This is a genomic window from Qipengyuania profundimaris, from assembly GCF_030717945.1.
Classification (GTDB): Bacteria; Pseudomonadota; Alphaproteobacteria; order Sphingomonadales; family Sphingomonadaceae; genus Qipengyuania; species Qipengyuania profundimaris.
The window spans coordinates 450,528-506,858 of the sequence record NZ_JAVAIM010000001.1 but is presented as its reverse complement, the minus strand read 5'-3'; the positions used below and the strand labels follow the sequence as shown (position 1 = coordinate 506,858).

The window sequence follows — 56,331 nt, the reverse complement described above, 5'->3', positions numbered from 1 at the left end:
AATGGTCGCGCTCACGCGCCTATCCGCGCCCGCCCGGTCTCGCATAGGGCCTGCGCAGGGCAAGTCGCACAATCGGGGGAGGACGGGCGGCACCAGGTCTGGCCGAGCTTTTTCATCAGCAGGTGATGCTCGTCGAAATCGGCGGCCGACCATTCCTCCGGCATGACCGGCATGATCGCCGCAAAGGCGCGGTCGGTGCTCGCCTTGGGCGGAACCAACCCCATGCGTTGCAGGATGCGGGTGTGATGGCTGTCGAGGACGATCGCGCGCCGGTCCAGCGTGCTGGCATTCATCACGCCTGCCGCGATCTTGCGGCCGATACCGGGAAGCTGTTCGAGCCAGCGCATCGCGGCCTCGGTCTCCATATCGGCGAGGTGCGCGAGATCGACCGCGCCGCTCCGCTCGATCAGCGCCGAGAGGCTGGCCTTGAGCCGCTCGGCGGCAATGTTGGGATAGGTCTGCGTGGCGAGTTCGGCCTGTAGTTCGTCCAGCGGCGCGGCGGCCACAGCTTCCCAGCTACCCCACAGCTTCAGCATTCGATCGGTAGCTTCATTGGACACCTCCGACTTCGTCCGCGCGCCTATCACCCCTTGGACCAGCACCCATTCCGGCTCGCGCCATTCGGCCGCCGCCCGCTCGATCCGCCCGAAGCGCTGGACCAGCAGTGCCTGAAGGCGGCGCAGCGCTTCGGTGCGCGGATCTGGGCCGAGGGGAAGTTGGCCGTTCAACCGGGACTGCTACCCTTACTGGCGCAATTGTCCGCGAATCGCGCCCTTGGGATATTCCGCCGTGTGGACATTGACGTAATAGTTCGACAGGCCTTCGTCGAAAGCGCGTTGGACCCAAGACGTGTCACTGCTGCAGCCGCGCCAGCCGCCCTCGGTGGCCTGCTTGAGCGGCAGGACGACCGGCCCGTCGACGCCTGCGGCACCGCGGTGGATGTGGGCGCCGGTGATGGGACCCAGCCCGCTAAGATCGTTGAGATCCCAGCAAACCCGCGTCAACTCGTCGGCGAAGCTGATTTCCGCCGTACCCGATCCGTCCGGGTCGCCGGCGTGCACCTCGTTTACTCCGCGCAACTCTGCTTCGTAGGTCGACGAGATCGCCTCGGTATAGGTCTGCTGAACCGTTTCGCAGCCGCCCAGAACGAGCGCGGAAATGGCAGCAAGGGTTGCGGCGATGGACTTCATATCTGATCTCCCGGCAGAGGTGCATCTAAGCAACGGGGATATCTTCGTGACGTTCCTTATGCAGCCCTCTCGGATCGGCTCACTCCCACTCGATCGTGCCGGGCGGTTTGCTGGTGTAGTCGTACACGACGCGGTTGATGCCCTGTACTTCGTTGACGATGCGCGTTGCGACCCCGGTGAGGAAGCTTGCGTCGAAGGGATAGACATCGGCGGTCATGCCATCGGTGCTCGTCACCGCGCGCAGGCCGCAGACGCTGTCGTAGGTGCGGTGATCGCCCATCACGCCGACGGTCTTGACCGGCAGCAGCACGGCGAAGGCCTGCCAGATCGCATCGTAGAGCCCCGCCTTGCGGATCTCGTCGAGATAGATCGCATCGGCCTTGCGCAGGATATCGCAGCGCTCCTTCGTGACCTCGCCCGGGATGCGGATGGCGAGGCCGGGGCCGGGGAAGGGATGGCGGCCGACGAACATGTCGGGCAGGCCCAGCTCGCGGCCGAGTTCACGGACCTCGTCCTTGAACAGCTCGCGCAGCGGCTCGACCAACTGCATGTTCATGCGTTCGGGCAGGCCGCCGACGTTGTGATGGCTCTTGATCGTGACGCTCGGCCCGCCGGTGAAGCTGACGCTTTCGATCACGTCGGGATAGAGCGTGCCCTGCGCAAGGAAATCCGCGCCGCCGACCTTCTTCGCCTCGGCCTCGAACACGTCGATGAAGGTCTTGCCGATGAACTTGCGCTTGGCCTCCGGATCTGTCGTCCCAGACAGGCCCTCCATGAACATATCCTCGGCATCGACCACCACCAGCGGGATGTTGTAATGGTCGCGGAACATGGTTTCGACCTGCTCACGCTCGTTGAGGCGTAGCAGGCCGTGGTCTACGAAGACGCAGGTCAGCTGCTCGCCGATCGCCTCGTGGATGAGGATCGCGGCGACCGAGCTGTCGACACCGCCCGAAAGGCCGCAGATGACCTTGCCGTCACCGACCTGCTCGCGGATTTCGCGCACCTTTGTTTCGCGATAGGCGGCCATCGTCCAGTCTCCGGCGAGGCCGCAGACATGGCGAACGAAATTGGCAATCAGCTTGCCGCCATCCGGCGTGTGGACGACTTCGGGGTGGAACTGCGTGCCGTAGAACTTGCGTTTTTCATCGGCGATCACCGCGAAGGGCGCGCCGTCGGAAATCGCGACGATTTCGAAACCGGGCGCAAATTTAGTGACCTTGTCGCCGTGGCTCATCCACACCTGATGGCGCTCGCCTTCCTTCCAGAGGCCGTCGAACAGCGCGCACTGTTTGGTGACGGTCAGGAAAGCGCGGCCGAATTCACCGCCTTCACCGGTTTCGTGACCGGGCCGCACCTCGCCGCCGAGCTGGTGGCTCATCACCTGCTGGCCGTAACATATGCCCAGGATCGGGATGCCTGCCTCGAACAACAGTTCCGGCGCGCGCGGGCTGCCTTCGTCGGGCACACCGGCGGGCGAACCCGACAGGATAATACCCTTCGGCTTGAGGCGGTGGAATGCTTCTTCCGCCTGGGTAAAAGGCGCGATTTCGGAATAGACCCCTGCCTCGCGCACGCGCCGTGCGATCAGCTGGGTAACCTGGCTGCCGAAGTCGACGATGAGGATGGAATCGGGAAGGTGCGCGTCGTCCATGTGCGGCGGTTAGAGGCCGTGTTTCAGCAAGTCCAGTGAGGCGGACGTTCGCACTTGCGGAAAACGCAACGATTATCGCCGTTTTCTCACTTTCGTTCGCACGACTGAAATATTATTACAGTCTTGTATTCGGATGAGGCGGTCCTCCTAGACGCCGATCCGGAGCAGGAACAGCCGGGCCCGCGCTCCCCTATGCGCCCGCCCGGACTGGCCTTCCTTGTCGACACGGCCTGGCGAACTCCGCCCGCCGCTACGGCAAGGCGATATGGCAGCGAGTAGAGACGCGGCCGCCGACACAACCTCTCCCCTCCCCTCCCCCCGTGTCCGCGCCGCGTCTCGAAGCGCCTCTTGCGCAAAGTGCAGCCACCCTTGCCGACTTCGCAATTGCAGCATGCCGCGCTGCGCTGCACAATCGCGGCATAACACAACCAGGGTGCTCACAATAAAGGCGACACACCTCTCACCGAATATGGAGATAGTTATGCGTCGCATGATCCTTACCGCCGCAGCCGCGGCCATCAGCCTTACCTCGCCGGCCCTCGCCGCTTCGCAGAACGCCGAAGTCGCGGTCGATTACAACGATCTCGACCTGTCGCAGGCGGCCCATGTCGAGGTTCTCGAAGAACGCGTCCGCCAGGCCGCTCGCGAAGTCTGCAATGTCGCGACTGCATCGGACCGCGCTTGCGTGCGCAAGACGGTCAAGGCCGCCATGGCCGAAGTGGAGCAGCGCACTCCGGCGGTTCTCGCCAGCCGGTAATCGCAAGCCATTGTGACTACAACGGGCGGGGCCGATGGCTCCGCCCGTTTCGTTTCAGGCCGGCAGTCCGCGTCGCTCGGCTTCCGCGCGCAGGTCGGTCTTGAGCAGCTTGCCGATATGACTGCGTGGCATGTCGTCGATCGTGTGGAGTTGCGCCAGCCGCTGGGTCTTGCCGAGCCGCGCGTTCACCGCCTGCATGATCGCATCGCAATCGCGCGCACCGTCGCTCAGGGTGACAAAGCCGACCGGCGTTTCACCCCACCGCTCGCTCGGCACGCCGATCACCGCAGCCTCGACCACGTCCGGCTCCTTCGCCAGCTCGTCTTCGAGGTCGACCGGGAAGATGTTGAAGCCGCCCGAGATGATCATGTCCTTCGCACGGCCGACCAGTTCGACGAAGCCTTCGGCATCGACGCGCCCGATGTCGCCCATCCGCTGCCACACTTCGCCGCTTACCGGATCGGTCCAGTAACCTTCGCGCGTCTTGTCGGGCTGGTTCTTGTAGCCACTCATCATCGTCTGGCTGCGACCGATGAGATTGCCGGGCGTGCCGGGCGGCACGGGCCGGTCCTCGTCGTCGAGCACCTTCAGCTCGCTGCCCGGAGCGGGGCGGCCGACGGTATGCAGCTTGTCGGGAAACTTGTGCGCCTCCAGCAGGCAGACGACGCCGCCCTCGGTCATCGAATAGATCTCGATCAGCGCGCCCGGCATGCGCTCCAGCACCTCGCGCTTCAGCTCGGCGGGAAAGGGCGCGGAGGTGCAGTATTTAAGCTGCAAGGCGGACAGGTCGAACTCGTCGAAGCGCGGCTCGCGCATCAGCCGCTGGTACTGGACGGGGACCAGCATGGTCACCGTGGTCGCATCGGCCTGCGCGCTTTCGAGCCAGCGGATGACGTCGAACTTGCGCATCACCCGCACCGTGCCCCCGGCCAGCAATGGCGGCAGGAAGGCGACCATTGTGGTGTTGGAATAGAGCGGCGTCGAGGCGAGCGTGCGCACGGGCAGCCCGTTTTCGATCCAACTGGCCGCGGTGGCCGCGAATTGGCGCCAGCGCATCTGGTGCGAATGGACGATGCCTTTGGGCACGCCGGTCGTGCCGGAGGAATAGATGATGTTGAACGGGTCGCCCGGCTGCGGGACGAACTGAGGCGCGGTGACGCCTTCCTCCGCCATCCAGCCGTCCAGTTCCTCGTCCAGCACGATCCGCGTCATGCCGGGGAAGCAGTCCTCTCCCAGCTCGGTCAGCTTGGCGCGGTCGATGAAGATGTGTTTCGCGCCCGAATCGCGCGCCATGCCGGCAAGCTGATCGGGGCTGGCGCTGGTGGTCAGCGGTGCCGCCACGCCGCCCGCACGCACGGCGGCGAGAAATACCAGCGCATAGGGAATCGACGAATAGCCGAGGATGGCGACCGACTGGCCGCGCTCCAGCCCGTCCTCGACCAGCCGCGCGGCAATCCGCTCGACCCGGCCGCCGAGCTGCGCCCAGCTAAGTTCCCCCTCGTCGTCGCGCATGGCGATGGCGTCACCCAGGCGGGTGGCATTGTCGGCAATCAGTTGCGGAAAGCTGCCGAAAGGTTCGGCAAGGCTGGCGGCGATATCGGTCTCTCCCATGCCGCCTGTGTGACTCAAGCGATTGCGCGTGTCTAGCCGCCTAGACTGTGCAGCAGCAGCGCGAGCACCAGCCCGATGGCGGTCGCGAAACCCGCCCAATGCGGCGCTTGTTTATGCGCCTGAGGCAGCACTTCGGTCGTCAGGCTGGCAGCTACCGCCCCCCCAGCGAGGCAACTGATGAAAGCAAGCAGGTCGTCGGTCAGCCTCTCGAGGAACAGATAGCCAAGCAGGGCGCAGGCGGACAGCACGGCAGCCGTCAGTGCCCAGATGCCGAGAATCTTCGCCTTCGAAAACCCTTGATCGTCGCGCATCGCGCGCGCGCCGCTGGCAGCTTCGGGCAGGTTGGAGAGCATGATCGATCCCGCCAGCGCGGCGACCTCTGGCGCGCCCGCACCGATCAGCGCGACACCCAGCGCAAGGTTTTCCGGAATGCCGTCCAGCGTGATCGCGGCCAGCATCCCGCCGCCGCTTTCGGAGCCCCATTTCTCGTCAATCAGGTAATCGACGGTAGCGAAGATGCCGGCACCTGCCAGCACGCCGAGGACCGCCGTCGTCATCGAACTTTGCTCGATTGCGGGCTGCACCAATTCGAGCACGAGGGACAACAGCAGGGATCCACCGGCAATCGCCACCACGACACCCTCGACCCGCCCGCGGAATTTGCCGTAAAGCGCCCAGAGCGCGCCGACGATGAGCGCGCCCGACACCACGGCGATCACGAGCAGGACGGTCAGCATTCGATGACATTCACCGCGAGCCCGCCCTGGCTCGTTTCTTTGTACTTCGTGCTCATGTCGAGCCCGGTCTGGCGCATGGTCTCGATCACCTGGTCGAGGCTGACGAACCCCTCTGCTCCAGTCCGGTGGAGCGCGAGCCGCGCTGCGTTGACGGCCTTCACCGCGCCAATGGCGTTGCGCTCAATACAGGGCACCTGCACCAGCCCGCCGACAGGATCGCAGGTCAGGCCGAGATTGTGCTCCATGCCGATCTCCGCCGCGCTGGCGATTTGCGATGGCGAGGCGCCCCAGAGCGCCGCCAGCCCGCCCGCCGCCATCGAGCAAGCTACGCCGACCTCACCTTGGCAGCCCATCTCCGCGCCGGAGATGCTGGCGCGCTGCTTGTAGAGCAGGCCGATCGCGCCTGCAGTGAGCAGGAAGGTACGCTTGCTGTCGCGGCACGGGCTTTCGTCCGCCGTCACGCAGTAAAAGCGGATGACTGCCGGGATGATGCCCGCCGCGCCATTGGTCGGCGCGGTCACGACCCGGCCGCCAGCGGCATTCTCCTCGTTGACGGCCATGGCGTAGCAATTGAGCCAATCGAACAATTGCTCGCGCTCGTTCGATTGCGGATTGGCGGAGAGCTTGTCCCAGAGATCGGGTGCTCGCCGCTGGACCTTGAGGCCACCGGGCAGCACGCCGCGCTGCGTCAGGCCGCGTTCGATGCACTGGTGCATCGCCTCGGCAATGCGGTCGATGCCGGCGAAGGTCTTTTCGCGCGGGCGGAAGGCGTCTTCATTGGCGAGGATCAGCTCGGCGATCGACAGCCCGGTCGTCTCGCAGCTGGCCAGCAATTCCGCCGCCGAGCCGAAATCGTGTGGCACCTGTGTCCCGGCATTGATCCGGTCGCCCTTGGGTTTGCGCTTCAACTGCGCTTCGGATGCAACAAAGCCGCCGCCGGTGGAGTAGTAGGTCCGCGTAAGAAGCACATCGCCATCTGTGTCCATCGCCGCAAGGGTCATTCCATTTGGGTGCAGGTCCGGAATGATATGGCCCGCAAGGTCGATGTCCCGCGCTTTGTTGAAGGCAATCCGGTGCTTCCCGCCGAGGAGCAAGCTGTCTTCGGCTAGGATCGTCTCTAGTGCGCTCGCCGCTTCATCGGGGCAGGTCCTGTCCGGGGCAAACCCCGCAAGTCCAAGGATCGTCGCGTCGATCGTACCATGCCCCACCCCCGTCAGCGCAAGCGAGCCCTGCAGTTGCACCGCCACGCGCGCCATCCGTTCGAGCTTCCCCACCTTTTCCAGCGCCCGCACGAAAGTCCGCGCGATCCGCATCGGGCCGACCGTATGCGAGGAAGAGGGACCGATCCCGATCCGGAAGATGTCGAGTATCGAAAGCATTGGATGGGAATGCGCTCTATGCGCCCCGAAATCAAGCGGTTGCAGGTGAAACCGGTTGCGCGGCAAACTGTGGGAAAAAACCAGGCGCAAACTTTGGTTTTTCGCCGTCGGAAGCCTATATACTGAGCATGGACGGAAATACCCAAAACACGGGCGAAAACGCCCCGAAGAAACCCGGCTACGGCGCGGATTCGATCAAGGTTCTCAAGGGGCTGGACGCGGTGCGCAAGCGCCCCGGCATGTATATCGGCGATACCGACGATGGATCGGGCCTTCACCACATGGTGTTCGAAGTGTCGGACAATGCCATCGACGAGGCCCTCGCGGGGCATTGCGATCTCGTGCTGATCGAGTTGAATCCCGACGGGTCGGTTGGCGTGGAAGACAACGGCCGCGGCATCCCGGTCGACATGCACAAGGAAGAAGGCGTCTCGGCAGCCGAGGTCATCATGACCCAGCTGCATGCCGGCGGGAAATTCGAGAACACCAGCGACGACAATGCCTACAAGGTGTCGGGCGGTCTCCACGGCGTGGGCGTCTCGGTGGTCAACGCGCTTTCCGAATGGCTCGAACTCGTGATCTGGCGCGACGGCAAGGAGCACTGGATGCGCTTCGAGCATGGCGATGCGGTCGAAAGCCTGCGCGTGGTTGGCGATGCACCGCCGGTCGACAGCAATGGCGACGAAGACGGGCTGAAGAAAGGCACGCGCGTCACTTTCAAGGCCAGCGACGAGACCTTCAAGAACGTCACCGAATACGATTTCGACCGGCTGGAGCACCGCTATCGCGAGCTTGCCTTCCTCAACTCCGGCGTACGCATCAAGCTGCGCGACAAGCGGCACGAGGAAGTTCTGGAGCACGACCTGTTCTACGAAGGCGGTATCGCGGCCTTCGTCAAATATCTCGACCGCAACAAGCAGGCGCTGGTCGCCGAGCCGATTTCGGTCAGCGCGGAAAAGGATGGCATCGGCATCGACGTCGCGCTGGAATGGAACGACAGCTATTACGAGAACGTGTTGTGCTTCACCAACAACATCCCGCAGCGTGACGGCGGCACCCACCTCGCCGCCTTCCGTGCGGCGCTGACCCGCACGCTCAACAATTACGCCAGCGCCAGCGGGCTGATGAAGAAGGAAAAGGTCAGCCTGTCGGGGGAAGACATGCGCGAGGGCCTCACCGCCATCGTCAGCGTCAAGCTGCCTGACCCCAAGTTCGGATCGCAGACCAAGGACAAGCTGGTCAGCTCCGAAGTCCGCCAGCCGCTCGAAAGCCTCATGGGCGAGAAGATGACCGAGTGGCTCGAGGAAAATCCCAACGACGCCAAGGCGATCATCCAGAAGGTGATCGATGCCGCGGCCGCGCGCGAAGCGGCTCGCCGTGCCCGCGAGATGAGCCGCAAGGGCGCGATGAGCATCGCCAGCCTCCCCGGCAAGCTCGCCGACTGCCAGGACCGCAATCCGGCGAATTGCGAGCTCTTCCTGGTCGAGGGCGATTCCGCCGGTGGTTCAGCCAAGCAGGGTCGCGATCGCAAGACCCAGGCGATCCTGCCGCTAAAGGGCAAGATTCTGAACGTCGAGCGCGCGCGCTTCGACCGGATCATCAGCTCCAAGGAAGTCGGCACGCTGATCCAGGCGATGGGCACCGGTCTGCGCGACGAGTTCAACCTCGAAAAGCTGCGCTATCACAAGATCGTGATCATGACCGACGCCGACGTTGACGGCGCGCATATCCGCACGCTGCTGCTCACCTTCTTCCACCGCCAGATGCCGGAAATTGTGAAGGCAGGGCACCTCTTCATCGCGCAGCCGCCGCTCTACAAGGTGACGCGCGGCAAGAGCGAGGTCTATCTCAAGGACCAGGCTGCCTATGATCGTTACCTGATCGATCAAGGGCTATCGGGCCATTACCTCGAAACCAGGGAAGGCTCGATCCCCGCGACCGGCATGAACCAGCTGGTCGAGCACGGGCTGCGCATGCGGAACCTGCTCGGCTTCGTGCCGCGCAAGTACAAAACCGATCTGGTCGAGGCGATGGCGCTGGCCGGTGCGCTCGATCCCGAGGGCGACCGGCAGGCGGGCCTCGACCGCGCGGCGGCGCATCTCCAGATGGGCGATCCGGAAGCGAAATGGTCGGCCGAAACCGGCGATGACGGCAAGGTACGCCTCTTCCGGCTATGGCGCGGTGTGACCGACGTCCACGAAATTGACCCTGCCTTCATGGACAGCGCCGAAGCGCGCAAACTCCACCGCGTGGCTGGCGAGCATGCCGAAGTCTACGGCGCACCGGTGCGGCTCGTGAAGGGCGACAGCGAGGAAGCGGAGCCGGTCGATCCAGATAGCGCCGACGAGACCGATGCCGATGCACCCGCCTTCGCCGACGATAGCGCGATCACCTTGCCGACCCAGCTGCTCGAGGCCGTTATGGCCGCCGGGCGCAAGGGGCAGAAGATCCAGCGCTACAAGGGTCTGGGCGAAATGAATGCCGAGCAGCTGTGGGAGACCACGCTCGACCCGGACAATCGCGCGCTGCTGCAGGTGAAGGTCGAGGATGCGGACGTGACCGACGAGATCTTCACGCGCCTGATGGGCGATGTGGTCGAACCGCGGCGCGAATTCATCCAGTCGAACGCGCTCAACGTCGCCAATCTCGACGTTTAAAGAGCGGGGCTGGCCGGCGATGCGCGAGATCGTAGGGCTGGAGCGGGGCGGCTTCCTGCTGTTTCTCGCGCTGGTGACGCTGGCGCTGCTGGTCGTCGTCCTGCCCTTCGCGCAGCCGCTGCTTTGGGCTGCACTGGCGGCGATCATGTTCCAGCCGCTGTTCCGCTGGTTCCTCGTGCGCGCGCCGGGGCGCGACAATCAGGCTGCGCTGGCAACGCTGCTGGTCATCTTCGTCGCGGTGATCGTGCCGGCCTTCGCGATAGGCAGCGCGGTGGTGAACGAAGCGGCGGGCCTCGTCGTCGCCTTCCAGGAAGGGCGCATCAATGTGGCCGACTGGTTCGAGCAGGTTTTCGCGGCGCTGCCTCCCAACATTCAGGAATCGCTCGATGCCTCGGGCTGGGGCGATCTGTCCGACCTACAGCGCCGGGCGCAGGAGTTCCTACAGGCCAGCCTCGGCTTGATCGCGCAGCAGGCGATCGCCATCGGCGGCAGCGTGTTTGGTTTCGTGCTCGCTTTCGGTATCGCGCTCTACGTCAGCTATTTTCTCCTGCGCGACGGACGCAAAATCGGCGAGACGCTGCTCGCCTCGCTGCCGTTCGAGCGCAGCATTGCGGATCGGCTGGCCGAGCGTTTCCTCGGCATTGTGCGCGCGACGATCAAGGGATCGGTCGTGGTGGGGCTTGTGCAAGGCGCGCTGGGGGCAATCACCTTCTGGATCGTCGGGATACCGTCGGTCCTCCTGCTCGGCGTGATCATGGCGATCGCCTCGCTCTTGCCTGCCATCGGCCCGGCCATCGTCTGGGTGCCCGCCGCGATCTACCTGCTGGCGACCGGCGCGATCTGGCAGGGCGTGGTCGTGATCGTCTCCGGCGTGGCGGTGATCGGCATGATCGACAATGTACTGCGACCGATCCTGGTGGGACGCGATACCGGTATTCCCGACTGGCTAATCCTCGTGACCACGCTTGGCGGCATCGCCCTGCTGGGCCTGTCCGGCATCGTCGTCGGGCCGCTGGTGGCGGGGCTGTTCATCGCCGGCTGGTCGATCCTGCGCGAACAGCGCGAAGCCAGCCCCGCCGCCGCCGAGCGCTAGTCGTTCGAATTCGCTACACCGAGCTGATCGACTGGTTTCCCCGAGCATCGCTGTCGCGCGCCTGCAGGCCGTCGAACAGCGCATCGATGAGGGCGGCGAGTTTCGCTTCGGTCAGCCGCTCGTCGATCATCGCGATGAGATAAGGCTGGATGTAACAGAGCACCGCCTGGTTGATCAGCGACAGCGCCTGATTGATTTCGAGGCCGGCAAAATGCCCTTCGGCCTGCGCCTGTGCGATCAGTTCGCACAGATAGTGATCGGCCAGATCGATATAGCTTTGCGCATATTCGAAATAGCGCTCGCCCATCTCGACATAGAGCTTGAAGCTCGCCGGATCGTGTTTGAAATTGTCGCGCAGCAGCAGGAAGCGGCGGGCGAAGAATTCGTACATCTTGCGCCGCGGCGGCAGGTCGGTCGCCATGACCTCGTCCATCACCGCCAGCTTGGGCGCGAACCACTCGCCGGTCACCGCCTCGAGCAGATCGGCCTCTTCCGGGAACACCGTCTCCACACGAGTGCGGGCGATGTTGAGTTCGGAAGCCAGCTTGGCGCGGTTCACCTCCTCGCCACGCCGCTCCATGATCGCCATCGCCTCGCGCGCGAAACGCGAGCGCAGTTCTTCGATCTCGTTCTCGCTCACGCGATACGCTCCCGGTTGCTCATGGGGACCATGTAGCGGTTTCGCCGCCCGGTTAAAGCCCGGCGCGCGCCTCTCAGCCGGATTTCGACGGCGGCATGGGAATGAAGGCGGAGGTGCGTTTCTTGTAATCCTCGTAGCCCGGGCGCGAATGCTTCATGCCCTTCTCGAGAAGCGCCGCGCCCGACCACTTCACTAGGGTGAAAGTGAGGAACAGCGGCCCGACCACGGTGGCTGCCGCGACCCACCACCCGGCGGAGGCTGCGGCTATCCAGATGCCCCACCATACGCAGGCGTCGCCGAAATAATTGGGGTGGCGGGTGTAGCGCCATAGCCCTTTGTCCATCACCTCGCCCTCGTTCGCCGGATCTGCCTTGAATCGCGAAAGCTGCCAGTCGCCGACCCATTCGAAGACGATGCCAAGCAGGTAGAGCGCCAGCCCGACCAGCGCGAGGCCGCTGATCGTGATCGACGTCGCAGCTTCGAGGATGCCGTATTGCGCCGGGCTGCAGACGATGAACAGCAGGACTGCCTGGCCGAGGAAGATCTTGGTGAGCGCCGCGAAAGCGAAGCGGCCCTTCTCGCGATCCTTGCGCAGCATCCGCTCGTAGCGCTTGTCCTCGCCCTCGCGCCGCCAGCGGAAGAACAAGTAGATCGACAGCCTCAGCCCCCAGACGACTGCCATGCCCATCAGCAAGGTCGCCAGCGGGCCGGGCGCCCGGAGCTGCATCCAGCTGGTAAAGGCCATCAGCGCCATGCCAAAACCCCAGAAGCTGTCGATGAAGGAGGCATCGTCGATCTGCACCGCCACCACCCACAGGATCAGTGTGACCCCGAGCAGGATGGCGGCATTGGCGATCAGGGCTTCGAGGATCATGCGGCGGCGTCCTTTCCTTCGGCCAGCAGGCGCTGCGCCTGCGCTTCGAGCACTTTGTAGCGCCCGTAACCGGGGCGTTTCGTGCGGAACCATGCCGCGATTTTCGAGAGGTCTCTGGCGTAATCGTCGCTCGGCTCGATCGGATCGCTGAAGCCGAGCCGGCGATCCTTCCAGCTGACCCAGGCCAGCACGATCGGCACTCTGGCTTCACGCGCGATGTGCCAGAAGCCCGACTTCCATTCCCCGTCGGAGCTTCGCGTGCCTTCCGCCGCGATCACCAGCGCCAGCCGTTCCGCCGCGCGAAAGGCGTCTGCCACCTGTTCGACGTAGTTCGCACGCTTGGTTCGGTCGATGGGCACCCCGCCCATGTCGAACATGAAATTGCGCATGAAGCCTTTGAACAGCGTGTGCTTGCCCATGAAGCTCGGTTCGATGCCTTCTTCCGCGGTGGCACCGGTGAAGAACACGAAGTCCCAGTTCGAGGTGTGCGGCGCGCCTGCGATGACGTATTTAGGGATCGCGGGAAGGCCGGTTTCGATCTTCCATCCCTGCAGGCGATAGATCGTCCAGATGATGCGCCGCACGATCCGCGACAGGATCGATCGCTTGCGCGGATTTCGTGCGGTCATTCAGTCACTCTCCCCGCTCCGCCTAGCAGGCGCAGCGGGGATTGCTAAGGCCGTCTGCCAATTTTCGACGGCGATGTTCGAGGCGATCAGTCGTTCTTGACCGCAACGCGATCTGCGCGGCCGTCGCCATCCGTATCCTGCCGCACGACATCGGCGTCACCGTCGCCATCAAGGTCGGTCGCGCGCGTGGTCGGAGCCGTCGTCGTCGTCCCGCCGGTGGTCGTCCCGGTCGTGGCCCCGTCGACACCGCCGCCCTCGGCATCGGCGACGAGGTGATCGAAGAGCGCTTCGTAATGCTTCATGCCCTGACGCATCTCCTCGGTCGAGGCGCTTCCATCATTGTGCCGGTCGACGATGGCGTGGCCCTCGCGATAATGGCGCGCGACATCGCGGTGATTGACGGTGAGGTCCTCGTAGCGGCGGTCGAAATCGGCCATGGGGTAACCGACGGTCTTCATCATGGTGGCCAGCATGCGATCGGCATGGAGCACGGCCTCGACCGGGCTGTCGACGAACACGGCCTTCACGTCGCGCCATTCGGTGGCGAAGCGGGTGTGCTCGTCTGCGGTAAGGCTGCGGATTTCGAGCGCATCGACGCGCTCCTCGCGCTCCTCGAGCGCGCGCTCGGCCTTGGTGCGATCGCCGGCATTGTCCAGCGTGCGGTCGTATTCGTCGCCGAAGCGGTCGCGCAGGTGATCGGTACGGCGTTTGCGGATCGTCATCCAGATGCCGACGGCGATCAGCAGGACGATAACAGCGAAGATTACCAGCAGGATGTTCTCATTCACGGAAACTCTCCTCGTTTCCGCCCAAGACCCTCATCCGGTACCTACGCGCCTGCTCGATTGCCGTTCCACGGCTACATCCGGAAGACGCCAAATTGCGGGAGTTCGGGGATCGGCGCTTCGAGCGTCGCGGCGAAGGCAAGGCCCAGCACGTCGCGGGTCTGCGCCGGGTCGATCACGCCGTCGTCCCACAAACGCGCGGTGGCGTAATAGGGATTGCCCTCGTCCTCGTATTTTTGCCGGATCGGGGCCTTGAACTCCTCGGCCTGTTCCTCGGTCCAGCTATCGGCATCGCGGTGCACGGTGGCGAGGACCGATGCGGCCTGCTCCCCGCCCATCACGGAAATGCGCGCGTTGGGCCAGGTGAACAGAAAGCGCGGCGAATAAGCGCGCCCGCACATGCCGTAATTGCCTGCGCCGAAGCTGCCGCCGATGACCACGGTGACTTTCGGAACGGTTGCTGTGGCGACGGCGGTGACAAGTTTCGCGCCGTGCTTGGCGATGCCTTCGGCCTCGTATTTCCCGCCGACCATGAAGCCGGAGATGTTCTGGAGGAATAGCAGCGGAATGCGACGCTGCTGCGCCAGTTCGATAAAATGCGCGCCCTTCTGCGCGCTTTCGGAAAACAGCACGCCGTTGTTGGCGAGGATCGCCACCGGCATGCCCCAGATGTGCGCAAAACCGCAGACCAGCGTGCTGCCGTATTGCGCCTTGAATTCGTGAAACTCGCTGCCGTCGACCAGCCGCGCGATGACCTCGTGCACATCATAGGGCGCCCGGACATCTTCAGGGACGATGGCGTAGAGATCGTCGGCGTCGAACTTGGGCGGGCGCGGATCTTTCAGCGCGACATGTTTTGCCTCCGCATAATTGTCGCCCAGATGGCTCACGATATCGCGCACGATGGTGAGCGCGTGCTCGTCGTTCTCGGCGAGATGATCGACCACGCCCGATTTCTTCGCGTGGAGGTCGCCGCCTCCCAGATCCTCGGCGCTAATTTCCTCGCCCGTCGCGGCCTTCACCAGCGGGGGTCCGGCAAGGAAGATCGTGCCCTGGTTGCGCACGATCACCGTCTCGTCCGACATGGCGGGCACATAGGCCCCGCCTGCGGTGCAGCTGCCCATGACGCAGGCGATCTGCGGGATGCCGAGCGCACTCATGTTCGCCTGGTTGAAGAAGATCCGTCCGAAATGGTCCCGGTCGGGGAAGACCTCGGCCTGGTGCGGCAGGTTCGCCCCGCCGCTGTCGACGAGGTAGATGCACGGGAGACGATTCTCCTGCGCAATCTCCTGCGCGCGCAGGTGTTTCTTGACCGTCATCGGATAATAGGTTCCGCCTTTAACCGTGGCATCGTTGCACACGATCATCACCTGCCGCCCCGACACGCGCCCGATCCCGGCGATCATCCCCGCGCCGTTGATCTCGTCCTTGCCATACATGCCGTTGGCGGCAAGCTGGCCGATCTCGAGGAACGGGCTGCCCGGGTCAAGCAACCGCTCCACCCGCTCGCGCGGCAACAGCTTGCCCCGCCCGACATGGCGCTCGCGGCTGCCTTCGGAGCCGCCCAAAGCAGCGGCGGCTACGGTGGAGCGCAAATCCGCGGCGAGTGACTTGTTGTGCTCGAAGCGCGCCTTGGCATCAGGCGCCTCGCGGTCGAGGGTGGAGGTGGGAACGGGTGCTGTCATCCCGCAGCCCCGATCAGTTCGCGCCCGATCAGCATCCGCCTGATCTCGTTCGTGCCTGCGCCGATATCGAGCAGCTTGGCGTCGCGCATGTAGCGCTCGACAGGCCAGTCGAGGGTGTAGCCCGCGCCGCCCAGCGCCTGGACGCTTTCGGCGGCCACGCGGAAGGCGTTCTCGCTTGCGAGCAGGATTGCGCCCGCCGCGTCGAAGCGCGTCGTCTTGTTCGCATCGCAGCTCTTGGCCACGGCATAGGTGTAGGCCCGCGCCGATTGCAGCGCGACATACATGTCCGCCACCTTGGCCTGCATCAGCTGGAAACTGCCAAGCGGCTTGCCGAACTGGGTGCGCTCGCGCAGGTACGGAATGACCGTGTCGAGGCAGGCCTGCATCACGCCGAGCTGCAAGCCGGCGAGCACCACGCGCTCGTAATCGAGCCCGCTCATCAGCACACCGACGCCGCCGTTTTCCGGCCCCATCACATTCGTTTCGGGCACGAAGCAGTCGTCGAACACCAGCTCGCTGGTGGGCGAACCGCGCATGCCGACTTTCTCGATCTTCTGGCCGATGGAGAAGCCTTCGAAATCCTTCTCGATCAGGAAGGTCGTGATCCCGCGGCTGCCCGCTTCGGGCGAAGTCTTGCCGTAGACGACCAGCGTATCGGCATAAGGGGCGTTGGTGATCCAGAACTTTGTTCCGTTCAGCACATAACCGCCGTCCACCTTCTCGGCCTTCATCTTCATCGAGACGACGTCCGAACCTGCACTCGCCTCGCTCATGGCGAGCGATCCGACGTGTTCGCCGCTGATCAGCTTGGGCAAATATTTCGCCTTCTGCTCGTCATTGCCCCAGCGCGCGATCTGGTTGACGCAGAGATTGGAATGCGCGCCGTAGCTGAGGCCGACAGAGGCGCTCGCGCGGCTGACTTCCTCCACTGCAATCACATGTTCGAGATAGCCGAGGCCCAGACCGCCATCCGCCTCGCTGACGGTAATGCCATGCAGCCCCAGCTCGCCCATGGCAGGCCACAATTCCGCCTTCGGGAACCAGTCCTCGCGGTCGACCTTTTCGGCCAGCGGCGCGATCTGCTCGTCGGCGAAGCGGCCGACGCTCTCGCGGATCATCTCGGCGGCTTCGCCCAGCTGGAAATCGAAATCGGGGGTCGCGCGCATGGTCTCTCCTCAAGATCCCCCGAAACCTCGGGGCTCGCGTAATATCGTTGCGCGCGCGATAGCGAAACGAAGCGCGGCGAGCAAACCCGCTTTGCGTGATCGAAGTATTGCGCGGTCCTGCGGGCCGCTGTGGCTTGTAAAACAAGGCGATGAATCTAAAAGCGTTGGCCAGTCATGCTTCTCGACACGTCCACATCCTGGCCGACCACCAAAGGCCCGAACCCGGCATTCTGCGGCGAGCAGGACCGCCTGACGGTGATGGCGTCCTATGGCCTCGACGAGCTGGAGAACGACGACGAGCTGCTGCAGATCGTGCAATTCGCCGCAAAGCTATGCGGGGCGCCGATCTCGCTGGTGAGCCTGGTCGAGGAACAGCGCCAGCGCTTTCTCGCTCGCGCCGGTCTGGACGTGACCGAAACGCCCCGCCCGACCAGTTTCTGCGCCCATGCCATGATGGAGCGCGAGCCGATGGTGGTGCCCGATGCGCTGCTGGACCCGCGGTTCGAGCGCAACCCATTGGTGACCGGCGAGCCGAAGATCCGGTTTTACGCCGGTGCCCCGCTCCTGTCGTCGGAGGGCGCACCGCTGGGTTCGCTCTGCGTCATCGATACCGAACCCCGTCTGGAAGGTCTGACCGATTTCCAGCGCGAGGGCCTCGAAGTGCTAGCAGCTTCCGTGATGCGGCGTCTCAACGCGCGGCGCGAATACCTGGCGGTGCAGGAACAGCTCATGCGCGAAAGCATGCGGCTGCGGCGGATGGCGGAGCATATTCCGGTGCTCGCATGGGCAGCGCGGCCCGATGGCTCGATCGAGTTCGGCAACGAGGCATTCTACGAATATTGCGGTACCGAGGACGTCGGGTCGATCGACTTCGAATCGCTGATCCACGAAGAACAGAGCCAAGCTGTCGCCGATCTGCGCGCAAGATCGCGCAAGACCGAGGAGCGCTGGGAATCCGAGGCGCGCCTCAAGCGAGCCGATGGCGAGTATCGCTGGATGGTTCTGCGCGCATGGCCGATGCGCGATGCGGCCGGCAACGTCGAAACCTGGTTCGGCGCAGGGATCGATATCGACGAGACCCACCGCCTCTCGGAAAGCAACGACCTGCTGGCGCGCGAACTGTCGCACCGCATCAAGAACATTTTCGCGGTCGTGTCCGGCCTCATCGCGATCCGTTCGCGCGGGAAGCCCGAGGTCGAGGGTTTCGCCAAGGAACTCAACGAGGCGATCCGCGCGCTGGGCACGGCGCATGATTACGTCCGCCCTGGCGACGGGCGCGCCAGCGACAGCCTGCAAGGCCTGCTGCGCGATCTGCTCAAGCCCTATGGCGACGGTCGGCCGGAGCGCCTGCTGGTCAAGGGCGACGATATTGAGACCGGCCCCCAGGCAGCGACTCCGCTGGCGCTGATCTTCCATGAGCTGGCGACGAATTCCGCCAAATACGGCGCGCTCGCCTGCGACGAAGGGACGATCTGCATCGAGATGGCCTACGAAAAAGGCGATCGGGAAGAACTGCGCGTGACCTGGCATGAAACGATGGAGGGTGTGTGCGATCCGCTCGATTCGGAGCGGGAGGGCTTCGGTTCGCGCCTGCTGCGGATGGCAGTCGAAAGCCAGCTCGGCGGGCGGTTTGAGCGCACGCTTGCCGATAAAGGGCTGACGGTCGATCTGGTATTCCCGGTCGACAAGCTGGTCCCCTAAGCGCGCAGCGGCTTTCCCCGGTGGCCCAGCCTGCTAGGGTGCGCGGATCGGCAGAGGAGAGGCCCTGAATGCGAATGGTAGTCCTTGCGGGAGCTGTGCTTCTGGCCGCGGCTTGCAGCAATCCCGATGAAACAGCTTCCGAGGTGGTAGAAGACCCCCAGGGCAATGGCGCTACAGCGGCTACGGAAGACACCTCCCTGCCGGGCGATTTCACAGAGACCGCCTGGCGCATCACGTCGGAAGACGGTGCGCGCTACACGACCTATCTCGACCGCGACGGCAGCTATCGCGACCTTCGCAACGGAGACTTGTGGCAGGAAGGCCAGTGGACCTTCAATGCCACCGGCGACGAGCGCTTGTGCTTCACTCCCGACGAAGAAAACGGCGTCGAACGATGCTGGAAGCCCGAGAGCATGACCGACGACATGATGGACGCGACGGGGCCGCAAGACCGAAGGATCGAATTGCAGCGCGTCGATTACCGCCTGCCCGATGAGTCGAGCACCGAGGACGAGTGACGACCGAAGTTCAAGCTGCGCTGGAATTCCGGGCTGTCGGCAAACGTTACGGAGCGGTCGAAGCCGTTCGCGATGTTTCGCTGACGATCGCACCCCGTCAGTTCGTCGCGCTGGTCGGCGCGTCCGGATCGGGCAAGTCGACGCTGCTGAAGACGATCAACCGCCTCGCCGAGGCGGATAGTGGCGAGGTCGTTTATGAAGGCGATCCGGTGGGCAGCCTGCGCTTATCCGCCCTGCGCCGTCGGGTCGGATATGTGTTCCAGTCGATCGGCCTGTTCCCACACATGACGGTAGGCGAGAACATCGCGATCGGTCCGCGGCTTGCAGGCGAGAAGCTGTCGCCTGCGCGGATTGTTGAGCTGCTCGAACTGGTCGAGCTCGACGCCGACATGGCAAACCGCATGCCCGATGCCCTATCCGGCGGGCAGCGCCAGCGCGTTGGCGTGGCCCGCGCCTTGGCGGCCGACCCGCATCTGCTGCTGATGGACGAGCCGTTCGGCGCACTCGATCCGGTCACGCGCGATGCTCTCGGCGGGCGGGTACGCAAGCTGCACGACGAGCTTGGCCTTACGACCATCATGGTCACGCATGACATGGCCGAGGCGCTGCTCCTGGCCGACCGCGTGCTGGTGATGGATGCAGGCGCGATCGTGGCCGACGAGACCCCGCAAGCCCTGCTCGAAGGGCGCGGCGGAGCAGTCGCGCAGGAATTGGTCGCCGTCCCGCGCGCCCAGGCCGGCCGGCTGGCGGAGTTGGCGCGGTGAGCGACATCTGGGACGCTCTCCTCAACCTCGGCGACCAGCTCGCTGCGCATGTATTGCTGTCGGCGGCGGCCATCGCGTTAGGGATCGCGGTGGCCTTGCCCCTGGCCGTCTGGGCGAGCCGCTCGCCTGCGGTGTCGCGAGCCGCGCTCGGTTTCGCCAGCCTCGTGCAGACCATCCCGGCGCTGGCCTTGCTGGCGCTGTTCTTCCCGATCCTGCTTAGCCTGCGCGCCGTCTTTGGCGAGGGGCTGCCGACGCTCGGCTTCCTGCCCGCCCTGCTGGCGCTGTCGCTCTATGCACTACTGCCGATCCTGCGCAACGCGATCACCGCACAGGCCAACCTCGACCCCGGCGTGATCGAGGCGGCGGACGGCGTGGGCATGACCTTCTGGCAGCGCCTGCGGCTGGTCGAGGCCCCGCTTTCCGCCCCTTACATCATGGCGGGCATCCGCACGGCGGCGGTCTGGACCATCGGGGCCGCGACCCTGGCGACGACCATCGGACAGAAGAGCCTCGGCGATCCGATCTTCGCCGGCTTGCAGACGCAGAATTGGGTGCTGGTGCTGGCCGGGTGCATCGCGAGTGCAGGGCTGGCGCTCATCGCCGACGGGCTGCTCGGCACTATCGAAAAGGGGCTCAAGACCCGCCGCCGCGCGCTTACTTTCGGCGGGCTGGCAGCTGTCGCGCTGGGTGTCGGCGCGGCGCTGTTTGCGCAATTCGGTGGCAGTGACGAGCGACGTATCGTCATCGGCGCCAAGGGCTTTTCCGAGCAATACATACTCGCACGCCTGATCGGCCAGCGGCTCGAGGCGAACGGCTACTCCGTCGACTATCGCGACGGTCTCGGTTCGGCAGTGGCGCACCGGGCAGTCACCACCGGCGCGATCGACGTGCTGGTCGATTACACCGGCACGATCTGGACCAATCAGATGGGGCGGACGGATAATCCGCCGCGCGACGCGATCCTGGAGGAAATCGCCGCGTGGGAAACCGACACCAGCGGCACCCATGTGCTGGGGCGGCTGGGGTTCGAGAACGCATACGGCTTGGCCATGCGCGGCGAGCGCGCGGCGGCGCTCGGCATCGAATCGATTGCCGGTCTGGCAGGCGCGGCGGGCGGCATGACGGTGGGCGGGGATCCCGAATTCTTCGAGCGGCCCGAATGGATTGCCGTGCGCGATACCTACGGACTGCGCTTTGCCGAGCAGCGCAATTTCTCGCCCACCTTCATGTACAACGCGCTGCAATCGGGCGAGGCGGATGTAATCGGCGCCTATACCTCGGACGGGCGCATCGCGGCGGACGGGCTGACGATCCTGGAGGATCCGCAGGGCGCGTTTCCCAATTACGATGCCATCGTGCTGCTCTCCCCCGAAACCGGGAGCGACGCCGCGATCCGCGCCGCGATCGAGCCGTTAGTCGGCGCGATCGATGTCGAGGCGATGCGCGAGGCCAACCTCTCTGTCGACCGCGAGGAGGACAAGCTGACCTTCGAGGAAGCGGCCCGGCGGCTCGCGGACCGGATCGGCCTTTAGCCCGCCTTGCGCCACGTCTGGGTCTGGCAGAACGGCCCGAGGCAGCCCTTCACGGTCAGCTGGTTCGAGCCTTTGCGCTGCAGGATCGAGCGATAGGTCTTGCCGCTCTTGGGATCGTAGATCGTCCCGCGCCATTCGTCGCCATTTTCGACGAAGCCGGTCAGCACCGGCATGCCGAGCAGCTTGCGGCTCCGCTTGGAGGCATCCTTGTTGTTGACGTCGCGCTGGTCGATGCCTTGCGGCGGGGCGACCAGAAACTTCGAAAGCCGCCCGCACAGCTTCGCGCCGCAGGGGGCGATGGTGATCACGGCGTCTTTTTCTTCGGTGATCCAGCGGCCCTGGACCGGATCCGCAGCCAGCGCGGGCGATGCCAGCAATACTGCGGCAAGCGATGCGACCATTACTCTCATGTCTTTTCCTTCCGCCTCTCGCCTTCGGCAAATCCGGCCCCGCGCGGCCAATCGCGCGGCGTGAGGGCCAGCACCTTGAACAGGTCCCCCATGGCCGTCGGCTGAACGAGCCGGTCATGCGCTGCCGCAATGTCCTTCGCGCGATCGGGCGAAGCGTTTGCGAGCGTCTGCGCCCGCAGGCCGATCCCCATTGCGCTGAGCCAATCGCCCTGTCTCGCGGTGGCAGTGGCGAGCCCGGCACGTTTGGCGACCTCCACCAGCACCGCGAAATCGACATGGGCGGTGAGGTCCATTTCGCCGGGACTGTCGAACACGCCGACTTTCTCATGCGCTTTGACGGCTTGCAGCGTCGAGCCGGAGCGCGGCGCTAGGTGCCCGTAGTCGATGAAGAGCGCCGCGCCGCCCTGCCGCTCCAGCCGCTCGGCCAGAGCGTCGACCAGTGCCGCCGCCGCAGGGCAGGTTTCGATGATCGTGCCAGGTTCCGCCCCCCGCTGCTCCGCCGGCACGGCTTCGTCCATCGGACTCGGCCCGGCGGCGAAGACGAAGCCACCCTCCTCGTCAAGCGCCACCATCCGCTCGCGCCAACCCCGCTCCGTCATCACCAGCTGGCGCACCGGGAGCGCGTCAAGAAACTCGTTCGCCGCCAGCAGGATCGGTCGATCTTCCGGCAGGCTATCGATCGTGTCGTGGAACTGCGCACCTGCAAGCGCGCCGGACTGGACCGCACGCAAGGCTTGCGAGCCTTCGACCATATGCATTTCGGGCCGCAAACCCTGGCTCGCCATCGCGCGCAGCGCATCGCTCGCCAGCGTGCCCCGCCCCGGGCCGAGCTCGACATAGATCGCGTTTGGCGACTTGCCCGCGCGGGTCCAGATATCGGCCAGCCACAGCCCGACCATCTCGCCGAACATCTGGCTGATCTCCGGCGCGGTGGTGAAATCGCCCGCTGCCCCCAGCGGATTGCGGCTGGCGTAATAGCGCGCATTGCTCTCGCCCATGTAGCGCGCGACCGGCATCGGCCCGTGCCGCTCGATCAGGCGGCGAAAGCTGGCTGCCAGATCGCCGGGCGCGCCCTCGCTCATGCGGTTGCCGGCTTGCCCGCCTTCGCACCGCCGATGGCCGGGCGAGCCAGCGCGAAGGCCAGCACGCCGAGGCCCACCGCGATCATCGGCAGGCTCAGCCATTGCCCGCGCGACAGGCCGGTTTCGACCACCACATTGGCCAGATGCGCGTCGGGTTCGCGGAAGAACTCGTTGACGAAGCGCCCGACGCCCATGCCGACGGTGAACAGGCCGACCAGCAGGCCCGGCCGGTATCGCGCGCGGGTTTTCCAGAACAGCGCGATCAGGATCACGCCGAGCAGCAGGCCTTCCAGCCCCGCCTGGAACAGCTGGCTGGGATAGCGCGGCAGTTGCAGGGGATCGCTCGGGAAGATCATCGCGAAGGGGAAATCGCCTTCCACCGGACGGCCGTACAGCTCGCCGTTCACGAAGTTCGCCAGCCGCCCAAGCATGTAGGCCAGCGGGACATTCACCGCGATATAGTCGCAGATACGCAGCCAGTTGAGGTGCCCGCGCCAGGCCACCCAGCTGATCGCCACCAACACGCCGATCACCCCGCCATGGAAGCTCATCCCTCCTTCCCACAGCTTGAACATGTCCACCGTTCCGAACAGTTCGGGCCGGTAGAAAACGACATAGCCGAGCCGCCCGCCGAGAATCACGCCGAGCGTGCAGTAGAAGAACAGATCGTCCGCATGGCGCTGCGCCATCGGGCTACCCGGCGCCTTGATCATCTTCGACAGGTGCCAGTAGCCGAACAGGATGCCGAGCAGATAGGCCAGCGAATAGAAGCGCAGCTGGAAGCCGCCGATCTCGAACAGGTAGGGCCGCAGCCCCAGATCCTGCCAGTAGATCGGGTCGGTAGCGCCGCTCGCGGCGAGTAGTGACAGCAAGGGCTTATCCTCTTAGAGACATGTGCAAGGCCGCATCCGACGACCCATCGGCCGCGGCTTTTGGCATAGCAGGAGTTTTGGGGAAAGCCTGCGTCGAGCCGCAATTTCTGCGCGAGCCTCGAATCGGGGCCGTGCGCCGTTTTGAGAGAGGACCCTGACCACCATGCCCACCGAACTCGACAAGGACATCCACCGCATTACCGACGCCGTGACCGCGCCGGGCCAGATGTTCGAACTGACCGAGGCGACGCGCCGCGGCGTTACCATGCCCGCCTTCAAGAACGCGCCCCCCAGCCTCGCGCATTTCTTCGCCCATTTCTGCAACGAGAAGAAGGACGAGACCTTCCTCGTCGATGGCGACATGCGCATGACCTTCGGCGAGGTGTGGCATGCCGCCAGCCACGTGGCGCACGGCCTTGCGACGCAGCACGGCATCGAGAAAGGCGACCGCGTGGGCATCGCGGCGCGCAATTCGGTCAACTGGATCGTCGCCTATATGGGCATATTGATGTCGGGCGGCTGCGCCACGCTGCTCAACGGCTGGTGGACGGGCGAGGAGCTCGCCTATGGAATCGACCTGTGCGAATGCAAGCTGGTGCTGGCCGATGCGCAGCGCGCCGCGCGCCTCGAGGGCGTGGAGCACCCCGCCAAGGTCGTCGTCTTCGACCATGGCACGCCGAGTGAGGGCCTGGCACCAGTTTGGGCCGCTGGCGATACGGCGATGAAAATGCTGGGCGAGATCGGCCCGGACGATCTTGCGACCATTCTCTACACCTCAGGCTCGACCGGCCATCCCAAGGGTGCCTATTCCGACCATCTCGGCGTCGTTTCGGGCACGATGAACTATGTCTGCCAGACGGCGATGATCCTGCAACTGCTGACCGAGCGGGGCGAAGCCCCGACCGTGCAGCCGAGCGCGCTCGTCGCCGTGCCGCTGTTCCACGTGACGGGCGAAGTGCCGCTGTTCCTCCAGAGCTTCGCCATGGGCCGCAAGCTGGTGCTCATGCCGAAGTGGGACGCGGGCGAGGCACTGCGCCTGCTCGACGAGGAGAAGATCACCTATTTCGTCGGCGTGCCGCTGATGAGCTACGAAATCGCCATGCATCCCGACCGCGAGAAATACGACCTCTCGCAGTGCAAGACCTTTGCCGCCGGCGGATCGGCGCGCCCGGTGGAACATGTGAAGAAGATCAAATCCGCCTTCGAGGACGGCTATCCCGTGCTCGGCTACGGCCTCACCGAAACCAACGGTGTCGGCGCGGGCAATCTCAACGAGAACTATCTCGCCAAGCCCAACAGCACCGGAATGCCTTCGCGTCCGCTGGTGGAGATGGCCATCCTCGACGACGACGGCAACCAGTTGCCGCAGGGCGAAGTGGGCGAGATCTCGATCCGCTCGGTCTGCAATTTCCTCGGCTACTGGCGCAACGAGGAAGCGACCAAGGCGGCCTTCAGCAAGGATGCTTTCTTCCGCACCGGCGATCTCGGCTACATGGATGAGGACGATTACCTTTTCATCGTCGATCGCAAGAAGGACATCATCATCCGCGGCGGCGAGAACATCTCCTGCATCGAGGTGGAAGAGGCGATCTACGCCCATCCGGCAGTGGCCGAATGCTCCGTCTTCGGCCTGCCCGACGAGCGCTTCGGCGAGATCCCCGCAGCCGTCTACCTGACGCATGAAGGCAAGGAGCTGTCCTCCGACGATCTGCAGGAGTTCCTGCGGGAGCATATCGCCGCCTTCAAGGTACCGAGCGTGCTGTGGCAGGCTGAAGAACAGCTGCCCCGCCTCGGCACGCAGAAGGTCGACAAGCGGACCGTCAAGGCCACTTACGCGAGCGATTACGAGGCCGCTTGAGCACGTTTCGCATCCCCCGCCAGCGCGCGATCTTCGACCGCCGCGATGTCGCCGCGCGGATCGACGCGCTGGTAGAGGAGCACGGCGAAAAAGCACGGCCGCATATTGTCGAGTTGCTGAAAGGCGCGCTGGAGAAGGGCCGCGCCGAGCTCGCGCGGCGGCTGGAGGAAAAGCATTCGGCCGGGCACGAATGCGCGGGCGGGCATTCCTTCCTGGTCGACCAGCTGCTGCGCGTGATCCACGATCATGCGACGACCCATCTCTACCCCAGCGCCAACCGCTCTCAGGCCGAGCGGCTGACGATCATGGCCGTCGGCGGATATGGCCGCTCCGAAATGGCGCCGCATTCGGATGTCGACATCGCTTTCCTCGTCGGCGGCAAGAAGACCGCCTGGTGCGAGCAGGTGGTCGAGGCGATGCTCTACCTGATGTGGGATCTCGGCCTGAAGGTCGGCCATTCGACGCGCACGCTGGACGAGGCGATGCGCCTCTCGAAGAACGACCTCACCATCCGCACCGCCCTGCTCGAAGGCCGCTATGTCTGGGGCGACCAGGCCCTCTACGACGAAGGCTCTCGCCGCTACACATCGGAGGTCGTGCGCGGCAATGAGCGCACTTTCGTCACCGAGAAGCTGGCCGAACGCAATGCGCGGCACAAGCGCATGGGCGACAGCCGCTATGTCGTCGAACCCAACGTCAAGGACGGCAAGGGGGGCCTGCGCGACCTCCACACGCTCTACTGGATCGGCAAGTTCATCCACCGTGTGCGCGCGGCGGCGGAGCTTGTCGATGTCGGGCTGTTCACGCAGGCCGAATACCGCAGCTTCCGCCGGGCGGAGAACTTCCTCCTCGCCGTGCGGTGCCATTTGCATGTCCTGACCGGCCGCGCCGAGGACCGGCTGACCTTCGACATGCAGCGCCAGATCGCCGAGCGGATGAATTTCGCCGAGCGGCCGGGCAAGAGCTCGGTCGAGCGGTTCATGCAGCTCTATTTCCTGCACGCGAAGCGGGTCGGCTCGCTCACCGGCGTCTTCCTCGCGCATATCGACGAGCAGTTCGAAGCCAAGAGCGCCCGCTCCGGCTTCTTCGCCGGCTGGAAGCAGAAAGCGCGGACCGTGAAAGGCTACCGCGTGTTCGGCGGCAAGATCGCCGCGCCGTCCGACGACTGGTTCCGCAAGGATCCCGTGCGCCTGATCGAGATCTTCCAGATCGCCGAGGAACAACAGCTGGAGGTGCATCCCGAAACGATGCGCCAGGCCGATCGCGACAGCGGGCTGATCGACAGGGCGGTGCGCAATGACGAGCGCGCGAACGCCCTCTTCCTCGACCTGCTCTGCGGGCGCAACGATCCCGAAATGGTCCTGCGCTGGATGAACGAGACCGGCGTGTTCGGGAAATTCGTACCCGATTTCGGCAAGGTCAACGCGCAGATGCAGTTCGACATGTACCACCACTATACCGTGGACGAGCACACCATCCGCGCGATCGGCCTGCTCAACAAGATCGAGAAGGGCGAGCTTGCCGACGACCACCCGCGTGCGACGCGGCTGATCCACAAGGTCATCTCGCGGCGCGTGGCTTACGTGGCGGCGCTGCTGCACGATATCGCCAAGGGACGCGGCGGCGATCATTCGGAGCTAGGGGCGGAGGTGGCGCACGAACTGTGCCCGCGCTTCGGCCTTTCCGACAGCGAGACCGAGCTGGTCGCCTGGCTGGTCCTGCACCACCTGCTGATGAGCCACACGGCTCAGAAGCGCGACCTTACCGATCCGAAGACGATCGAGGACTTCGTCGGCAAGGTGCAGAGCCAAGAGCGGCTGCGCCATCTCGCGATCCTGACCGCGGTCGACATCCGCGCCGTGGGTCCGGGAACATGGAACAGCTGGAAGGGCCAGCTTCTCGGCGAGCTTTACGACACGGCGAGCGAGCGGCTCCGCCTCGGCCATATGCGCGAAGGACGAGACCGCAAGATCGCGGCGAAGAAGGCCGAGGTCGCGGAATTGCTCGGCGACAAGGCCGATCTGGCCGAAAGCGTGGGCGGAGCGATGGGCGACTCCTACTGGATCGCCGAGCCGGTCGATATCATCGCGCTCAACCTGGTGCATTACGCCGCGGCGCGCGAACAGAAGCACGACCTCTCGATCCATTGCGAGTTCTACGAAGAGCGCGGCGCGACGCTGGTCACGGTGATCGCCGCCGACCATCCGGGCCTGTTCTACCGCATCGCGGGCGGCATTCACCTCGCCGGCGGCAACATCATCGATGCGCGCATTCATACCACCCGGCAGGGCTGGGCGCTCGACAATTTCCTGGTACAGGACCCGCATGGCGGCGCCTTCGCGGAAGAAGGCCAGCTCGAGCGGTTGAAGACCAGCATCGAGGATGCGCTCGCCAATCGCGTCGATCTCGCCCCGCGCCTCGCCCAGCGCCCGCTGGCACACAGCCGCGCGCGCGCCTTCGACGTGTCACCGCGCGTCCTGTTCGACAACAAGGCCTCAAATCGCTTCACCGTGATCGAAGTCAACGCGCGCGACAGGCCCGCATTGCTCAACCGCCTTGCGCGGGTGCTGTTCGAAAGCCGCCTCGTCGTGCATTCCGCCCACGTCACGAACTACGGCGAACGGGCGGCAGACACCTTCTACATCACCGACCTCACCGGCCACAAGCTGGAGCAAGGCGAACGGATGAACCGCATCGAAGCCCGGCTGATCGAAGCTGCCAGCGATGCCACGCAGGACCGGCTGGAGAACGCCTGAAGCGGCAGGCTCAGCCGCGCTCCCCGAACAACGCCGTCCCCACCCGCACATGCGTCGCGCCGAGCTTGACGGCGGTCTCGTAATCGCCGCTCATGCCCATGCTGCGGCCCCAAGAGTCATCGGCTGGTCCGTGGTCGCGGGCCAGCTTGTCGAGCAAGGCGAAGAAGGGGGTCGGCTCGATGTCGAACGGCGGGATGCACATCAGGCCTGCGATCGGGATGTCCGCCTCGCGCGCCTGGTCGAGCAGCGCGGGCAGTTCGGCGATCGGGCAGCCGCCTTTCTGCTCTTCCTCGCCGACATCGACCTGCACGAAGCACGGCACGCGGCGACCTGTCTTGTCCATCGCCTTGCCCAGCGCCTTCACGAGGCTCGGGCGGTCGAGCGAATGGATCGCATCGAACAGCGCCACGGCGTCCTCCGCCTTGTTCGATTGCAGCTGGCCGATGAGGTGAAGCTGCACCGCCGGATATTCGTCGCGCAGCGCGGGCCATTTGGACTGCGCCTCCTGCACGCGGTTCTCGCCGAAATGGCGCTGGCCCTCGATCAGCAGCGGCTGGATCGCCTCTGCCGGATGGGTCTTGCTGACCGCGACCAGCGTCACCTCGCCCGGATCGCGACGCGCGATCTTGCACGCCTGCGCGATATTGGCCTGAACCTGCTGGAGCGGAGTGTCTGCCTTTTCCATGGGCATGCGCTATAGCGGACGCCGCATGAATGGACAGGCCCTCCCTTTGCTCTGGCTGCTGTCGGATGCCCGCAACGATGCCGGGCTGGAGACGGGTTTGCGCGCGTTGCCGAAAGGGTCGGGCTTCGTGTTCCGGCACTATCATCTCGACCCGGCGAAGCGGCGGAGGCGGTTCGAGGAACTGGCCGCCATCGCGCGCGAAGGCGGCCATGTGGTGGTGCTGTCTGGCGACGAGGACTGGGGTGCCGATGGGCACTATGGAGCGCCGGAGCGCCTCGGGAATGGGCTGCGTCTCGCAACCGCGCATAATGGCGAGGAGATCGAAGCCGCCATCGAAGCGAAAGCGGACGGGATCTTCCTCTCGCCTGTATTCCCGACGGCCTCGCATCCAGGCGGTGCGACGCTCGGTGCGATGGGGTTTTCCGTGCTCGCGCAACAATCCCCTGTGCCGGTCATCGCTTTGGGAGGCATGAATGCCAAGCGCGCACGCGAACTGAACTGGCCCCGCTGGGGCGCGATCGACGGCCTTGCGTAACCACTTCGCCAGCTCCCGCGACGGCGGGTGTGTTGTATGGAAAATACACCCGCTCGACGAACTCCGCTTGACCTCGGACTCGCCGAGGATTCATACTGCCCGCTCCCGACGACACAGAGGCGAGACACATGGCCACGCGCGCTGGCGCAGCACCCGACTGGCGGGCGGCATTCCGCCGCTCCTTCCGCCGCGCCACGCATATGGCGGGGGCGGGTTTGCTGTTCGCGTTGCTGCTGTTCCTGACCCTGTCGCTGGCAAGCTATACCCAGACCGACCCGAGCCCGTCGACTGCCGCCGACGGCACCGATATCGGCAACTGGATGGGCCTCTCCGGAGCCTGGGCCGCCGAACGCGCGCTGAATTTCTTCGGCATCACCGCCGCGCTGCTGCTGCCGCTGCTCTATATCTCCGCGCGCCGATTGTGGACCGGCGTAGAGGACGATGACGAGCAGGAGACGCCCGGCCGCTGGTGGGGCCCCTTCGCCATGCTGCTCGCTGCCATGGTGCTGCTCGGCACCGTGCTCGCGCTGCTGTTCGATCCCGCGACAGGCAGCTTGCCCGCTGGGCTAGGCGGGCTCTTCGGCCAGCTGGGCGGTCTCGGTATCGAAGCCGTCGCCGCGCGGTTCGGCGAGGCTGCATCGGGCTGGATCGTGCTGGCGCTGGCGCTCGTCTCGCTGGCGGGCGGCATTGCGCTTGTCACGCGCGTCTTCGCCATCGACTGGGCGCAGTTCCTGACCCTGCCCGATTTCGTCAAGCGCCGCCCGGCGCTCGTCGATGCGGACCTACCGCTGATTCCCAAGCGCCAGAAGCGTGCCAAACCCGCAGCAGCCGACGAAGAGGACGAGGCCGAGCCGGTCGAGTTTCGCGAACCGCGCCGCGCTCCGGAAATCGCCGATCCCGCGCCCATGCCCGCCCAGCCCAAACCGGCCAAGGCCAAGCAGCGGGACATGTTCGCCAATTACCAATTGCCGACGCTCGAATTGCTCGACGATCCGCCGGAGAATTCCGCGCCCAAGCTCGATAAGATGGCGCTGGAGCGCAACGCGCGTCTGCTCGAGAACGTGCTCGATGATTTTAACGTGAAGGGCGAGATCACCGCCGTGCGCGCTGGGCCGGTGGTCACCATGTACGAGCTGGAGCCTGCCCCCGGCATCAAGGCCAGCCGCGTGGTCGGTCTCGCCGAAGACATTGCCCGCAACATGAGCGCCATCAGCGCGCGCGTATCGCCCATTCCGGGCAAGACCGTAATCGGCATCGAACTGCCCAATGCCGACCGCCAGATGGTCAGCTACAAACAGCTGGCGAGCAGCGGGGCCTTCGTCGATCACGCGGGAAGTCTGCCGATGATCCTCGGCAAGGATATCGCAGGCGAGCCGATCGTCGCAGATCTTGCCGCCATGCCGCACCTGCTCGTCGCAGGCACCACCGGCAGCGGCAAGTCGGTCGGCCTCAACGCCATCCTGTTGTCGCTGCTTTATCGCTTCACGCCCGACGAATGCCGCCTGATCCTGATCGATCCCAAGGTGCTGGAGCTGAAGACCTACGACGACATCCCCCACCTCCTCAGCCCGGTGGTGACCGAGCCGCACAAGAGCGTGCGCGCCTTGAAATGGGCGGTCGAGGAGATGGAGAAGCGCTATCGCATGATGTCGAGCGTCAACTCGCGCAACATCGCGGGCTTCAACGAGAAGGTGAAGAAGGCAGCCGAGAAGGGCAAGCCGCTGGGCCGCCGGGTGCAGACCGGCTTCGATCCCGAGACCGGCGAGGAAATCTACGAGGAAGAGCAGCTCGATTACGAACCGCTGCCGCTGATCGTGCTGATCGTCGACGAACTGGCCGATCTGATGGTCACCGTCGGCAAGGAAATCGAGGTGCTGATCCAGCGCCTCAGCCAGAAGAGCCGCGCGGCCGGCATCCACCTCATCATGGCGACGCAGCGCCCTTCGGTCGACGTCATCACCGGCGTCATCAAGGCCAATTTGCCGACCCGCATCAGCTTCAAGGTCACCAGCCGTATCGACAGCCGCACGATTTTGGGCGAACAGGGCGCGGAGCAGCTGCTGGGCAAGGGCGACATGCTCTACAAGCCCAACACCGGTGCCATGCTGCGCGTGCACGGCCCCTTCGTGTCCGACGAAGAGGTCGAGAAGGTCGCCGACCACTGGCGCGAGCAGGGCAAGCCCGATTACGTCGACGCCGTCACCGAGGAACCCGAAGACGGCGGCTACAGCTTCGAGGACGAGTTCACCGCCTCCGACGATCCGGACGAGCGCAAATATCGCCAGGCCTGCCAGATCGTGATCGAGAACCAGAAGGCCAGCGGATCGTGGCTCCAGCGCCAGATGGGCGTGGGCTACAACACCGCGGCCAAATGGATCGAGCGGATGGAAAGCGAAGGCCTCGTCGGCCCGGCCAACCACGTCGGCCGCCGCGAGATCTTCCGCGACCAAGACGGCAATCCGATCTGAGGCAGACGCTTTCGATCAGTTCGTAGAATTGGAGGAGTGATTGTCATCTCGAACTGACTCATGAGAAACCACCTTACATGACCGACACACCTACATTTCGCATCGTTGGCGTCGTCAAGAACGGGCTCTTTGGACGTACAGTCCGCGTAGAGGTCGTCAGTCCGGGTGTGCGCCGCAATGTCCAATTCAACGGTGCATTCCCCAATCCCAACTGGACCAGTATCGAGGACCGCTGGCTGCGCGAGGGAGACGTTTTCGAGGGCCGGATCGAGGGGGCGTTCGAGCTTGGGGAAATCGTTCCGATGGCCCGCCTCTCGATGCTCGCGGAAAGAAGCGACTAAACGACCAGCTCTCGGCTCGCGCCGGTCGATCCGCCGGTCCGAAATTGAAGCGCGACATACGCGCCTCGTCCTTCTACATCGTCGCGCAAGCCTTTCTTAGATGGCACCGCACGTAGGAGACGAACTGCCATGACCGCGCCGCAAAGCGCCGCCGTGACATCCGCCCAGTCGCAATACCGCACGCCGATCGATGCGCTGTGGGGCTATACCGTGGGCTGGTGGCGGAACGATGTGGCCGACGGGGTCGAGCACGGCAAGGTCTTGCAGAAGATCGCCGCCGAAAGCTCGCTGACGCCGCGCTATATCTTCATGATCTGCATGTCGGCGGGGATCGCCATCCTCGGCCTGCTCCTGTCCTCGCCCGCGGTGGTCATCGGGGCCATGCTGCTGTCTCCGCTGATGGGCCCGATCCTGGGCGCAGGCTTCGCGTTGGCGGAGGGCAAGTTCACCTGGCTGCGCCTGTGCGCCAAGGCGCTGTTCTGGGGCACGCTGGTCGCAATCCTCTTCTGCGCGCTGATCGTCTGGCTCTCGCCCCTCCAGACCGTGACCGAGGAGATCGCTTCGCGCACAAGGCCGAGCCTGTTCGACCTGCTCGTCGCGCTCTTTTCCGCGCTAGCGGGCAGCTATGCGATGATCCGCGGGCGCGAGGGGACCATCGTCGGCGTCGCCATCGCCACGGCCCTGATGCCGCCGCTCGCCGTAGTCGGCTTCGGCCTCGCGACCTGGAACTGGACGGTATTCGGCGGGGCGCTGATGCTGTTCGTCACCAACCTCCTGACCATCGCGCTGTCCGCTTTCGTCATGGCGCGGCTGTATGGCTTCAAGTCCACGCGATCGAGCCGGCAGGGCATGTTCGAAAGCGTCGGCATTCTAATCACCTTTATTGCGCTCGCCATTCCGCTGGGCTTTTCGCTGGTGCAGATCGCGAACGAGAGCAACGGGCAACGCATCGTGCGCAATACGATCGAAGACGCGTTCGACCCGCAGTCCCGCATCGATACCCTGGAGATCGACTGGGATGCCGATCCGGTGCTCATTACCGCGAGCGTCCTCACGCCCGAATTCCGCGCCAATGCCAACACCGACCTCGGGCGCTCGCTTGCGCGGGCGCTGGACGAAGAGCTTTCGGTCAGGATAGACCAGTTCCGCGTCGGCACCAATCCGGGTGCGGCAGAACAGGCTGCCCTGGCGCAAGCTCGTGCCCGCGAGCAGGCGGAAGCGACCGAACGACAGATTGCCGCGCTTGGCGAGCGGCTGGCGCTGGTCGCCGGGGTCGAGCGATCCGCCGTGCTGGTCGATCGCGACAACCGCCGCGCCGTGGCGCAGGCCAATACGCTGGAGGGGCTTACCCTAACCGGCTATCGCGAACTCGAGCGGCGGCTGGCAGCGCAGGCACCCGGCTGGTCGGTAGAGCTGCGCCCGCCGCTTTTGCCGTTGCCCGACATTACGGTGGGCGAAGACGGACTTGATGCCGACAATGCCCTGCGCCTCGCACTGGTCGGCTGGGCCGCCAGCCGCACCGGCGTGCGGGCCGTGCTGACCGGCGGCGAAGAGGCGATCGATACGGCGATGGCGGGCCTCGGAGACGATGCCCGTTTCGTCGAGACGCGGATCTCCGGCGACGGAAGCACCATCGCAACTGCATGGTCTGCGCCAGGGTCCGACACCACCCCCTGAGCGACCCGATGTAGTACGTCCGCTTGGCCGACCTCTGTTCGCATTCCGTCGAGGGCGGGCTTGCCCGTAGATGGTTGCAGATGTAACGGGCGGCGCAGACAACGGAGTCCTCCCCATGCGCATCGGCAGCCCCAAGGAAATCAAGAACCACGAATACCGCGTCGGCCTGACGCCGGAGAGCGTGCGCGAACTGACCGCGCGGGGCCACGAGGTGTGGATCGAGACCGAGGCCGGTTGCGGCATCGATGCGACCGACGCGCAATATGTCGCTGCCGGAGCGAAAATCGTCGACGGGCCGGACCCGATCTTCGCCGCGTGCGAGATGGTGGTGAAGGTCAAGGAACCGCAGGCGGTGGAACGCGCCAAGCTGCGCGAGGACCAGATTCTCTACACCTATCTCCACCTCGCGCCCGATCCGGAGCAGACCAAGGACCTGGTCGCCAGCGGCGTGACGGCCATCGCCTATGAAACGGTCACCGGCCCGCGCGGCCAGCTGCCGCTGCTGAAGCCGATGAGCCAGGTGGCCGGGCGCATGAGCGTGCAGGCGGGCGCCAGCGCACTGGAGAAGGCCCATGGCGGCCGCGGCGTGCTGTTGGGCGGCGTGCCGGGCGTGATGCCGGGCAAGGTCGTCGTCATCGGCGGCGGCGTGGTCGGCTTCAATGCGGCGCAGATGGCGGTCGGCCTCGGCGCTGACGTGACGATCCTCGACCGCGATCCCGAAGTGCTGGAAAAGGTCGGCACCTTCTTCGAAGCGCGGGCTTCCACCCGGTTCTCCAACCGCGCAAATCTCCATGATTCGGTTTGCCAGGCGGACCTTGTCATCGGCGCGGTGCTGATCCCCGGCGCAGCGGCGCCCAAGCTGGTCACCCGCGAGATGCTCGGCGACATGCAGAAGGGCGCAGTGCTGGTCGACGTCGCGATCGACCAGGGCGGCTGCTTCGAAACCAGCAAGCCGACCACCCATGCCGATCCGACCTATGTGGTCGACGATATCGTCCATTATTGCGTCGCCAACATGCCCGGCGCCGTCGCGCGCACCAGCACCTATGCGCTCAACAATGTGACGCTACCGCATGCGCTGCGCATCGCCGATCACGGCTGGAAGGAGGCGCTGCGCCGCGATCCGCACCTCGCCGAAGGGCTCAATGTGCACCAGGGCACCGTGACGTATGAAGCCGTGGCGGAGGAGCTGGGCTACGAATACCGGACGGTCGCCGACATCCTCGGCTAGGTAAACGGCGCGAGCACCTCCGGGCGCACGCGCGCGAGGCGCTGCGTCGCTCGGTCGAGCATCGCCCAGGTCGTCGTCGCGGAGACGATGATCTTGCCCTCGGTATCGCGAAACTCGACCCGGCGGGTGGATTGCGCACCGCGCGCCGGACCTTCGATCCAGGTCGTGCCGGTCACGCGGTCACCTTCCGCGATATTGCCGCGATAGTCGATCTCGTGTCGCGTCACGACCCAGAAGAACGCCTCGCGATCGGCAGGCCGCGCAGCCGTTTCCCAATGCGCTGTCGCCATGTCCTGAATCCACTGCACCCACACGGCATTGTTCACATGGCCGAGCTCGTCGATGTGCGCAGCGGACGCGGTGAAAGTCTTCTCGAAGGTCGGTGCCGTCACGTCTCGACGCCCAGCTGCCAGAGCACGAAGGCGACCTCCTCCGCCGCCTCGCGGATACTTTCGAAGCGGCCGGACTTGCCGCCGTGGCCCGCGCCCATGTTGGTCTTGAGCAGCAGCTCGTTACCGTCGGTCTTGAGTTCGCGCAGCTTCGCGACCCATTTGGCCGGTTCCCAATAGGTTACCCGCGGATCGTTGAGACCGGCGGTCACCAGCATCGGCGGATAGTCCTGCGCCACCACCTGATCGTAAGGCGAATAGCTCAGGATATAGGCGAAAGCCTGCTTCGACAGGATCGGATTGCCCCATTCGGGCCACTCGCCCGGCGTCAGCGGCAGGCTTTCGTCGAGCATGGTGGCGAGCACATCGACGAAGGGGACATGCGCCACGATCGCGCCCCATAATTGCGGATCGGTATTGGCGACCACGCCCATCAGCTCGCCGCCTGCCGAGCCGCCGGAGATGCTGATCCTGCCCTCTTCGGTGAACCCCTTGGCCGCCAGCCCCTTCGCCACATCGACGAAATCGGTGAAAGTATTGAGCCGCTCGTTGAGCTTGCCCTGCAAATACCACTTGCGCCCCAGATCGTCGCCGCCGCGAATATGCGCGATGGCATAGGCAAAGCCGCGATCGACCAGGCTGAGGCGCGTGGTCGAAAAGCCCGGCGGCACGGCGAAACCGTAAGCGCCATAGGCATAGAGATGCAGCGGGCCGGGGCCATCGCCGCGATCTTTGCGCATGACCACGCTGACCGGGATCATCGTCCCGTCGCGCGCCTCGATTTCGACGCGCTCGGTGGTGTAGGCTTCCGGGTCGTAGCCGCTCGGGATTTCCTGCTGCTTGAGCAGTTCGAGCTCGCCGCTTTCGACGTGATAGTCGAACACCGAATCCGGCGTGACCATGCTCTGGTAGGACAGCCGCAGTATGTCCTGGTGGTATTCGGGGTTGTTGGTCAGTCCGGCGGTGAAGCTGGCTTCCGCAAAGGCGATCGGTTTCACCAAATCGGGCTGCGCGTAAGACCGCAGCTGTATCTGGTCGAGGCCCTTTACGCGCCCCTCGGTAACAAAGAAATCGCGGAACAGTTCGAACCCGTCGAGATAGAATTCGTCCGATCCCTCGATCAGCGTCTCCCACGCATCGGGCGCGTCGAGCGGCGCGGTGGCGAGGCGGAAGTTGACGTGGTCGTCATTGGTGTGGACCCACAGCGTCCCGTCCCGCACATCGACATCGTATTCGACGCCCTTCATGCGCGGCTTGACGAGGATCGGCTCGGCAGTCGGATCGTCGGCCGGAACCAGCCGCACTTCGCTGGTCTCGTTGTCGCCGGTCGATATGACCAGCCAGTCTTCCTGCGCGCTGAGGCCCGCACCGACGCGGAAGCCCTCGTCCAGCGTCTCGCGATAGAGTTCGATATCCTCCGAGAGCGGCGTGCCCAGCACGTGCAGCGTGGCATCGTGCACGCGCCAGTTCTCGTCGGCGAGGCCATAGACCAGCGCCGTGTCGCCCATCACCCAGACGAGGCCGGACAGCGTGCCGGGGATCTCGTCGGCCAAGTGCTCTCCGGTCTCGAGGTTCTTCACACGCGCAGTGAACCGCTCCGACCCGTTGGTATCGACCGAGTAGGCGAGCAGCTTGCCGTTCTGCGAGACGGAGAAGGTGCCCAGCCGGAAATACTCGTGCCCCTCGGCCAGTTCGTTCTCGTCAAGAATCAGCTGCGCATCGCCACCCCCGACAGGCTTGCGGTAGTATTTGCGGTATTCCGCGCCCTCCTCGAATTCCGACCAGTAGAGGAAGTCGCCCCGGCGCTGGGGCACGGTCGAATCGTCTTCCTTGATGCGCGCCTTCATCTCCTTGAACAGCTCGTCGACCAGAGCTTGCTGCGGTTCCATCCGCGCTTCGAACCACGCATTCTCCGCTTCGAGATGCGCGAGCACGTCCTTGTCCTCGACCGTCGGATAGCCGGGATCGCGCAGCCAGGCATAGGGATCGGCGATGGTGATCCCGTGGTGCGAATAGGAAAAGTCGCGTTTCTCGGCCTTGGGCGGCGCGGCGGGGCGGCTGGTCGAAATGGGAGAACTCCTTGGCGTCGCAACGGGTGGAAAAGGGTGCCGGTGAGGCGTAAGTGGGGCGCATGACTCTGCGCGCCCGACCTAAGATGGCTAGGGGCGCGCCGCAAGCGCCGGTGCGACGATCCGGCCCGACGATAAGCAAAGGACCCCGCCCATGCTCATGCAGACATACGAAGCCCGTCTCGACGGATTGCGCAAGGAACTCGGCAAACGCGGCCTCGACGGCTTCGTTATCCCGATCTCCGACGAGCATATGAGCGAATATGTCGGCAGCTATGCCCAGCGCCTCAAATGGCTGACCGGCTTCGGCGGCAGTGCGGGCAGCGCCGTGGTGCTGAAGGACCGCGCGGCGATGTTCACCGACGGCCGCTATACCGTGCAGGTGCGCGAGCAGGTGGACGGCAAGCTCTACGATTACGAGGACGTGCCCGCGACCTCGCCCGCCAAATGGATCGCGGAGGCTGCGCCCGAAGGCGCCACGATCGGCTACGACGCCTGGCTGCACGGCATCGAATGGGCGGAGAGCGCGGAAAAGCTGTTCGCCAAGAAGGGCCTCAAGCTCGTTCCGGTGGACGGCAATCCGATCGACGCGATCTGGGACGACCAGCCCGAACCCTCCGCTGCCGAGGCCGCGCCGCATGACGAAGCGCTCGCCGGCCGCTCCAGCGCGGACAAGCGCGCCGAGGTCGCCGACTGGCTGAAGCGCGAAGGCTATGACGCCACCGTGATCACTGCGCTCGATTCCGTCGCCTGGCTGCTCAACATGCGCGGCAAGGATGTCGACAATACGCCGGTCGCGCTGTCCTACGTGCTCGCCCATGCGGATGGCACGGCCGAACTGTTCATTGCGCCGGAGAAGGTGACGCCCGCGCTGGCGCAACATCTCGGCAATGCAGTGACCGTGCGCCCGCGCGATCAGTTCGAAGCCTCGCTGGCAGACCTCGAGGGCAAGACCGTCGCCGTCGATACGAACCACGCGGTCGCAGGGATCTTCCATGCGCTCGAAGCAGGCGGGGCCAAGGTGGTGCGCGACGGCGATCCGACGATCATGCCCAAGGCAATCAAGACTCCCGCCGAACACCAGGGCCACCGCGATGCGCAGGCGCGCGACGGGGTTGCGGTCAGCCGCTTCCTACGCTGGCTCGGCATCGAGGCACCGAAGGGCGGCGTGGACGAGCTCGCCGCCGCCGCCAAGCTGCGCGAATTTCGCGAGGACTGCGGCATCCTGCGCGATGCGAGCTTCGACACGATCAGCGCCGCCGCGGGCCATGCCGCCTTGCCGCACTACAAGGTGGACGAGGACAGCAATATCCCGATCCCGCCCTCCTCGATCTACCTGGTCGATTCCGGCGGCCAGTATGACGACGGCACCACGGACATCACGCGCACGGTGTGGATCGGCCCGGGCGAGCCGAGTGCCGAGATGGTCGAGCGCAACACGCGCGTGCTGAAGGGCCACATCCAGCTGGCGATGCAGTATTTCCCCGACCAGACGACCGGCGGCGCACTCGACGCGCTTGCGCGCATGCATTTGTGGCAGGGCGGGGTCGATTACGGCCACGGCACCGGCCACGGCGTCGGCAGCTACCTCTCGGTCCACGAAGGGCCGCAGCGGATCAGCAAGCCGGGCGGGGCTTTCCCCGGCACCGAGACGCCGCTGAGCGAAGGCATGATCCTGTCCAACGAGCCCGGTTACTACAAACCCGGCGAATACGGCATCCGGATCGAGAACCTCGTGCTGGTGGTCGAGGCACCGATCGCAAGCGAGGGCAAGTATCTCGGCTTCGAGACGCTGACCTTCGTCCCGCTCGACCGGACGCTGGTAGACAAAGGCCTGCTTACCGAGGCCGAGATCGGCTGGTGGAACCGCTATCACGAGCAGGTCGAGGCGATCCTCGGCCCGCAGATGGAGGGCGAGGACTTCGACTGGCTCAAGGAGCAGTGCGCGCCCTTGTAGGAGTTTGTTTGTTCTTGTAATGTTCTCCACGAATCGAAAGCGGTCGCGAGTCGCTGACAGAGGAGAAATGCCATGATCGGTTACGTCACGCTGGGAAGCCAGGACCTCGAACGCTCGGCCAAATTCTACGACCCGATCGCCGCCGAAATGGGCGTCGGCCGGATGATGGAATTCCCGACCTTCATTGCGTGGGGCGATGCGAATGGCGCGCCCGGTATCGCCGCGACCAAACCCTATGACGGCAATGCACCCAGCGTCGGCAACGGCGTGATGGTGGCGCTCGAATGCAAGGACCGCGATCAGGTCAAGCGCCTGCATGAACTCGCGCTGGCCAATGGCGGCAGCGACGAGGGCGAGCCCGGCCCGCGCGGTGAGCCGGACGCGAACGGCATGGTATTCTATGCCGCCTATTTCCGCGATCCGGACGGCAACAAGCTCAACGCCTTTCTGATGGATAAGGCAGAGTGAGCGAGGGCCCGCGCCGACTGGCTGAGAGCTTCGTGCATCTCGGCCTCGGCGCGACGGCCGTGCCGCAGCCGCCCTTCGAGGGCGGGATGGAATGGTACGAAGGTTATGGCCAGCGCCACGGCGCGGACGGTCGCGAAGGGCGACTGGTCAGCCAGTATACTTTCACCGAGGACTGGGACAGCTGGGAGATGCACCCCGTCGGCGACGAGGTGGTGATCTGCACAGCGGGTCGGATGGTGCTGATGCAGGAATTTCCCGACGGTCGCCAGAAGCAGGTCGCGCTGGAGGCGGGCAAATATGCGATCAACGCGCCCGGCGTCTGGCACACCGCCGATGTCGAGGGGAATGCCACGGCGATCTTCATCACCGCCGGCGAAGGCACGCAGCACCGCCCGCGCTGAGCGCCGCCAACGCAGCGCTTTCGCGTGGATGAACGGTTCCGGCGGGCCGATACAATCCGATACAATTCCCCTGCGATCCGGGATATTGCTGCGACATGGCGGGCCTAGAAAGGGCACACGAGCTGCGGCGGACGAACCGGTCTCCCTCCCCCACCCCCGCCGTCGCAGCTCTCCGATTTGAACCCTTACGGAGATTTGCAATGCACAAGACCATCCTTTCCCTTTCCGCCGCCGCGCTCGCCCTGACCGGCGGCGTCGCTTTCGCCCAGAAGGGCGAACGCGCCGATGCCAATGGCGACGGCGTCATCACCCTCGCCGAAATGCAGTCCAAATCGGCCGAGCGTTTCGCCCGTATGGACAGCAATTCCGATGGCGTGCTGAACACCGCCGATCGCCAGGCCAAGATGGCCGAGCACTTCGCCCGCATCGACGCGGACAATGACGGCGAAGTCACACAGGCCGAAATGCAGGCTGCCCATGAGGCTCGCCGCGCCAAGCGGGCCGAGCGCATGGCCGAGCGCGGCGTGGAACGCACCGAGCGTATGAACCGCCGTGGCGGCAATCGCGCCGAACGCATGGCAGAGCGCTTCGCGGCGGCCGACACCGACAATTCGGGCGGTCTGACCATGGCCGAGATGCAGGCGATGCATGAAGCCCGCGGCGAACGCGGTCATCGCGGCAAACGCGGCATGAACCGCATGGCCCGCCTCGACACCAATGGCGATCAGGCCATCAGCAAGGCCGAGTTCGACGCGCAGGTCGCCGCCCGCTTCGCCCGGCTCGATGCCGACGGCAATGGCCAGGTGACGGCCGAGGAACGCGAAGCTGCCAAGGCCGAACGTCGTGCGAATTGGCAGGAACGCCGCGCGGCGCGCCAGGCCCAGTAAGCGTTGTAGAGTAAGCGCTTGATCGCTTGCCGATTTACCCGGTAGGCGCGGCGAGGACAGACCATGACCGACACCGCGCCCACCACCATCCTGCTCGTCGACGACGAGCCGGGACTGCGGGAACCCCTGGCGGAATATCTCTCCGGCCAGGGGTTTTCCGTGCTCGAGGCGGAAAGTGCCGCTGCCGCCCGCACCGCGCTGGGCGAAACGACGCCCGACCTCGTCCTGCTCGACATCATGATGCCGGGCGAGGACGGCTTGTCGCTGTGCCGCCACCTCGTCGAGACGCGCGACCTGCCGGTCATCCTGCTGACCGCGCGCGGCGAGGCGACCGACCGCATCGTGGGCCTCGAAATCGGCGCGGACGATTATGTCACCAAGCCCTTCGAACCGCGCGAACTGGTCGCGCGCATCCGCTCGGTCTTGCGGCGGACAGAGCGTGCGCCCGTCTTGCAGGACGAGGAACTGGTCTATCGCTTCGATGGCTGGACGCTCGATCCGCTCAAGCGCAAGCTGGTCGATCCGGACGGCGCGACCGTGCCCATCTCGACCGCCGAATTCCGCATGCTGCGCGCCTTCTGCGACCATCCCCGCCAAGTGCTCGATCGCGACCGCCTGCTCGACATGGTGCAGGGCCGCGAAGCGCAATTGTTCGACCGCGCGGTCGACAACCAGGTCAGCCGCCTGCGCCGCAAAATCGAGGCCGACAGTCGCAATCCGCAGCTGATCCAGACCGTACGCGGCGGCGGCTATCGGCTCTCTGCCGACGTGACCCGAACGGGCCGCGAAAGCCGGTGACGAGGCTGCTGCCCCGCAGCCTGTTCGGCCAGGTGATGCTGGCCATGGCGTTGGCCCTGCTGGTCGCGCAGGCAATCTCCACCACCCTGCTATACCGCGCCGCCGAACAGCGCCTCGAACTGGCGCTGGCCAATGCTGCCGCCTTCCAGTTGATTACCGGACAGGCCCGAGCCGAGGGCCGCCGCGATAGCGGTCGCCCGCTTTTTAGCCGTGGCGAGAGGGGAGAATTTCGCGGCCCCCGCCTGCCACGCCGCCTGCGCTATTCGGAAAGCGAAACCAGCCCGCTGACCGCAGCGGACATCCGCCTATCCGATCGCGAAGCGGCATTGCGCGAGGTGCTCGAGGCGCAGGGTATCGGCGTCGAGCAACTTGTCGTCGCCCGCCGCGCGACACTTGCCGACCCGCTGATCGCCGAGGCACAGGAACGATTTCCCCGCCTAGCCGCGCGCCTGCGCGACGCCCCGAAGGACATGCTCGTGGTCGGCCTGCGCCAGCAAGGCAGCGATACCTGGCAGGTCGCGCGCCTGCCGATCCCCCCGCGCGACCGCTCGATCGTGCGTACACTCGTTTTCCAGACGGTGGTCCTGTTCATCGTGCTCTTCGGCCTGCTGTGGTTCGTGCTGCGGCGGATCACGCGGCCACTTGCCGCGCTGGCCGACAGCACCCGGCGCTTCGGCGGGATCGGCCATCCCGAAACGCCGGTCCATCCCACCGGGCCGGACGACGTGCGCGACCTGATCGAAGCGCATAACGCCATGCAGGCGCGGATCGGCGCCATGCTGGACGAGAAGGACGTCATGCTCGGCGCCATCGGGCACGATCTCAAGACACCCCTCGCTGCGCTGCGCGTGCGGGTCGAGAGCGTCGAGGACGACACTGCCCGCGCCCGCATGGTGGGCAGCATCGAGGACATCACCCGCACGCTCGACGAAATTCTGCTGCTGGCCCGCCTCGGCCGCACGGACCGGCCTGCGGAACGCACCGATCTCTACGCACTGCTCGTGTCGGTGGTGGAGGAATTCGAGGACATGGGCGAGCCGGTAGTGCTGCTGGAGGGCGAGCGGGTGGCGGCCCCCGTCCACCTCACCTGGGCGAAGCGCGCCGTACGCAACCTCGTCTCCAACGCGCTGCGATATGGCGGTTCGTCCGAGATCGCGCTGACCCGCGATGGCGGCGAGGCGGTCATCGCGGTGGAAGACAGCGGCCCCGGCATCCCGGACGATCGCATCGCCGAAATGCTCGAGCCCTTCACCCGCGGCGAGGCGAGCCGTAACCGCGCGACCGGCGGCGCAGGCCTTGGCCTCACCATTGCCCGGGCCATTGCCGAACAGCATGGCGGCAGGCTGGTGTTGGCGAACCGCCCGCAAGGCGGCTTGCGCGCGGAACTGCGTATTCCTGCTTGAACAGTCGGTATCGGCCCGCTCCGAAACCCTCTACCGCATCAGCCCGCCGACGATATTGCGCACGAAAGCGTTGAGCCCGGTGCGCACCGGATCGGCGCTCGATTTCTTGCCCAATACCGTCGCCACCGCGACCGAGGTGAGCGAACCTGCCGCTGCCCGCGCCGCCGCCTTGCCCGCCTTGGACCACATAGACGGGGTCTTGCGCTCCTGCTTGGCGACCTCTTCGCGGCCCTTGTCCTCGACTTGCTTCGCCGTTTCTGCAGCGTCGGCAGTCTTCGCGGCGAGCACTTCCTCCGCGCTCTCGCGATCGACCGGCTCGTCGTATTTTCCGTCGAGATCGCTCACCGAATTGATGATCTTGCGCTCTTTCTCGGTGACCGGGCCGAGGCGCGAATGCGGCGGCTTGATCAGCGTGCGCTGGACCACCGAAGGCGCGCCATCTTCGTCCAGCGTCGAGACCAGAGCCTCGCCGACTTTCAGCTCGGTGATCGCTTGCTCGACATCGAGCTCGGGATTGATGCGGAACGTTTCCGCCGCCGCCCGGATCGCCCGCTGGTCGCGCGGAGTGAAGGCGCGCAGCGCATGCTGGATGCGATTGCCCAGTTGGCCGGCGATCTTCTCCGGGATGTCGATCGGGTTTTGCGTGACGAAATAGACGCCCACACCCTTGGAGCGGATCAGTCGGACGACCTGCTCCACCTTGTCCTCCAGCGCTTCCGGCGCGTCGTCGAACAACAGGTGCGCCTCGTCGAAGAAGAAGACGAGCTTGGGCTTTTCGGGATCGCCCACCTCGGGCAGCGTCTCGAACAGTTCGGCGAGCAGCCAGAGCAGGAAGGTCGCGTAGAGCTTCGGGCTACGCATCAGCCTGTCGGCGGCGAGAATGTTGATCATCCCGCGACCCTGCTCGTCCATGGCAAGGAAATCGTCGATCTCGAGCGCCGGCTCGCCGAAGAACATGTCCGCGCCTTGGCTCTCGAAGCTCAGCAGCTGGCGCTGGATCGCGCCGACGCTGGCCTTGGACACATTGCCGTAGGTGCCCGACAGATCCTTCGCGTTCTCGTAAGCGAAGCTCAGCATGGCCTGCAGGTCGCCCAGATCGAGCAGCAGCAGGTTGTTCTCGTCCGCATAGCGGAACACGATGTTGAGCACGCCTTCCTGCGTATCGTTCAAATCGAGCAGGCGGGCGAGCAGTAGCGGCCCCATCTCCGAGATCGTCGTGCGGATCGGGAAGCCCTTCTCGCCATACAAATCCCAGAACACCGCCGCATTGTCGGCATAGGCATAGTCTTCCATGCCCAGCTCCTTCGCACGCCCTTCCAGCTTGTCGGCATGCTTGAACTGCGGCGAGCCGGCCATGGCGATGCCCGACAGATCGCCCTTCACATCGGCCACGAACACCGGCACGCCATTGGCGGAAAAGCTCTCGGCGAGGCCCTGCAGCGTCACGGTCTTGCCGGTGCCGGTCGCCCCGGCGATCAGCCCGTGACGGTTGGCCTGCGCGAGGCGAAGATGCTGGTTCTCGCCATTGCCGCCCAGTCCGAGGAAAATGTCACCCATAAAACGCCCGCTCCCGAAATCCGATCGGGCTGCGGTGTGGCGCAGGGCGCGGCGCGAGGTCAAGCTATCCCTCGACAGCGCTGCGCGAGCGGGTAAAGGCTGTCGCACGATGACCGACCGGCATCCCTTCATCCTGCTCGACGATGCGCGCACCAGCGGAGCGGCCGATGCCCTGCTGTTCGAGAAGCCGCGCGAAACCTTCGTGGCACGGAGGCCGGACGAGGTCAAAGAGGTGCTGGCGCAGGCCGATGCCGCGCGGCGCGATGGCGGCGAACTGGCAGGCTATATCGCTTACGAAGCAGGACTGGCGCTGGAACCGAAACTGGCGGCGCTGGCCGAAGCGCGCAGCGGCGGGGCCGGACCGCTTGTCTGGCTCGGCCTGTTCGACGCGCCGACCCGCATCCCAGCCGCCGAGGTTCCGGCGTGGCTGACCAGTCATGCGAAGGACGATGGCAGTGTCGGGCCGCTCGAGCCGCAGCTTTCGCCCGGCGGCTATGCCGAAGCGTTCGAGACGTTGCAGCAGGCGATACGCGCAGGCGATATCTACCAGGCGAATCTCACCTTCCCGCTCGCGGGCAATTTCACCGGCGATCCATTGGGCCTCTACGCCGCGCTGCGTCCGGCGGCGCAGGCGGGTTACGGCGGGGTGGTCTTCGATGGCTCGCACTGGCTCCTCAGCCTCAGCCCGGAACTGTTCGTGTCCCTCAAGGGGCGCGAGGCGAAGGCGAAGCCGATGAAAGGCACGCGTCCGCGCATGGCTGATCCAGAGGCCGACCGGGCAATGGCCGAGGAGCTCGCCACTTCGGTCAAGGACAAGGCCGAAAACCTGATGATCGTCGATCTGATGCGTAACGATCTCAGCCGCGTGGCCGAACCCGGCAGCGTCCGGGTGGACGAACCCTTCGCCATCGAAAGCTATCCTACGGTCCACCAGATGGTCAGCGTGGTTCGGGCTCAGCTGAAGGAAGGCGAAGGCGCAGTCGATCTCGTGCGCGCCCTGTTCCCCTGCGGCTCGATCACCGGCGCGCCGAAGATCCGCGCAATGGAGTTGATCGACGAGGTCGAGACCGCGCCGCGAGGCCCCTATTGCGGAGCGATCGGGCGGATCGGTGCAGATGGCGATGCCGCCTTCAATGTCGCGATCCGCACGCTGCGCCTGACCGAGATCGAGAACCGGCGCGGCAAGGCCGTGCTCGGCGTGGGCGGCGCGATCGTCGCCGATAGCGAACCGCGCACCGAATGGCGCGAGGCGCTGCTGAAGGGTGCCTTCGCGCGCTCCAGCTCGCCCAACCACCGCGCCGCGCGGTTCGACCTGATCGAAACCATGCGGTTCACGCCCGAGGATGGCATTCCCATGCTGGAAGCACATCTCGAACGAATGAAAGCCAGCGCAGCGGAGCTGGGCTTCGCCTTCGACCGGCACGAGGCGCGCAACCAGCTGCACGCGCTGTGCTTCGTAATCGAGAAGCCCAGCCGCGTACGCCTGCTCGCCTCGCGCAGCGGAGCGATCGCGCTGGAAGCGCTCGACATGCCGCAGGCGTGGCCCGATCCCGCGACGGCCGTGGTCATGCCCTTGCCGGTCGATCCCGGCGACTGGCGCCTGCGCCACAAGACCAGCGACCGCTCCTTTTACGACGACGCACGCAATGTTGCCTGGCAGCGCGGCGCGCAGGAGGCGCTGTTCGTGCGCGAGGACGGCTTGCTGACCGAGGGCAGCATCACCAATATCTTCGTGCGCGGGGAGGACGGCGTGTGGCTGACCCCGCCCACCTCGCTCGGCCTGCTGCCCGGCGTGCTGCGCCAGTCGCTGATCGCCAGCGGCGAGGCGCGCGAGACGGAATTGCGGATCGAAGATCTCGAAAACGGATTTCATCTCGGCAACGGCCTGCGCCTGATGCTGGCAGCAAGGCTCAAGACATGACCGACATCCCGATCCTCTTCGAAGACGGCGAAGCGCTGGTGATCGACAAGCCCGGCGGGCTGCCGATCGAGCGGCCGCGGAAGGGCGGCATCAGCCTCGAAGATCACTACGAACAGCTGAAACTCGGCTTTCAGCGGCCGCCCATGCCGGTCCACCGGCTCGACACCGATACGAGCGGCTGCCTGCTACTGGCGCGCAATCCGAAAGCGCTGAAGCGCTTCGCCAAGGCCTTCGAGGAACGGCTGGTGGAAAAGCGCTATCTCGGTATCCTCGACGGGGTGCCGGAGGAGGCGGAGGGCACGATCGAGCTGTCGCTCGCCAAGATCAGCAGCGCCGAGAAGGGCTGGCGGATGATTGCCGCGAAAAAGGGCAAGCCGTCCGTCACGCACTGGCGCATGCTGGATGTGAAGGACGGTCGCGCGCTCGTCGAATTCCGCCCCGAAACCGGGCGCACCCATCAGATCCGCGTCCATGCGCTGACCGGCCTCGGCATCCCGTTGCTCGGCGATCCGGTCTATGGCAACGGAAAAGGCGCGCGGCGGACCATGCTGCATGCCGCCGCACTGACCGTGCCGCGCGACGGCAAACCGCCGATCGATGCCAGCGCACCCCTGCCCCGCGACTTCGCCGCGCTCGGCTATTCCGATGGGTAAGATTGCGGACCGGGCGCTCGAGATTGCGGAGGAGAAATTCATCGCCTCCTCCGGCCCGGGCGGCCAGAACGTCAACAAGGTCGCGACCTCGGTGCAGCTGCGCGTCGATGTGTTCCAGATCGGCATGCCGCCGGACGCCTTCGAACGGCTGAAAGAGATCGCCGGCAGCAAGCTGACCAAGGGCGGCGAGATCGTCCTCACCGCCAACGAATATCGCACGCAGGAGCAGAATCGCGAAGCGGCCCGCGATCGCCTCGTCGCGCTTCTGAACGAGGCGCTGAGCCCGCCGAAAAAGCGCAAGAAGAGCCGCGTGAACCGCGTCGGCAAGGTGAAGCGGCTCAAGGCCAAGAAGGCGCGCGGCGAGGTGAAGGCGAAACGCGGGCCGGTGAAGCTGTAGCGACGCTTGACTTTTCCCAGTGAATCACACAAAGGGCGCGCCGGACGGCGGTGCTCGACGCGCCGCCCTTATTTTTTCGGCCCTCAGATGGCCTCACAGGATCTTTAGGAACACGCCATGGCGAAGCCCGCAACCGTCAAGATCAAGCTCGTCTCGACTGCCGACACGGGTTTCTATTACGTGACGAAGAAGAACCCTCGGAACCACACCGAGAAGTTCACCTTCCGCAAGTACGATCCCGTCGCGCGCAAGCACGTCGAGTTCAAGGAAGCGAAGATCAAGTAATCATCCCGGCCCGCTTTTCCTGAATGGTGGGAACTGCGCGGGTTCAGTGATGGTTCAATGCTCCGATCCTAGAACACGGAGCATGAGCACCTTGTCTTTCAAAACCAAATCGATCCGCGCCGCGCTTGCCCTCGGGGTTGCTGCGGCGCTTCCTGCGTCCGCCATCTTGGCCCCCGCGCCCGTCGAAGCCGCAGCCGGCGATCTCGACCGTGCGGTAACCGCGTTGCGCGGCATTACGACGATGAAGGCCGATTTCACGCAGACCGACCGCAACGGGCAATCGGTTTCGGGCGTGATGACGCTGAAGCGTCCGGGAAAAATCCGCTTCGAATACGCCAAGGGCGTGCCGATGCTGGTCGTGTCCAACGGCAAGTCGATGTATCTCGTCGATTACGAGGTCAATCAGGTCCAGCGCTGGCCGATCAGCAACTCGCCGCTCGGTGCGCTGCTCGACCCCAATCGTGATGTGAAGAGATACGGCAAGCTGATCGATTCGGGACACCCCGACGTCGTCAGCATTCAGGTACGCGATCCCAAGCGCCCCGAATTCGGCGTCATCACGCTGATCTTCGCGCGCGATTCGAGCGCCCCGGGTGGGCTGCAGCTGACCCACTGGGTCGCGCTCGATTCGCAGAACCATCGCACCACCGTGCGCCTGCGGAATCAGCGTTACGGCGTATCGGTGGCCGACAGTGCGTTCACCTTCAAGGACCCCCGCCGTTCGTCCCGTCGCCCGGGATAAACGGCTCGGCCTTGCGAAGTTGGAAATTTACGACATTTCGCAGCGCACTGTTCATTGAAGGGCAATCGCTCGAGGCCTAATTTCCAATTGCGAGACGACGAGAGGCGGGTTTCCCCCCTGTTGACCCCCTCATCCTGGTTCGCCTCGTTCCAAGCGTGACGAACGCTAAAAGAGAAACCCCCGTGCCAATGCCCCCGGCGCGGGGGTTTTTTGTGTTTGTTGGCGGTCGTGGCTGGGCATGTTTTTGTCGGGTGCGGAAAGCGCATCCGCGCTTTCCTTCGGCACCAGCCCACTCCCCCACCCGACCATCCATAAAATACCGTGCCGTGGGTGGTCGGGTGGGGGAGTGGGCTGGTGCCGGGCGCAGGACAAGGCGCTAGCCTTGGCCGGATAGACGCCATAAGGACGCTCCATGGTTTCTGTCGCTACCTGGAACATCAATTCCGTCCGCCTCCGCATGCCCATCGTCGAGCGTTTCCTTAAGGAGCAGGCGCCCGACGTGCTCTGCCTGCAGGAGATCAAGTGTCAGGAGCACCAGTTCCCCTATGACGCGTTCCGCGAGCTCGGCTACGAGCATTTCGCCGTTCACGGGCAGAAGGGCTATCACGGCGTTGCGACGGTCGCGAAGACGCCGCTGAAGGAATTCTCGCGCCACGACTGGCAGGACAATGGCGAGGCGCGCCACGTCGGCGTGGAGCTGACCGATCACCAAGGCATGATCGTCGAGAACGTCTATGTCCCCGCAGGCGGCGACGAGCCCGACCGCGAGGTAAATGTGAAGTTCGGGCAGAAGCTCGATTTCCTCGAGCGCATGACTCGCTGGGCCGATGCGGTGGATCGCCCCACGCTGATCGTCGGCGATTTCAACATCGCGCCGCTGGAAAGCGATGTGTGGAATCACAAGCAGCTGCTGAAAGTCGTCAGCCATACGCCGGTCGAGGTCGACAGCCTCCAGCGCTTCATGGACGCGCATGGCTGGGCCGATATCGGGCGCGAGCAGATCAGGGCGCCCGAGCGCTATTACAGCTGGTGGAGCTATCGCGCGAAGGACTGGAAGGCGAACGATCGCGGGCGGCGGCTCGATCATATGTGGGCGAGCCCCGAGCTGGCGAAACAGGCGACCAGCCATTCGGTGCACGAATATGCGCGCGACTGGGAAAAGCCGTCCGACCATGTGCCGTTGGTGACGGAGTTCACCCTCTGAGCGAAGCGAGCGCCTCCCGCCGCGCGGCGCAGGCGGTCGATGCGCTGCGGCACGGCTGGCCGCTGGCGATTGCCGGGGCACCGGTGCTGCAACCGGTCGAAACCGCGTTCGGCGATGTCACCGGCGAGGCCATGCTGCTCTCGGCGACACGCGCGGCGACGCTCAAGCTGGCGAACCAGATCGAGGCCGCCGTGCCGCGCCAGCCGGTGCTGATGCGCGCTGCCGAGACGTTCGATCTCGGCGCAGCCCTGGCGGTTGCGGACCCGGCCCTGGATTTGCAGCGACCGCTCAAAGGGCCGTTCAAGGCGCTACCGCTCGCGTGGGAAGAGCAAGCGCGCGCGGCCCTGGAGCTGGCGCGCATAGCAGGCGTTCTGCCTGCCTTCCTCGTCGATCCGCAAGGCGCGGCGGAGCCGGTTTCGCTCGAGGTTGAGGACGTCGCCCACTTCGCCGACGCCGCGCGCCTCCAGGTCGCGACCCGCGCCAGACTGCCGGTCGCTGCCGCCGAAGATGCGCAGATCGTCGCCTTCCGCAGCCCCGACGACACGCGCGAGCATGTGGCTCTGGTGATCGGCACCGCAAGCACGGACCACCCGCCGCTGGTCCGTCTGCACTCCGAATGCCTTACCGGCGACATACTCGGCAGTTTGAAATGCGATTGCGGCCCGCAGCTCGATGCGGCGCTCCAAGCGATGGCCCGTGAGGCAGAAGCTGGCGGATGGGGCGTGCTACTCTACATGCGACAGGAAGGGCGGGGCATCGGCCTCGTCAACAAGCTGCGCGCCTATCGCCTTCAGGATCAGGGCTTCGACACGGTGGACGCGAACACGCGGCTCGGCCTGCCCGACGAAGCACGCGATTTTCCGACCGCCGCGCGGATGCTCGACCTGCTGGGGGTCGACACGATCCGGCTGATGACCAACAATCCGGCCAAGGTCGAAGCCCTGGAATGCGAAGGAGTGACGGTGAGCGAACGCGTCCCCCACAGCCTGCCCGACAATCCGCACAATGCGCACTATCTCGCCACCAAGCGCGACCGCGCGGGACATTTGCTGCCATGAGCGCCATCACCATCCGGCCCGAGCAGGCAAGCGACGTCGAGTCGATCCACGACCTGACGGAAGCCGCCTTTCGCGATGCGCCCCATGCCGATGGCTCCGAACCGGGAATCGTCGATGCGCTGCGCCGCGATGGCGACCTCACCCTGTCGCTCGTCGCCGAGACTGCAGAGCGCCTTGTGGGCCACGTCGCTCTTTCGCCCGTGACCATCACCGACGGTTCCCGCGATTGGTACGGTCTCGGCCCGATCAGCGTGCTGCCCGAATGCCAGGGCGCAGGCATCGGCTTGCGCCTGATGAAGCGCGCCATTGCCGACTTTCGCGCCATGGGCGCACGCGGCATCGTCCTGCTCGGCGATCCGGCCTACTATGCTCGCTTCGGCTTCGAGCATGATCCGGACCTGCGGTATCCGGGGCCGCCGACGGAGTATTTCCAGCGCCTCGTCCTCGAAGGCGATGCGCCTAGCGGCACTGTAAACTACGCGCCCGCCTTCGGCTGAACCCTGCGCCCCAGCGCCTCGCCCATGCGCACGGTGCTTCCGGCTTCGAAACCGTCGAGCCATTTGACCCGGCCCGGTTCGAACAGCAGCACGACGGTCGAGCCGAGGAAGAAACGGCCCATTTCGGCGCCAGCCTCCAGCGACACGTCGCGCGATACGAAATCCTCATGCACCAGTTTCGGCGCATGCGCTTCGACCCGGCCGGACCAGACGGTCTCGATCCCGGCGACGATCATGGCGCCGACCATCACGCTGGCAAAGCGTCCCACCGGCCCATCGAACAGGCAGGCGAGGCGCTCGTTGCGCGCGAATAGGCCATCGACATTCTCCGCCGTGACCTGGTTCACGCTGAACAGATCGCCCGGCACATAGGTGGTCGACTGCAGCACTCCGGCGGCGGGCATATGGACGCGGTGATAATCGCGAGGGCTGAGGTAGATCGTCGCGAAGCTGCCGCCTTCGAAGCGTTCGGCCGCTGCGGCATCGCCGCCCAGCAATTGCCGGGCGGTGAAGGCGCGCCCCTTGGCCTGGAAGATCTCGCCGCGCTCGATCGTGCCGATCTGGCTGACCGCGCCATCGGCGGGCGAAAGGACGAACTCATCCGCATCGGCCAACGGGCGCGCTCCCGGCTTCAGCTCGCGAGTGAAGAAGTCGTTGAAGCTGGCGAATTGCTCGATGCTGCGCGCAGCCTGCGACATGTCGATATCGTAGGTGGCGATGAAGCGACGGATCAGCCGGTCTTTCAGCCACGGCGTCTCGCTCGATGCGAATTTGCCCGCAAGGCGCGATACGGCGTGATGCGGCAGGGCGTGCTGGAGGAGGATGAAAGGGGATGCCATGCGGAAGCCTTGGCGCGCCGCGCAGATCAGCGCAATTGGCTATCCTTGCTGCCGCGGCGATTGATGCCCGATTGGCGCAGCGCGCCGTCGCGGCGGGACTGGCATTCGACACAGGTGCGCACACCCGGCAGCGCCGCGCGACGCTTTTCGGGAATGTCCTCCCCGCATTCGTCGCAATATTCGGAGCTCTCGCCCCTTGGCATGCGCGAGCGTGCGGCGCTGACCGCGTCGCTCACCGTATCGTCTATCTGGTCCTGAACGGCGCCGTCCCGCGCCCATCCGCCTGCCATGCGGCAATCTCCTTCATCGGCCCAACGGGTCGGGCCGCCCAAGGTTTCACCGGTGTGGCAGGCTCAGCGGCGCTCGTAGCGCTTGAGACCCGTGCCGAGCGTATTGCCGCGGATGAGCAGATCGTGCCCCGTCCAGTCGGCGACGAAAGCAGGATTGCGACCGAGACCCGGAGCGAGGCGGGCGTTGTTGCCTTCGATCACCAGCCCATCGGCGCTGTATTGCGCGCCTTCGGCCCCCACGGCGATCAGCGCGGACCAGTTTTCCTTGTCCGCGCCCTGCACGAACCAGTTGTCGCGGATCTCGCCGCCGCCGCCGTTGGGCAGGTCGATCATGTAATTGGTGGCGCGGCCCTTGGAATCGTCGAAGCTGTTATCGACCACCACGTTCCGCCCGGCGCGCGACTTGTAATAATGGCCGCCGCGCCCCTGTTCGAACCGCGACCGGGTGACCGTGACGCTGCCGTAATCGCCGGCATAGATCGAATGCGCGCAGCCTGCCGAGTGCTCGCAAGTGCCCAGGCGGGTGAAGGTCGACTTGTCGATCACCATCTCGCTATCGACGCCGTTGACGGTCAGGATGCCCTGCTGGCTGTCGCGGAACCAGGTTTGCGAGACATGCAGCGGGCCTTTCTCCAGCCGAATGCCCGCACCGTTCCCGTCGCCGACGCTGACGTCGGCCAGCACCAGCCCCTCGACCCGCGCACCGCGTCCGCGCAGGACGAGCAGCGCCTTGCCTTCGCACGCCGTTCCGCCAAGGAGCGACTGCCCCGGCACTTCGCCGGTATAGGTAACGTATCCCGCGCTCTGCACGGCGCATTGTCGCCAGTTGCCGGGCGCGATCCGGATGGTCCCCTCGCCGTCGCCGATGGCGTCGACCGCCTGTTGCAGCGTTACGAAGCCCTGGCCGGTCTCCTGGACCGTGAAGGGTGTGGGCGCAGGCTCCTGCGCCATTGCGGCAGCAAGCGGAATGGCTGCCAGAGCGAAGCCTGTAATGCCGGCCAGCAGCCAGCCGGGCAAGCGGTCCGAAGCGGGGGCGAGCGGAGTCGTCATGGCATACGCCTAGCACGCAATGGTTAACAGGGTGATAAGCTTTTCACATGCCGGACCGGGTTAGTCGGTACTGCCCCATCGCCAGCGCCACTCTCCGCGGGTTTTGGCCTTTGCGATGAGGATCAAGGCAAGGGTGGCGGGAACGATGATGGCGAAAGCCGTTCCTGCACCGACGATCGTGTCCCAGTCGAGCACGCGCTCGCATGCCCCGACGATGACAAGATAGCCGATAACCAGCGCCCAGCCCTGCCATCTGATCGGCCAGCCCGCCCCATAACCGAACGCCTTCGGCAAAAACCACGCGTCGTCAGGTTTTGTGGGCCTATCAGTCATCTTTCGGTGGCCTTCCCCGGCGGGCGGGCTTGCTCTTGGCCACGGAAATCCCGCGCCGGTCGAGCGCCTCGCGCAGCAGCATTTCGATCTGGGCGTTGGCGCTGCGCAGCTCATCCGCCGCCAGTCGTTCGACCGCGGCGTGCACCGCCGGGTCGAGCCGCAGGGCAAAGGCCTTTTTCGCCATCGGACGCGCTCCGCCAGGCCGCCTAGTAGAGCGAACCGGCGTTGACGACCGGCGTCACGTCCTTCTCGCCGCACAGGACGACCATCAGGTTGGACACCATGGTCGCGCGCCGCTCGTCGTCCATGTCGACGATGTTGTCCTGGCTCAGCTTGACCAGCGCATCCTCCACCATGCCGACCGCGCCGAGCACGATCTTCTTGCGCGCGGCGATGATCGCATCGGCTTGCTGGCGTTTGAGCATGGCGCTGGCGATCTCGCTGGCATAGGCGAGGTGGGTGAGGCCCGCCTCGTCCACCACCACGCCGCCGACCTTCAGCCGGTCGTTCAGCTCTTCGAGCAGCTCCTGATTGACCACGTCGGCACTGCCGCGCAGCGTCACTTCCTCGTCCTCGAAATCGTCATAGGGGTGGCGCGAGCCGACGGTGCGCAGCCCCGCCTCGATCTGGATGTTCACGAACTCCTTGTAATCGTCGACATCGAAGCTAGCCTGAGCCGTATCCTGCACGCGCCACACGACATTGCAGGCGATCTCGATCGGGTTGCCGCGCAAGTCGTTGATCTTCACGCGTTCGGAGTGGATGTTGTGCGCGCGGGCCGAAATCTTGTTCCGCATCATCCACGGCCACACCCAGCGCAGCCCCTCGGTCCGCTCGCTGCCGCGATATTCGCCGAACAGCGTAATCACCGCCGCCTGGTTGGGCTGGATCATGAAGAACCCCGCCGCGACGATACACAGCGCCAGCACCGTAACCACCAGCGTGCCGACGAACATCAGCTTGGCCGCCTTCTCCGCACCCGACGGCGGCGCCATGCCCGGCAGCGCAATTGCGGCGAACGCCAGCAAGGCCGCCAGCACGATCAGCATTATATAGCCATTGTAAGACGTCGCCACAGTTTCGCGGCTCGTCTTCATTCCCCTGAGTTCCAATGTCACGACGAATCACCTCCGATATAATTATGATATCATGTTTATATCGACCGTATCGGCTCGTCAATGGCGCGCGATGGTGCGCAGGAACTGCTCTCCATAGGCCTCGAGCTTCTTCGCCCCGACACCGGGCAAGCGGCCCAGTGCGGCCAGCGAAGCCGGACGCTGCGCGGCCATTTCGCGCAAGGTGGCGTCGTGGAAGATCACATAGGGCGGGACCTGTCCCTCGATCGCCAGCTCGCGGCGCAATTCGCGCAAGGCATCGAACAGCGGATCGCCGACCGGGTTGGGCGTGCTGTCGCCGCGCCGCCGCTTGCTGCGTTTCGGCGGGACGACGATCTCGACCTCGCTCTCCCCCTTCAGGATCGCGCGCGCCGATCCGCCCAGTGCGAGGCCGCCATGTTCGGTCGCCACGAGATCGCCGCGCGCCTGCAAGGCCCGCGCCACCGACTGGAGCAGTCGGGCATCCTCGCCCCCGACGATGCCGAAGACACTTAAGCGATCATGCCCGCGCTGGCGCACGCGCTCGTCCTCGCTGCCGGTAAGGACCTTTTGCAAATGCCCCATGCCGAAGCTTTGGCCGGTGCGGTAGACTGCGGAGAGCAGCTTGCGTGCGAGTTCGGTCACGTCGGTGACGCCGGGTTTCTCGAGGCAGTTATCGCAATTGCCGCATTCGGCCGGCGGGTCCTCACCGAAATGCCGCAGCAGGACGGCGCGGCGGCACTCGGCGGTCT

Annotated in this window: 54 protein-coding genes (1 of these 54 cut by a window edge); 28 read left to right on the top strand and 26 right to left on the bottom strand. The window is 65.3% G+C overall.

All coding sequences use genetic code 11. The features are described from left to right. Positions 1-11: 11 nt before the first annotated feature. From Q9K02_RS02525 to guaA, 3 genes are all read right to left on the bottom strand, one after another. Positions 12-728 (bottom strand): endonuclease III domain-containing protein, encoded by a 717-nt coding sequence (locus Q9K02_RS02525; RefSeq protein WP_305931469.1) that lies wholly within the window; start codon positions 726-728, stop codon positions 12-14. Positions 729-743: 15 nt separating this feature from the next. Next, positions 744-1,190: a CHRD domain-containing protein gene (locus Q9K02_RS02520; RefSeq protein ID WP_305931468.1), complete on the bottom strand. Its 447-nt coding sequence runs from the start codon at positions 1,188-1,190 to the stop codon at positions 744-746. Positions 1,191-1,269: 79 nt separating this feature from the next. Next, the gene (gene guaA, locus Q9K02_RS02515) at positions 1,270-2,844 is read right to left on the bottom strand and encodes a glutamine-hydrolyzing GMP synthase (protein ID WP_305931467.1); all 1,575 of its coding nucleotides are present in this window, start codon (positions 2,842-2,844) and stop codon (positions 1,270-1,272) included. Between the two features lie 481 nt (positions 2,845-3,325). Here guaA and Q9K02_RS02510 point away from each other — a divergent pair, with 481 nt between their 5' ends. Then, complete coding sequence (locus Q9K02_RS02510) at positions 3,326-3,601, top strand: UrcA family protein (RefSeq protein ID WP_305931466.1); 276 nt, start codon at positions 3,326-3,328, stop codon at positions 3,599-3,601. Positions 3,602-3,655: 54 nt separating this feature from the next. Here Q9K02_RS02510 and Q9K02_RS02505 read toward each other — a convergent pair whose 3' ends face one another. Genes Q9K02_RS02505 through Q9K02_RS02495 form a run of 3 tightly spaced genes read right to left on the bottom strand, consistent with a single transcriptional unit; the run spans position 3,656 to position 7,328 of the window. Beyond that, positions 3,656-5,212 carry a class I adenylate-forming enzyme family protein gene (locus tag Q9K02_RS02505; protein ID WP_305931465.1) on the bottom strand — a complete coding sequence of 519 codons (1,557 nt, stop codon included), beginning with the start codon at positions 5,210-5,212 and terminating at the stop codon, positions 3,656-3,658. Positions 5,213-5,244: 32 nt separating this feature from the next. After that, positions 5,245-5,949, bottom strand: a complete 705-nt coding sequence (locus Q9K02_RS02500) for a ZIP family metal transporter (RefSeq protein WP_305931464.1) — start codon at positions 5,947-5,949, stop codon at positions 5,245-5,247. After that, positions 5,943-7,328, bottom strand: a complete 1,386-nt coding sequence (locus tag Q9K02_RS02495; protein WP_305931463.1) for an L-serine ammonia-lyase — start codon at positions 7,326-7,328, stop codon at positions 5,943-5,945. Before Q9K02_RS02495 ends, Q9K02_RS02500 begins: the two co-directional genes overlap by 7 nt. Before the next feature lie 128 nt (positions 7,329-7,456). On the opposite strand from Q9K02_RS02495, the gene gyrB reads away from it, so the two are divergent. Together gyrB and Q9K02_RS02485 are read left to right on the top strand one after the other, a co-directional pair. Continuing rightward, positions 7,457-9,985, top strand: coding sequence for a DNA topoisomerase (ATP-hydrolyzing) subunit B (gyrB, locus tag Q9K02_RS02490; protein WP_305931462.1), 2,529 nt, complete (start codon positions 7,457-7,459; stop codon positions 9,983-9,985). Between the two features lie 19 nt (positions 9,986-10,004). Beyond that, entirely contained in the window at positions 10,005-11,078 is a 1,074-nt protein-coding gene (locus Q9K02_RS02485) for an AI-2E family transporter (protein ID WP_305931461.1), read from the top strand. A gap of 13 nt (positions 11,079-11,091) precedes the next feature. Here the strand turns inward: Q9K02_RS02485 and Q9K02_RS02480 are convergent, their stop codons facing one another. The 6 genes from Q9K02_RS02480 to Q9K02_RS02455 all read right to left on the bottom strand — a co-directional run bounded on the left by Q9K02_RS02480 (position 11,092) and on the right by Q9K02_RS02455 (position 16,857). Then, positions 11,092-11,718, bottom strand: coding sequence for a hypothetical protein (locus Q9K02_RS02480; RefSeq protein ID WP_305931460.1), 627 nt, complete (start codon positions 11,716-11,718; stop codon positions 11,092-11,094). 73 nt (positions 11,719-11,791) lie between these two features. Beyond that, the gene (locus tag Q9K02_RS02475; protein ID WP_305931459.1) at positions 11,792-12,592 is read right to left on the bottom strand and encodes a DUF1295 domain-containing protein; all 801 of its coding nucleotides are present in this window, start codon (positions 12,590-12,592) and stop codon (positions 11,792-11,794) included. Further along, entirely contained in the window at positions 12,589-13,221 is a 633-nt protein-coding gene (locus tag Q9K02_RS02470) for a 1-acyl-sn-glycerol-3-phosphate acyltransferase (protein WP_305931458.1), read from the bottom strand. Before Q9K02_RS02470 ends, Q9K02_RS02475 begins: the two co-directional genes overlap by 4 nt. Positions 13,222-13,307: 86 nt before the next feature. Continuing rightward, positions 13,308-14,009, bottom strand: coding sequence for a hypothetical protein (locus tag Q9K02_RS02465; protein ID WP_305931457.1), 702 nt, complete (start codon positions 14,007-14,009; stop codon positions 13,308-13,310). A gap of 71 nt (positions 14,010-14,080) precedes the next feature. Next, positions 14,081-15,691, bottom strand: a complete 1,611-nt coding sequence (locus tag Q9K02_RS02460) for a carboxyl transferase domain-containing protein (RefSeq protein WP_305931456.1) — start codon at positions 15,689-15,691, stop codon at positions 14,081-14,083. Continuing rightward, complete coding sequence (locus Q9K02_RS02455) at positions 15,688-16,857, bottom strand: acyl-CoA dehydrogenase family protein (protein ID WP_305931455.1); 1,170 nt, start codon at positions 16,855-16,857, stop codon at positions 15,688-15,690. Before Q9K02_RS02455 ends, Q9K02_RS02460 begins: the two co-directional genes overlap by 4 nt. A 174-nt stretch (positions 16,858-17,031) precedes the next feature. Here Q9K02_RS02455 and Q9K02_RS02450 point away from each other — a divergent pair, with 174 nt between their 5' ends. The 4 genes from Q9K02_RS02450 to Q9K02_RS02435 all read left to right on the top strand — a co-directional run bounded on the left by Q9K02_RS02450 (position 17,032) and on the right by Q9K02_RS02435 (position 21,372). Continuing rightward, complete coding sequence (locus tag Q9K02_RS02450) at positions 17,032-18,558, top strand: GAF domain-containing protein (RefSeq protein ID WP_305931454.1); 1,527 nt, start codon at positions 17,032-17,034, stop codon at positions 18,556-18,558. A 143-nt stretch (positions 18,559-18,701) separates the two neighbouring features. Beyond that, a complete protein-coding gene (locus Q9K02_RS02445) occupies positions 18,702-19,076 on the top strand; it encodes a hypothetical protein (protein ID WP_305931453.1) in 375 nt (124 codons plus the stop codon). Beyond that, entirely contained in the window at positions 19,073-19,840 is a 768-nt protein-coding gene (locus tag Q9K02_RS02440; protein ID WP_305931452.1) for an ATP-binding cassette domain-containing protein, read from the top strand. Before Q9K02_RS02445 ends, Q9K02_RS02440 begins: the two co-directional genes overlap by 4 nt. Further along, positions 19,837-21,372 carry an ABC transporter permease/substrate-binding protein gene (locus tag Q9K02_RS02435; protein WP_305931451.1) on the top strand — a complete coding sequence of 512 codons (1,536 nt, stop codon included), beginning with the start codon at positions 19,837-19,839 and terminating at the stop codon, positions 21,370-21,372. Before Q9K02_RS02440 ends, Q9K02_RS02435 begins: the two co-directional genes overlap by 4 nt. Here the strand turns inward: Q9K02_RS02435 and Q9K02_RS02430 are convergent. The 3 genes from Q9K02_RS02430 to lgt are packed head-to-tail and all read right to left on the bottom strand — an operon-like array spanning position 21,369 to position 23,736. Further along, positions 21,369-21,782, bottom strand: coding sequence for a DUF2147 domain-containing protein (locus Q9K02_RS02430; protein ID WP_305931450.1), 414 nt, complete (start codon positions 21,780-21,782; stop codon positions 21,369-21,371). The two genes, Q9K02_RS02435 and Q9K02_RS02430, sit on opposite strands and share 4 nt — an antisense overlap. After that, positions 21,779-22,864 (bottom strand): class I SAM-dependent methyltransferase, encoded by a 1,086-nt coding sequence (locus Q9K02_RS02425; protein ID WP_305931449.1) that lies wholly within the window; start codon positions 22,862-22,864, stop codon positions 21,779-21,781. The genes Q9K02_RS02430 and Q9K02_RS02425 overlap by 4 nt, the downstream gene beginning before the upstream one ends. Next, positions 22,861-23,736, bottom strand: coding sequence for a prolipoprotein diacylglyceryl transferase (lgt, locus tag Q9K02_RS02420; RefSeq protein ID WP_305931448.1), 876 nt, complete (start codon positions 23,734-23,736; stop codon positions 22,861-22,863). Before lgt ends, Q9K02_RS02425 begins: the two co-directional genes overlap by 4 nt. Positions 23,737-23,899: 163 nt before the next feature. Between lgt and Q9K02_RS02415 the strand changes: the two genes are divergently transcribed. Beyond that, positions 23,900-25,594, top strand: coding sequence for a class I adenylate-forming enzyme family protein (locus Q9K02_RS02415; protein WP_305931447.1), 1,695 nt, complete (start codon positions 23,900-23,902; stop codon positions 25,592-25,594). Further along, on the top strand, positions 25,591-28,350 hold the full coding sequence (locus Q9K02_RS02410; RefSeq protein WP_305931446.1) for a [protein-PII] uridylyltransferase: 2,760 nt from the start codon (positions 25,591-25,593) through the stop codon (positions 28,348-28,350). The genes Q9K02_RS02415 and Q9K02_RS02410 overlap by 4 nt, the downstream gene beginning before the upstream one ends. A gap of 10 nt (positions 28,351-28,360) precedes the next feature. On the opposite strand, the gene Q9K02_RS02405 is transcribed toward Q9K02_RS02410, so the two are convergent. Further along, entirely contained in the window at positions 28,361-29,035 is a 675-nt protein-coding gene (locus Q9K02_RS02405) for a YggS family pyridoxal phosphate-dependent enzyme (protein WP_305931445.1), read from the bottom strand. On the opposite strand from Q9K02_RS02405, the gene Q9K02_RS02400 reads away from it, so the two are divergent. From Q9K02_RS02400 to ald, 5 genes are all read left to right on the top strand, one after another. Next, a complete protein-coding gene (locus Q9K02_RS02400; RefSeq protein WP_305931444.1) occupies positions 29,034-29,570 on the top strand; it encodes a thiamine phosphate synthase in 537 nt (178 codons plus the stop codon). The two genes, Q9K02_RS02405 and Q9K02_RS02400, sit on opposite strands and share 2 nt — an antisense overlap. Before the next feature lie 128 nt (positions 29,571-29,698). After that, positions 29,699-32,038 (top strand): FtsK/SpoIIIE family DNA translocase, encoded by a 2,340-nt coding sequence (locus Q9K02_RS02395; protein ID WP_305931443.1) that lies wholly within the window; start codon positions 29,699-29,701, stop codon positions 32,036-32,038. A 77-nt stretch (positions 32,039-32,115) separates the two neighbouring features. Further along, positions 32,116-32,379 (top strand): hypothetical protein, encoded by a 264-nt coding sequence (locus Q9K02_RS02390; protein WP_305931442.1) that lies wholly within the window; start codon positions 32,116-32,118, stop codon positions 32,377-32,379. Between the two features lie 129 nt (positions 32,380-32,508). After that, positions 32,509-34,056, top strand: coding sequence for a DUF389 domain-containing protein (locus tag Q9K02_RS02385; protein ID WP_305931441.1), 1,548 nt, complete (start codon positions 32,509-32,511; stop codon positions 34,054-34,056). A gap of 115 nt (positions 34,057-34,171) precedes the next feature. Beyond that, positions 34,172-35,287, top strand: a complete 1,116-nt coding sequence (gene ald, locus Q9K02_RS02380) for an alanine dehydrogenase (RefSeq protein ID WP_305931440.1) — start codon at positions 34,172-34,174, stop codon at positions 35,285-35,287. On the opposite strand, the gene Q9K02_RS02375 is transcribed toward ald, so the two are convergent. After that, a complete protein-coding gene (locus Q9K02_RS02375; RefSeq protein ID WP_305931439.1) occupies positions 35,284-35,679 on the bottom strand; it encodes an acyl-CoA thioesterase in 396 nt (131 codons plus the stop codon). The genes ald and Q9K02_RS02375 overlap by 4 nt on opposite strands. Next, positions 35,676-37,745 (bottom strand): S9 family peptidase, encoded by a 2,070-nt coding sequence (locus Q9K02_RS02370; RefSeq protein WP_305933429.1) that lies wholly within the window; start codon positions 37,743-37,745, stop codon positions 35,676-35,678. The genes Q9K02_RS02375 and Q9K02_RS02370 overlap by 4 nt, the downstream gene beginning before the upstream one ends. A gap of 154 nt (positions 37,746-37,899) precedes the next feature. Here Q9K02_RS02370 and Q9K02_RS02365 point away from each other — a divergent pair, with 154 nt between their 5' ends. From Q9K02_RS02365 to Q9K02_RS02340, 6 genes are all read left to right on the top strand, one after another. Then, complete coding sequence (locus Q9K02_RS02365) at positions 37,900-39,702, top strand: aminopeptidase P family protein (protein ID WP_305931438.1); 1,803 nt, start codon at positions 37,900-37,902, stop codon at positions 39,700-39,702. 72 nt (positions 39,703-39,774) lie between these two features. After that, on the top strand, positions 39,775-40,170 hold the full coding sequence (locus Q9K02_RS02360) for a VOC family protein (protein ID WP_305931437.1): 396 nt from the start codon (positions 39,775-39,777) through the stop codon (positions 40,168-40,170). Continuing rightward, positions 40,167-40,571 (top strand): cupin, encoded by a 405-nt coding sequence (locus Q9K02_RS02355; protein WP_305931436.1) that lies wholly within the window; start codon positions 40,167-40,169, stop codon positions 40,569-40,571. Before Q9K02_RS02360 ends, Q9K02_RS02355 begins: the two co-directional genes overlap by 4 nt. 200 nt (positions 40,572-40,771) lie before the next feature. Next, positions 40,772-41,458 (top strand): CREC-EF hand family protein, encoded by a 687-nt coding sequence (locus Q9K02_RS02350; protein WP_305931435.1) that lies wholly within the window; start codon positions 40,772-40,774, stop codon positions 41,456-41,458. A gap of 63 nt (positions 41,459-41,521) precedes the next feature. Beyond that, positions 41,522-42,256 (top strand): response regulator, encoded by a 735-nt coding sequence (locus Q9K02_RS02345; protein WP_305931434.1) that lies wholly within the window; start codon positions 41,522-41,524, stop codon positions 42,254-42,256. After that, positions 42,253-43,659, top strand: coding sequence for an ATP-binding protein (locus tag Q9K02_RS02340; RefSeq protein WP_305931433.1), 1,407 nt, complete (start codon positions 42,253-42,255; stop codon positions 43,657-43,659). The genes Q9K02_RS02345 and Q9K02_RS02340 overlap by 4 nt, the downstream gene beginning before the upstream one ends. A gap of 30 nt (positions 43,660-43,689) precedes the next feature. On the opposite strand, the gene Q9K02_RS02335 is transcribed toward Q9K02_RS02340, so the two are convergent. Then, a complete protein-coding gene (locus tag Q9K02_RS02335; RefSeq protein WP_305931432.1) occupies positions 43,690-45,216 on the bottom strand; it encodes a helicase HerA-like domain-containing protein in 1,527 nt (508 codons plus the stop codon). 109 nt (positions 45,217-45,325) lie between these two features. Here Q9K02_RS02335 and pabB point away from each other — a divergent pair, with 109 nt between their 5' ends. The 8 genes from pabB (at position 45,326) to Q9K02_RS02295 (ending at position 51,973) form a co-directional block, all read left to right on the top strand. After that, on the top strand, positions 45,326-47,137 hold the full coding sequence (pabB, locus tag Q9K02_RS02330; protein ID WP_305931431.1) for an aminodeoxychorismate synthase component I: 1,812 nt from the start codon (positions 45,326-45,328) through the stop codon (positions 47,135-47,137). Then, complete coding sequence (locus Q9K02_RS02325) at positions 47,134-47,790, top strand: RluA family pseudouridine synthase (RefSeq protein WP_305931430.1); 657 nt, start codon at positions 47,134-47,136, stop codon at positions 47,788-47,790. Before pabB ends, Q9K02_RS02325 begins: the two co-directional genes overlap by 4 nt. Then, complete coding sequence (arfB, locus tag Q9K02_RS02320; protein ID WP_305931429.1) at positions 47,783-48,187, top strand: alternative ribosome rescue aminoacyl-tRNA hydrolase ArfB; 405 nt, start codon at positions 47,783-47,785, stop codon at positions 48,185-48,187. The genes Q9K02_RS02325 and arfB overlap by 8 nt, the downstream gene beginning before the upstream one ends. A 117-nt stretch (positions 48,188-48,304) precedes the next feature. Beyond that, positions 48,305-48,472: a 50S ribosomal protein L33 gene (rpmG, locus tag Q9K02_RS02315; protein ID WP_050601641.1), complete on the top strand. Its 168-nt coding sequence runs from the start codon at positions 48,305-48,307 to the stop codon at positions 48,470-48,472. An 82-nt stretch (positions 48,473-48,554) separates the two neighbouring features. Next, the gene (locus Q9K02_RS02310) at positions 48,555-49,214 is read left to right on the top strand and encodes a LolA family protein (protein WP_305931428.1); all 660 of its coding nucleotides are present in this window, start codon (positions 48,555-48,557) and stop codon (positions 49,212-49,214) included. A gap of 412 nt (positions 49,215-49,626) precedes the next feature. After that, positions 49,627-50,418 (top strand): exodeoxyribonuclease III, encoded by a 792-nt coding sequence (xth, locus tag Q9K02_RS02305; RefSeq protein ID WP_305931427.1) that lies wholly within the window; start codon positions 49,627-49,629, stop codon positions 50,416-50,418. Beyond that, the gene (ribA, locus tag Q9K02_RS02300; protein WP_422785439.1) at positions 50,367-51,476 is read left to right on the top strand and encodes a GTP cyclohydrolase II; all 1,110 of its coding nucleotides are present in this window, start codon (positions 50,367-50,369) and stop codon (positions 51,474-51,476) included. Before xth ends, ribA begins: the two co-directional genes overlap by 52 nt. Continuing rightward, on the top strand, positions 51,473-51,973 hold the full coding sequence (locus Q9K02_RS02295; protein ID WP_305931425.1) for a GNAT family N-acetyltransferase: 501 nt from the start codon (positions 51,473-51,475) through the stop codon (positions 51,971-51,973). Before ribA ends, Q9K02_RS02295 begins: the two co-directional genes overlap by 4 nt. On the opposite strand, the gene asd is transcribed toward Q9K02_RS02295, so the two are convergent. The 7 genes from asd to recQ all read right to left on the bottom strand — a co-directional run. Then, the gene (gene asd / locus Q9K02_RS02290; RefSeq protein WP_305931424.1) at positions 51,952-52,812 is read right to left on the bottom strand and encodes an archaetidylserine decarboxylase; all 861 of its coding nucleotides are present in this window, start codon (positions 52,810-52,812) and stop codon (positions 51,952-51,954) included. The genes Q9K02_RS02295 and asd overlap by 22 nt on opposite strands. 26 nt (positions 52,813-52,838) lie before the next feature. Continuing rightward, positions 52,839-53,102, bottom strand: coding sequence for a DksA/TraR family C4-type zinc finger protein (locus Q9K02_RS02285; RefSeq protein WP_305931423.1), 264 nt, complete (start codon positions 53,100-53,102; stop codon positions 52,839-52,841). Between the two features lie 63 nt (positions 53,103-53,165). Further along, a complete protein-coding gene (locus Q9K02_RS02280; RefSeq protein ID WP_422785402.1) occupies positions 53,166-54,152 on the bottom strand; it encodes a right-handed parallel beta-helix repeat-containing protein in 987 nt (328 codons plus the stop codon). 60 nt (positions 54,153-54,212) lie between these two features. Beyond that, the gene (locus Q9K02_RS02275; protein ID WP_305931422.1) at positions 54,213-54,485 is read right to left on the bottom strand and encodes a hypothetical protein; all 273 of its coding nucleotides are present in this window, start codon (positions 54,483-54,485) and stop codon (positions 54,213-54,215) included. Next, the gene (locus Q9K02_RS02270) at positions 54,478-54,669 is read right to left on the bottom strand and encodes a type II toxin-antitoxin system antitoxin (RefSeq protein WP_305931421.1); all 192 of its coding nucleotides are present in this window, start codon (positions 54,667-54,669) and stop codon (positions 54,478-54,480) included. Before Q9K02_RS02270 ends, Q9K02_RS02275 begins: the two co-directional genes overlap by 8 nt. A gap of 22 nt (positions 54,670-54,691) precedes the next feature. After that, positions 54,692-55,582, bottom strand: a complete 891-nt coding sequence (locus tag Q9K02_RS02265) for an SPFH domain-containing protein (RefSeq protein WP_305931420.1) — start codon at positions 55,580-55,582, stop codon at positions 54,692-54,694. Positions 55,583-55,660: 78 nt separating this feature from the next. Beyond that, a protein-coding gene (gene recQ / locus Q9K02_RS02260; protein WP_305931419.1) for a DNA helicase RecQ crosses the window boundary here: on the bottom strand, positions 55,661-56,331 show its 3' end. 1,114 nt of this gene lie beyond the right edge of the window; the window shows 671 of its 1,785 coding nt (coding positions 1,115-1,785); its start codon lies beyond the right edge, outside the window — the gene reads right to left on this strand; its stop codon occupies positions 55,661-55,663.

Coding starts and splice junctions, on each gene's coding strand:
- Q9K02_RS02520 (WP_305931468.1), bottom strand. CDS start 1,190: ATGAAGTCCATCGCCGCAACCCTTGCTGCCATTTCCGCGCTCGTTCTG.
- guaA (WP_305931467.1), bottom strand. CDS start 2,844: ATGGACGACGCGCACCTTCCCGATTCCATCCTCATCGTCGACTTCGGC.
- Q9K02_RS02510 (WP_305931466.1), top strand. CDS start 3,326: ATGCGTCGCATGATCCTTACCGCCGCAGCCGCGGCCATCAGCCTTACC.
- Q9K02_RS02505 (WP_305931465.1), bottom strand. CDS start 5,212: ATGGGAGAGACCGATATCGCCGCCAGCCTTGCCGAACCTTTCGGCAGC.
- Q9K02_RS02500 (WP_305931464.1), bottom strand. CDS start 5,949: ATGCTGACCGTCCTGCTCGTGATCGCCGTGGTGTCGGGCGCGCTCATC.
- Q9K02_RS02495 (WP_305931463.1), bottom strand. CDS start 7,328: ATGCTTTCGATACTCGACATCTTCCGGATCGGGATCGGTCCCTCTTCC.
- gyrB (WP_305931462.1), top strand. CDS start 7,457: ATGGACGGAAATACCCAAAACACGGGCGAAAACGCCCCGAAGAAACCC.
- Q9K02_RS02485 (WP_305931461.1), top strand. CDS start 10,005: ATGCGCGAGATCGTAGGGCTGGAGCGGGGCGGCTTCCTGCTGTTTCTC.
- Q9K02_RS02475 (WP_305931459.1), bottom strand. CDS start 12,592: ATGATCCTCGAAGCCCTGATCGCCAATGCCGCCATCCTGCTCGGGGTC.
- Q9K02_RS02470 (WP_305931458.1), bottom strand. CDS start 13,221: ATGACCGCACGAAATCCGCGCAAGCGATCGATCCTGTCGCGGATCGTG.
- Q9K02_RS02460 (WP_305931456.1), bottom strand. CDS start 15,691: ATGACAGCACCCGTTCCCACCTCCACCCTCGACCGCGAGGCGCCTGAT.
- Q9K02_RS02455 (WP_305931455.1), bottom strand. CDS start 16,857: ATGCGCGCGACCCCCGATTTCGATTTCCAGCTGGGCGAAGCCGCCGAG.
- Q9K02_RS02450 (WP_305931454.1), top strand. CDS start 17,032: ATGCTTCTCGACACGTCCACATCCTGGCCGACCACCAAAGGCCCGAAC.
- Q9K02_RS02430 (WP_305931450.1), bottom strand. CDS start 21,782: ATGAGAGTAATGGTCGCATCGCTTGCCGCAGTATTGCTGGCATCGCCC.
- Q9K02_RS02425 (WP_305931449.1), bottom strand. CDS start 22,864: ATGAGCGAGGGCGCGCCCGGCGATCTGGCAGCCAGCTTTCGCCGCCTG.
- Q9K02_RS02415 (WP_305931447.1), top strand. CDS start 23,900: ATGCCCACCGAACTCGACAAGGACATCCACCGCATTACCGACGCCGTG.
- Q9K02_RS02400 (WP_305931444.1), top strand. CDS start 29,034: ATGGGCATGCGCTATAGCGGACGCCGCATGAATGGACAGGCCCTCCCT.
- Q9K02_RS02405 (WP_305931445.1), bottom strand. CDS start 29,035: ATGGAAAAGGCAGACACTCCGCTCCAGCAGGTTCAGGCCAATATCGCG.
- Q9K02_RS02395 (WP_305931443.1), top strand. CDS start 29,699: ATGGCCACGCGCGCTGGCGCAGCACCCGACTGGCGGGCGGCATTCCGC.
- Q9K02_RS02390 (WP_305931442.1), top strand. CDS start 32,116: ATGACCGACACACCTACATTTCGCATCGTTGGCGTCGTCAAGAACGGG.
- Q9K02_RS02385 (WP_305931441.1), top strand. CDS start 32,509: ATGACCGCGCCGCAAAGCGCCGCCGTGACATCCGCCCAGTCGCAATAC.
- ald (WP_305931440.1), top strand. CDS start 34,172: ATGCGCATCGGCAGCCCCAAGGAAATCAAGAACCACGAATACCGCGTC.
- Q9K02_RS02365 (WP_305931438.1), top strand. CDS start 37,900: ATGCTCATGCAGACATACGAAGCCCGTCTCGACGGATTGCGCAAGGAA.
- Q9K02_RS02360 (WP_305931437.1), top strand. CDS start 39,775: ATGATCGGTTACGTCACGCTGGGAAGCCAGGACCTCGAACGCTCGGCC.
- Q9K02_RS02350 (WP_305931435.1), top strand. CDS start 40,772: ATGCACAAGACCATCCTTTCCCTTTCCGCCGCCGCGCTCGCCCTGACC.
- Q9K02_RS02345 (WP_305931434.1), top strand. CDS start 41,522: ATGACCGACACCGCGCCCACCACCATCCTGCTCGTCGACGACGAGCCG.
- Q9K02_RS02335 (WP_305931432.1), bottom strand. CDS start 45,216: ATGGGTGACATTTTCCTCGGACTGGGCGGCAATGGCGAGAACCAGCAT.
- pabB (WP_305931431.1), top strand. CDS start 45,326: ATGACCGACCGGCATCCCTTCATCCTGCTCGACGATGCGCGCACCAGC.
- Q9K02_RS02325 (WP_305931430.1), top strand. CDS start 47,134: ATGACCGACATCCCGATCCTCTTCGAAGACGGCGAAGCGCTGGTGATC.
- arfB (WP_305931429.1), top strand. CDS start 47,783: ATGGGTAAGATTGCGGACCGGGCGCTCGAGATTGCGGAGGAGAAATTC.
- rpmG (WP_050601641.1), top strand. CDS start 48,305: ATGGCGAAGCCCGCAACCGTCAAGATCAAGCTCGTCTCGACTGCCGAC.
- Q9K02_RS02310 (WP_305931428.1), top strand. CDS start 48,555: ATGAGCACCTTGTCTTTCAAAACCAAATCGATCCGCGCCGCGCTTGCC.
- xth (WP_305931427.1), top strand. CDS start 49,627: ATGGTTTCTGTCGCTACCTGGAACATCAATTCCGTCCGCCTCCGCATG.
- Q9K02_RS02295 (WP_305931425.1), top strand. CDS start 51,473: ATGAGCGCCATCACCATCCGGCCCGAGCAGGCAAGCGACGTCGAGTCG.
- asd (WP_305931424.1), bottom strand. CDS start 52,812: ATGGCATCCCCTTTCATCCTCCTCCAGCACGCCCTGCCGCATCACGCC.
- Q9K02_RS02285 (WP_305931423.1), bottom strand. CDS start 53,102: ATGGCAGGCGGATGGGCGCGGGACGGCGCCGTTCAGGACCAGATAGAC.
- Q9K02_RS02280 (WP_422785402.1), bottom strand. CDS start 54,152: ATGACGACTCCGCTCGCCCCCGCTTCGGACCGCTTGCCCGGCTGGCTG.
- Q9K02_RS02275 (WP_305931422.1), bottom strand. CDS start 54,485: ATGACTGATAGGCCCACAAAACCTGACGACGCGTGGTTTTTGCCGAAG.
- Q9K02_RS02270 (WP_305931421.1), bottom strand. CDS start 54,669: ATGGCGAAAAAGGCCTTTGCCCTGCGGCTCGACCCGGCGGTGCACGCC.
- Q9K02_RS02265 (WP_305931420.1), bottom strand. CDS start 55,582: ATGAAGACGAGCCGCGAAACTGTGGCGACGTCTTACAATGGCTATATA.